General features: G+C 68.7%; 55 protein-coding genes (2 of these 55 only partly in view). 21 read left to right on the forward strand and 34 right to left on the reverse strand.

Annotated features, from left to right (window positions below):
• Positions 1 to 309 carry the beginning of an alpha/beta fold hydrolase BchO gene (gene bchO, locus J4O73_RS15540; protein WP_426218716.1) on the reverse strand. It extends 597 nt beyond the left edge of the window, so 309 of the gene's 906 nt are visible here — the first part of the coding sequence; it begins with the start codon at positions 307 to 309; its stop codon lies beyond the left edge, outside the window.
• Between the two features lie 239 nt (positions 310 to 548).
• On the opposite strand from bchO, the gene J4O73_RS15545 reads away from it, so the two are divergent.
• A complete protein-coding gene (locus J4O73_RS15545; RefSeq protein ID WP_426218718.1) occupies positions 549 to 689 on the forward strand; it encodes a hypothetical protein in 141 nt (46 codons plus the stop codon).
• 5 nt (positions 690 to 694) lie between these two features.
• Here J4O73_RS15545 and J4O73_RS15550 read toward each other — a convergent pair whose 3' ends face one another.
• The 16 genes from J4O73_RS15550 to bchF all read right to left on the reverse strand — a co-directional run bounded on the left by J4O73_RS15550 (position 695) and on the right by bchF (position 19102).
• Complete coding sequence (locus tag J4O73_RS15550) at positions 695 to 2353, reverse strand: magnesium chelatase subunit D (RefSeq protein WP_426218720.1); 1659 nt, start codon at positions 2351 to 2353, stop codon at positions 695 to 697.
• Positions 2350 to 3366, reverse strand: a complete 1017-nt coding sequence (gene bchI, locus J4O73_RS15555) for a magnesium chelatase ATPase subunit I (protein ID WP_426218722.1) — start codon at positions 3364 to 3366, stop codon at positions 2350 to 2352. Before bchI ends, J4O73_RS15550 begins: the two co-directional genes overlap by 4 nt.
• 160 nt (positions 3367 to 3526) lie before the next feature.
• A complete protein-coding gene (gene hemA / locus J4O73_RS15560) occupies positions 3527 to 4744 on the reverse strand; it encodes a 5-aminolevulinate synthase (RefSeq protein WP_426218723.1) in 1218 nt (405 codons plus the stop codon).
• A gap of 134 nt (positions 4745 to 4878) precedes the next feature.
• Positions 4879 to 5667: a putative photosynthetic complex assembly protein PuhE gene (gene puhE, locus J4O73_RS15565; protein WP_426218725.1), complete on the reverse strand. Its 789-nt coding sequence runs from the start codon at positions 5665 to 5667 to the stop codon at positions 4879 to 4881.
• A gap of 1 nt (position 5668) precedes the next feature.
• Positions 5669 to 6712, reverse strand: a complete 1044-nt coding sequence (gene acsF, locus J4O73_RS15570) for a magnesium-protoporphyrin IX monomethyl ester (oxidative) cyclase (RefSeq protein WP_426218978.1) — start codon at positions 6710 to 6712, stop codon at positions 5669 to 5671.
• Positions 6713 to 6729: 17 nt separating this feature from the next.
• Complete coding sequence (locus J4O73_RS15575) at positions 6730 to 7026, reverse strand: hypothetical protein (RefSeq protein WP_426218727.1); 297 nt, start codon at positions 7024 to 7026, stop codon at positions 6730 to 6732.
• Positions 7026 to 7505: a photosynthetic complex assembly protein PuhC gene (puhC, locus tag J4O73_RS15580; RefSeq protein ID WP_378971579.1), complete on the reverse strand. Its 480-nt coding sequence runs from the start codon at positions 7503 to 7505 to the stop codon at positions 7026 to 7028. The genes J4O73_RS15575 and puhC overlap by 1 nt, the downstream gene beginning before the upstream one ends.
• 16 nt (positions 7506 to 7521) lie before the next feature.
• A complete protein-coding gene (gene puhB / locus J4O73_RS15585) occupies positions 7522 to 8172 on the reverse strand; it encodes a photosynthetic complex putative assembly protein PuhB (protein ID WP_426218729.1) in 651 nt (216 codons plus the stop codon).
• Positions 8169 to 8948: a photosynthetic reaction center subunit H gene (gene puhA / locus J4O73_RS15590; protein ID WP_426218730.1), complete on the reverse strand. Its 780-nt coding sequence runs from the start codon at positions 8946 to 8948 to the stop codon at positions 8169 to 8171. Before puhA ends, puhB begins: the two co-directional genes overlap by 4 nt.
• A 19-nt stretch (positions 8949 to 8967) precedes the next feature.
• Positions 8968 to 10359: a BCD family MFS transporter gene (locus J4O73_RS15595; protein WP_426218731.1), complete on the reverse strand. Its 1392-nt coding sequence runs from the start codon at positions 10357 to 10359 to the stop codon at positions 8968 to 8970.
• Positions 10356 to 11066 carry a magnesium protoporphyrin IX methyltransferase gene (bchM, locus tag J4O73_RS15600; protein WP_426218733.1) on the reverse strand — a complete coding sequence of 237 codons (711 nt, stop codon included), beginning with the start codon at positions 11064 to 11066 and terminating at the stop codon, positions 10356 to 10358. The genes J4O73_RS15595 and bchM overlap by 4 nt, the downstream gene beginning before the upstream one ends.
• The gene (bchL, locus tag J4O73_RS15605; protein WP_426218735.1) at positions 11066 to 11959 is read right to left on the reverse strand and encodes a ferredoxin:protochlorophyllide reductase (ATP-dependent) iron-sulfur ATP-binding protein; all 894 of its coding nucleotides are present in this window, start codon (positions 11957 to 11959) and stop codon (positions 11066 to 11068) included. Before bchL ends, bchM begins: the two co-directional genes overlap by 1 nt.
• Complete coding sequence (locus J4O73_RS15610) at positions 11956 to 15762, reverse strand: magnesium chelatase subunit H (RefSeq protein WP_426218736.1); 3807 nt, start codon at positions 15760 to 15762, stop codon at positions 11956 to 11958. Before J4O73_RS15610 ends, bchL begins: the two co-directional genes overlap by 4 nt.
• Positions 15737 to 17308, reverse strand: a complete 1572-nt coding sequence (gene bchB / locus J4O73_RS15615) for a ferredoxin:protochlorophyllide reductase (ATP-dependent) subunit B (RefSeq protein ID WP_426218738.1) — start codon at positions 17306 to 17308, stop codon at positions 15737 to 15739. Before bchB ends, J4O73_RS15610 begins: the two co-directional genes overlap by 26 nt.
• Positions 17309 to 17312: 4 nt before the next feature.
• Complete coding sequence (locus J4O73_RS15620; RefSeq protein WP_426218740.1) at positions 17313 to 18587, reverse strand: ferredoxin:protochlorophyllide reductase (ATP-dependent) subunit N; 1275 nt, start codon at positions 18585 to 18587, stop codon at positions 17313 to 17315.
• Positions 18584 to 19102 carry a 2-vinyl bacteriochlorophyllide hydratase gene (gene bchF / locus J4O73_RS15625; RefSeq protein WP_426218742.1) on the reverse strand — a complete coding sequence of 173 codons (519 nt, stop codon included), beginning with the start codon at positions 19100 to 19102 and terminating at the stop codon, positions 18584 to 18586. The genes J4O73_RS15620 and bchF overlap by 4 nt, the downstream gene beginning before the upstream one ends.
• Before the next feature lie 323 nt (positions 19103 to 19425).
• On the opposite strand from bchF, the gene J4O73_RS15630 reads away from it, so the two are divergent.
• The 8 genes from J4O73_RS15630 (at position 19426) to J4O73_RS15665 (ending at position 27732) form a co-directional block, all read left to right on the forward strand.
• Entirely contained in the window at positions 19426 to 20241 is an 816-nt protein-coding gene (locus tag J4O73_RS15630) for a cobalamin B12-binding domain-containing protein (protein WP_426218744.1), read from the forward strand.
• Positions 20242 to 20276: 35 nt separating this feature from the next.
• On the forward strand, positions 20277 to 21716 hold the full coding sequence (gene ppsR, locus J4O73_RS15635) for a transcriptional regulator PpsR (protein ID WP_426218746.1): 1440 nt from the start codon (positions 20277 to 20279) through the stop codon (positions 21714 to 21716).
• 123 nt (positions 21717 to 21839) lie between these two features.
• Positions 21840 to 22724 carry a chlorophyll synthase ChlG gene (chlG, locus tag J4O73_RS15640; protein ID WP_426218748.1) on the forward strand — a complete coding sequence of 295 codons (885 nt, stop codon included), beginning with the start codon at positions 21840 to 21842 and terminating at the stop codon, positions 22722 to 22724.
• Complete coding sequence (locus J4O73_RS15645; RefSeq protein WP_426218750.1) at positions 22724 to 24049, forward strand: BCD family MFS transporter; 1326 nt, start codon at positions 22724 to 22726, stop codon at positions 24047 to 24049. Before chlG ends, J4O73_RS15645 begins: the two co-directional genes overlap by 1 nt.
• A 3-nt stretch (positions 24050 to 24052) precedes the next feature.
• Complete coding sequence (locus J4O73_RS15650; protein WP_426218752.1) at positions 24053 to 25270, forward strand: geranylgeranyl diphosphate reductase; 1218 nt, start codon at positions 24053 to 24055, stop codon at positions 25268 to 25270.
• Positions 25267 to 25758, forward strand: coding sequence for a TspO/MBR family protein (locus J4O73_RS15655; protein WP_426218753.1), 492 nt, complete (start codon positions 25267 to 25269; stop codon positions 25756 to 25758). The genes J4O73_RS15650 and J4O73_RS15655 overlap by 4 nt, the downstream gene beginning before the upstream one ends.
• A complete protein-coding gene (locus tag J4O73_RS15660; protein WP_426218755.1) occupies positions 25758 to 26078 on the forward strand; it encodes a hypothetical protein in 321 nt (106 codons plus the stop codon). Before J4O73_RS15655 ends, J4O73_RS15660 begins: the two co-directional genes overlap by 1 nt.
• A gap of 88 nt (positions 26079 to 26166) precedes the next feature.
• Complete coding sequence (locus tag J4O73_RS15665) at positions 26167 to 27732, forward strand: cytochrome c (protein WP_426218756.1); 1566 nt, start codon at positions 26167 to 26169, stop codon at positions 27730 to 27732.
• A 39-nt stretch (positions 27733 to 27771) separates the two neighbouring features.
• On the opposite strand, the gene J4O73_RS15670 is transcribed toward J4O73_RS15665, so the two are convergent.
• On the reverse strand, positions 27772 to 28170 hold the full coding sequence (locus tag J4O73_RS15670; protein WP_426218758.1) for a type II toxin-antitoxin system VapC family toxin: 399 nt from the start codon (positions 28168 to 28170) through the stop codon (positions 27772 to 27774).
• On the reverse strand, positions 28167 to 28418 hold the full coding sequence (locus tag J4O73_RS15675) for an AbrB/MazE/SpoVT family DNA-binding domain-containing protein (RefSeq protein WP_426218760.1): 252 nt from the start codon (positions 28416 to 28418) through the stop codon (positions 28167 to 28169). The genes J4O73_RS15670 and J4O73_RS15675 overlap by 4 nt, the downstream gene beginning before the upstream one ends.
• Positions 28419 to 28570: 152 nt before the next feature.
• Between J4O73_RS15675 and J4O73_RS15680 the strand changes: the two genes are divergently transcribed.
• Positions 28571 to 28744 (forward strand): YqaE/Pmp3 family membrane protein, encoded by a 174-nt coding sequence (locus J4O73_RS15680; RefSeq protein WP_426218762.1) that lies wholly within the window; start codon positions 28571 to 28573, stop codon positions 28742 to 28744.
• Positions 28745 to 28748: 4 nt separating this feature from the next.
• Here the strand turns inward: J4O73_RS15680 and J4O73_RS15685 are convergent, their stop codons facing one another.
• Together J4O73_RS15685 and J4O73_RS15690 are read right to left on the reverse strand one after the other, a co-directional pair.
• A complete protein-coding gene (locus J4O73_RS15685; RefSeq protein WP_426218763.1) occupies positions 28749 to 30296 on the reverse strand; it encodes a L,D-transpeptidase family protein in 1548 nt (515 codons plus the stop codon).
• A gap of 163 nt (positions 30297 to 30459) precedes the next feature.
• Positions 30460 to 31626 (reverse strand): MFS transporter, encoded by a 1167-nt coding sequence (locus tag J4O73_RS15690; protein WP_426218765.1) that lies wholly within the window; start codon positions 31624 to 31626, stop codon positions 30460 to 30462.
• Positions 31627 to 31724: 98 nt separating this feature from the next.
• Here J4O73_RS15690 and J4O73_RS15695 point away from each other — a divergent pair, with 98 nt between their 5' ends.
• A complete protein-coding gene (locus tag J4O73_RS15695) occupies positions 31725 to 32690 on the forward strand; it encodes a LysR family transcriptional regulator (protein WP_426218766.1) in 966 nt (321 codons plus the stop codon).
• Here the strand turns inward: J4O73_RS15695 and J4O73_RS15700 are convergent.
• The 4 genes from J4O73_RS15700 to J4O73_RS15715 form a co-directional block, all read right to left on the reverse strand.
• Positions 32647 to 33297, reverse strand: a complete 651-nt coding sequence (locus J4O73_RS15700) for a DUF1796 family putative cysteine peptidase (protein ID WP_426218768.1) — start codon at positions 33295 to 33297, stop codon at positions 32647 to 32649. The two genes, J4O73_RS15695 and J4O73_RS15700, sit on opposite strands and share 44 nt — an antisense overlap.
• A 71-nt stretch (positions 33298 to 33368) precedes the next feature.
• Entirely contained in the window at positions 33369 to 34331 is a 963-nt protein-coding gene (locus tag J4O73_RS15705; RefSeq protein WP_426218770.1) for an acetyl-CoA carboxylase carboxyltransferase subunit alpha, read from the reverse strand.
• A 140-nt stretch (positions 34332 to 34471) separates the two neighbouring features.
• A complete protein-coding gene (locus tag J4O73_RS15710) occupies positions 34472 to 35845 on the reverse strand; it encodes a PleD family two-component system response regulator (RefSeq protein WP_426218771.1) in 1374 nt (457 codons plus the stop codon).
• An 83-nt stretch (positions 35846 to 35928) separates the two neighbouring features.
• Positions 35929 to 36300 carry a response regulator gene (locus tag J4O73_RS15715; RefSeq protein ID WP_378971525.1) on the reverse strand — a complete coding sequence of 124 codons (372 nt, stop codon included), beginning with the start codon at positions 36298 to 36300 and terminating at the stop codon, positions 35929 to 35931.
• Positions 36301 to 36373: 73 nt separating this feature from the next.
• On the opposite strand from J4O73_RS15715, the gene J4O73_RS15720 reads away from it, so the two are divergent.
• Entirely contained in the window at positions 36374 to 36676 is a 303-nt protein-coding gene (locus tag J4O73_RS15720) for a DUF3572 domain-containing protein (RefSeq protein WP_426218773.1), read from the forward strand.
• A 30-nt stretch (positions 36677 to 36706) separates the two neighbouring features.
• Here J4O73_RS15720 and J4O73_RS15725 read toward each other — a convergent pair whose 3' ends face one another.
• The 6 genes from J4O73_RS15725 to J4O73_RS15750 all read right to left on the reverse strand — a co-directional run bounded on the left by J4O73_RS15725 (position 36707) and on the right by J4O73_RS15750 (position 45188).
• Complete coding sequence (locus J4O73_RS15725; protein ID WP_426218775.1) at positions 36707 to 37576, reverse strand: cell envelope integrity EipB family protein; 870 nt, start codon at positions 37574 to 37576, stop codon at positions 36707 to 36709.
• Positions 37577 to 37673: 97 nt separating this feature from the next.
• Entirely contained in the window at positions 37674 to 38801 is a 1128-nt protein-coding gene (locus tag J4O73_RS15730) for a DUF4167 domain-containing protein (protein ID WP_426218777.1), read from the reverse strand.
• Positions 38802 to 39296: 495 nt separating this feature from the next.
• Entirely contained in the window at positions 39297 to 40172 is an 876-nt protein-coding gene (gene prmC, locus J4O73_RS15735) for a peptide chain release factor N(5)-glutamine methyltransferase (protein ID WP_426218779.1), read from the reverse strand.
• Positions 40169 to 41254, reverse strand: a complete 1086-nt coding sequence (gene prfA / locus J4O73_RS15740) for a peptide chain release factor 1 (protein WP_426218781.1) — start codon at positions 41252 to 41254, stop codon at positions 40169 to 40171. Before prfA ends, prmC begins: the two co-directional genes overlap by 4 nt.
• Positions 41255 to 41545: 291 nt before the next feature.
• On the reverse strand, positions 41546 to 43807 hold the full coding sequence (ptsP, locus tag J4O73_RS15745; RefSeq protein WP_426218783.1) for a phosphoenolpyruvate--protein phosphotransferase: 2262 nt from the start codon (positions 43805 to 43807) through the stop codon (positions 41546 to 41548).
• Between the two features lie 145 nt (positions 43808 to 43952).
• On the reverse strand, positions 43953 to 45188 hold the full coding sequence (locus tag J4O73_RS15750; protein WP_378971510.1) for an aspartate kinase: 1236 nt from the start codon (positions 45186 to 45188) through the stop codon (positions 43953 to 43955).
• 399 nt (positions 45189 to 45587) lie between these two features.
• Here J4O73_RS15750 and ubiG point away from each other — a divergent pair, with 399 nt between their 5' ends.
• From ubiG to J4O73_RS15775, 5 genes are all read left to right on the forward strand, one after another.
• Entirely contained in the window at positions 45588 to 46334 is a 747-nt protein-coding gene (gene ubiG / locus J4O73_RS15755) for a bifunctional 2-polyprenyl-6-hydroxyphenol methylase/3-demethylubiquinol 3-O-methyltransferase UbiG (protein ID WP_426218785.1), read from the forward strand.
• Positions 46335 to 46380: 46 nt separating this feature from the next.
• Positions 46381 to 46944 carry a YbhB/YbcL family Raf kinase inhibitor-like protein gene (locus J4O73_RS15760; RefSeq protein ID WP_426218787.1) on the forward strand — a complete coding sequence of 188 codons (564 nt, stop codon included), beginning with the start codon at positions 46381 to 46383 and terminating at the stop codon, positions 46942 to 46944.
• A gap of 193 nt (positions 46945 to 47137) precedes the next feature.
• Positions 47138 to 47263: a type B 50S ribosomal protein L36 gene (gene ykgO, locus J4O73_RS15765; protein WP_238207227.1), complete on the forward strand. Its 126-nt coding sequence runs from the start codon at positions 47138 to 47140 to the stop codon at positions 47261 to 47263.
• 143 nt (positions 47264 to 47406) lie between these two features.
• Positions 47407 to 48030, forward strand: a complete 624-nt coding sequence (locus tag J4O73_RS15770; protein WP_426218789.1) for a tetratricopeptide repeat protein — start codon at positions 47407 to 47409, stop codon at positions 48028 to 48030.
• A 31-nt stretch (positions 48031 to 48061) separates the two neighbouring features.
• A complete protein-coding gene (locus J4O73_RS15775) occupies positions 48062 to 49072 on the forward strand; it encodes an alpha/beta fold hydrolase (protein WP_426218791.1) in 1011 nt (336 codons plus the stop codon).
• 9 nt (positions 49073 to 49081) lie between these two features.
• On the opposite strand, the gene pyk is transcribed toward J4O73_RS15775, so the two are convergent.
• Positions 49082 to 50518: a pyruvate kinase gene (pyk, locus tag J4O73_RS15780; protein ID WP_426218793.1), complete on the reverse strand. Its 1437-nt coding sequence runs from the start codon at positions 50516 to 50518 to the stop codon at positions 49082 to 49084.
• A 234-nt stretch (positions 50519 to 50752) separates the two neighbouring features.
• On the opposite strand from pyk, the gene gntA reads away from it, so the two are divergent.
• Both gntA and J4O73_RS15790 read left to right on the forward strand, forming a co-directional pair.
• Positions 50753 to 51496, forward strand: a complete 744-nt coding sequence (gene gntA / locus J4O73_RS15785) for a guanitoxin biosynthesis heme-dependent pre-guanitoxin N-hydroxylase GntA (protein ID WP_426218795.1) — start codon at positions 50753 to 50755, stop codon at positions 51494 to 51496.
• 35 nt (positions 51497 to 51531) lie between these two features.
• Positions 51532 to 52128 (forward strand): DUF1989 domain-containing protein, encoded by a 597-nt coding sequence (locus tag J4O73_RS15790; protein ID WP_426218796.1) that lies wholly within the window; start codon positions 51532 to 51534, stop codon positions 52126 to 52128.
• 3 nt (positions 52129 to 52131) lie between these two features.
• On the opposite strand, the gene J4O73_RS15795 is transcribed toward J4O73_RS15790, so the two are convergent.
• The gene (locus J4O73_RS15795) at positions 52132 to 52566 is read right to left on the reverse strand and encodes a DUF1036 domain-containing protein (RefSeq protein WP_426218798.1); all 435 of its coding nucleotides are present in this window, start codon (positions 52564 to 52566) and stop codon (positions 52132 to 52134) included.
• Between the two features lie 52 nt (positions 52567 to 52618).
• A complete protein-coding gene (locus tag J4O73_RS15800) occupies positions 52619 to 53944 on the reverse strand; it encodes a glycerate kinase type-2 family protein (protein WP_426218799.1) in 1326 nt (441 codons plus the stop codon).
• A 255-nt stretch (positions 53945 to 54199) separates the two neighbouring features.
• On the opposite strand from J4O73_RS15800, the gene J4O73_RS15805 reads away from it, so the two are divergent.
• Entirely contained in the window at positions 54200 to 54955 is a 756-nt protein-coding gene (locus J4O73_RS15805) for an N-formylglutamate amidohydrolase (protein ID WP_426218800.1), read from the forward strand.
• 23 nt (positions 54956 to 54978) lie between these two features.
• A protein-coding gene (locus tag J4O73_RS15810) for a DUF1244 domain-containing protein (protein ID WP_426218801.1) crosses the window boundary here: on the forward strand, positions 54979 to 55163 show its 5' portion. Its footprint extends 121 nt past the window's final position; the window shows 185 of its 306 coding nt (coding positions 1-185); the start codon lies at positions 54979 to 54981; its stop codon lies beyond the right edge, outside the window.

Here is a 55163-nt window from a genome sequence, read left to right on the forward strand (position 1 = left end):
GGCGACGGCCTTGGCCATGCCAGGCAGGGAGAGCATGCCGTCCGGCAGCGGATCGGTGAAGCCATGGCCCGGCAGATCGGGCGCGATCACCCGGAAGCGTCCGGCCAGCAGCGGCGCCAGCCCGCGCCAGGAATGGTTGGCCGCCCCCGTGCCGTGAAGCAGCAGCAAGACCGGCGCCCCGGCCTCACCGAATTCCTGAATGTGCCACGTCAGGCCACCGGCCGTCACGAAGCGGCTGGCCGCCCGGTGCGGCCAATCCTGCCCGTCCTCGGCCCAGACGGGCCGGTCGGGTTTGTCGAAGCTCAGCACGGGAGTCTCGCGGAATGCGCCGTTTGGTGACGGCGAGTTTGCGGCATCGCACCATGGCGGGGCAAGCCCGCACGGCAACACGCTCTATCGTTCAAGGGCAGAAGTATTTCGCAAATAACAATAATTCCATGCAGCGACCGCATGCCACCGCTGTCGTGCCGCGCCTTGTTGCGCTGCGGGATGGAGCGCAGTCTAAGGGTGTCGAACAAGAACATGTCGTCCCAACTCAGGAGCAGGTCATGATACCTCTCGTCCCCACCGCCGCGCACACTGCCGAAAACTTCGCGGGCTGGAACTTCGCTGCCATGATGCGCGGCGTGTTCTCGTCCTGGATCGCGCATCACCAGCGGCTGGCCGAACTCGGCATCGTCGTCGAGTAAGCGCCTCACCGGATCGCCCTGACGGCCGCGCCGATGGCGCCGCCATCGAGACGCGGCAGGGCGAGGTACCGGGCAGCCATTGCGTCGGCCATGGGTTTTGCGCCGCCGCCCCGGGCGCCCGTATCGATCACCAGTGCGGGTAACCCCGCCTGACGCAGGGCGCGGGCCGCCGCCAGCGCCTCCTCCCCAGCTTTGGCCCGTCCGCCCGTACCGTCTCGGCCGACATTGGCCCGCCCATCGGTCAACACCACCACGACGGCATTGCCCCCGCCCCGGCGCACACCGAGCGCTATGGACAGGGCCGCATCGAGCCCGGCCGCGAGCGGCGTGCCGCCGCCACCGGGCAGTCCCGCGAGGCCGCGCTTCGCCCGCGTGAGCGAGCGCGTCGGGGGCAGGACGAGATCCGCCCCCCTGCCCCGGAAGGCCACCAGCGCGACCCGGTCCCGGCGCACATAGGCTTCGGCCAAGAGCGCTTCGACGGCGCCCTTCGCCTCCGCGAGCCGTTCGAGGGCGGCCGAGCCAGAGGCATCGACGCAGAACACCGTCGTCGTCTCCACCCGCCGCCGCAGCCTGCGGATTCGCAGATCGTCCTTGCGAACCTGAAGGCGCCCTGCCTGTCCGCCGCGCAGGGGCTGCCAGGGGGCGGCCGCGCGCAACGTCGCCAGAAGATCGAGCCGTCCCCGGCGCGGGTCTCCGGCCCGGTGGCCGACCGGGCGGCCGGTACGAGCGACGGCTTCCGGCCTGCCGCCCCGGCCAGCGCGAGCCTCCGACCGGCGTAAGCCCCCAGCGAGCAGCAGATCGAGCAGACGCGGGGGAATGGCCGCCCGCACCGCGTCGAGAACGACATCCTCCGGTGGCGCGGGCTCGCGCTCATGCTCTTGGTTCTCGCCCGGCGGGGTCTCCTCTCGCTCGTTCTCCTGCGGCGGCTCCGGCGCGGGTTCGGGCAGGCGCTCGGCGCGGGGAGCGAGCACCAGACGCGCGGCCGTCACGGTCGCGCCGGGGAGACCCGCCTCCGCGAGCGCCCGTGCGGCACGCAGGGCCAGGATCGGCGCGCGCGGCGAGGCGATGCCGAAGGCTGCCGCGAGGGTGCAGAGCATCTCCACCGGATCGCCCTCGCTCGCGCCTTCGGGCGCCTCCGGGGTCAGAGCGTCCGCCACGGCGAGGCGCGGCGGCACCGCATCGAGATCGAGGCGAAAGGCCAGACGGTCGGCCAGGGCGGTGGGGGCGGCTTCGTCGTCGCGGCCCTCATCCAGCAGGACGAGGCCGAAACGGGCGGGCACGCCCTGCGGTCCGGCCCAGCCGGTATCGAGGGCGGCGGCGAGGCGCGCGGCGATGCCGGGCTCCAACCGCTCGGCCATGGGCACCACGATCACCCCACCATCCGCCGCCGCGAGAAGGCCGGTCTGGGTCACGGGCCGCCCGGCCGAGAGGGTCGCGGCGAGGTCGAGCCCCCCGAGCAGCCCCTCGTCGCCGATGCCGGGAGGCATCCGGCGAAACGGAGCGCCGGGGTTCAGGGCCTCGCGCAGGTGGTCGAGCCAGGCGCCGCGCACCGGGCCGGGCGCGGCGCGGAGGACGACGCCGCCGAACCCGTGCGGGTCGGAGGCGAATAGCCGGAGGGCGAGGAGGGCGTCGGCCCAGATGCGGTCGGGCGCGGGGCCCGTCACGCAAACACCTCGGCCAGGGCCCGTTCGACCCGCACGGTCGAGCCGGATTCATCCAGTGGGTTTCGGCGCAAGCGGTGGCGCAGGGCGGCCGGGGCGATCCGGCGGAGATGATCGTCGGTCACGGTCGTTGCGCCGTCGAGGGCGGCGAGCGCCCGGGCGGTGCGCATGAGGGTCAGCTCGCCGCGCAGCCCATCGGTGCCGAGGGCGAGGCAGAGGCGGGCCGCCTGTTCCAACGCGGCATCGGGCACCGTGACGGAGGGGAGCCGCTTGCGCGCCGCCTCGATCCGCTTGGCTGTGGCCGCGTTGCCCTTCGCATGGGCGGCGCAGAAGCCTTCGGGATCGCGCTCGTAGGCGTCGCGGGCGCGGACCACGGCGATGCGGGTGGCGATGTCGGTCGGCGTGGCGACTTCGCAGGCGAGGCCGAACCGGTCGAGCAATTGCGGGCGCAACTCGCCCTCCTCCGGGTTGCCCGAGCCCACGAGGACGAAGCGTGCCGGATGGCGCAGGGACAGGCCCTCGCGCTCGACGGTGTTCACACCGGAGGCTGCCACGTCGAGGAGCAGATCCACGAGATGGTCTTCCAGCAGGTTCACCTCGTCGATGTAGAGGAAGCCCCGATTCGCGCGGGCCAGCAGGCCCGGCTCGAAGGCCTTCACCCCGGCCGACAGGGCCCGTTCCAGATCGAGCGTACCCACCACCCGATCCTCGGTGGCGCCGAGCGGCAGATCGACGACCGGTACAGGCTTTTTCTCGGACTTCTTCCGCGCGCCCGGCATGGTCGCGCAATGCGGGCAGAGGTCCGCCGGGCTTGCGGGGTCGCAATTGTAGGGGCAGCCGGTCACCGCCAGCATCGGCGGTAGCAGGGCGGCCAGCGCCCGGATCGCCGTGGACTTGCCCGTGCCGCGATCACCGAAGACCAGAACGCCGCCGACCGCAGGGTCCACCGCCGCGATCAGCAGCGCTTGGCGCATCTCGTCCTGGCCGACGATGGCCGAGAAGGGAAAGGTGGGCACGTCGGTTCCGGGTTCGGGCCTAGGGACGGGTCCATCGCTACCCGTCTTTGCGAGCGAAGCGAAGCCATCCAGGGACGCGCCACCATGAGTGGCGCCCCTCTGCCCTGGGTCGCTTCGCTGTGCTCGCGATGACGGCGTGCGGATGAGGGACGGTTCGGCCCTACTCCGCCGCCTTCTGCCGGAGGCCGATACGGCCCCAGATGGTGGTAAGGGCGCCGACCAGATGCGCCACATCCGCATCCGTGTGCAGGGGCGAGGGCGTGATGCGCAGGCGCTCGGTGCCGCGCGCCACGGTCGGGTAGTTGATCGGCTGCACGTAGATGCCGAACTCGTCGAGCAGCGTGTCCGAGATCGCCTTGCAGAGCACGGGATCGCAGACCATCACCGGCACGATGTGGCTCTCGTTCGGCATGGTCGGGATGTCGGCGGCTTCCAGCGCCGCGCGCACGGTCGCCACGCGCTCCTGATGCCGGGCGCGCTCGGCGCCGCTCTCCTTCAGGTGGCGGATCGAGGCCGCCGCGCCCGCCGCCACGGCCGGGGGCAGCGAGGTGGTGAAGATGAAGCCCGAGGCGAAGCTGCGGACGAAGTCGCACAGCTTCTCGGAGGCCGTGATGTAGCCGCCATGGACGGCGAAAGCCTTGCCCAGCGTCCCCTCGATCACGTCGAGCCGGTGGGCGACGCCATCGCGCTCGGAGATGCCGCCGCCGCGCTCACCGTACAGGCCGACCGCGTGGACCTCATCGAGATAGGTCAGCGCGCCGTGCTTCTCGGCCACATCGCAGATCTCGCCGATTGGGGCGATGTCGCCATCCATCGAATAGACCGACTCGAAGGCCACGAGCTTCGGGCGGGAGGGGTCGATCAGGCTGAGCTTACGGTCCAGGTCCTCAGGATCGTTATGGCGAAAAATGTGCCGCTCGGCGCGGCTGAACCGGATGCCCTCGATCATCGAGGCGTGATTCTCGGAATCCGAGAAGACCGCGCAATTCGGCAGGCGGGAGGCGAGCGTTCCGAGAGCCGCCCAGTTCGAGACGTAGCCCGAGGTGAAGAGCAGGGCCGATTCCTTGCGGTGCAGGTCGGCGAGCTCGCGCTCCAGCAGCACGTGGTAATGGTTCGTGCCGGAGATGTTGCGGGTGCCGCCCGCACCCGCGCCGCAGCGATCCAGCGCCTCGTGCATGGCGTTCAGCACGCTCGGGTGCTGGCCCATGCCGAGATAATCGTTCGAGCACCACACGGTTACGGGGCGTGTGCCGCCGCCATGGTGGTGAGTCGCGTGGGGGAAGCGCCCGGCGTGACGCTCCAGATCGGTGAAGACGCGGTAGCGTCCTTCGCGATGGAGGCCGGCGATCTCGGCGCCGAAGAAGGCCTCGTAGTCCATTCCTCTACTCCCCGGTTGCCGCAGGTTCGGCCCGCTTGTGTCGTTATGCTCTAGCCGTTCAAGAACTCGCATACGACGAATTCCAAATCGAGGGGTGCAAGGCTCCCGCCTGAGCGAAAACCGTCCACCGTGGATTAATCCGGTGCGCCTCGCGCGCCGTCGAGGCTCCGCCCCGGCAGGCTCCAGCGCCACAGGGCAGCGGAGGGCAGCGGGAGCATGAGGAACCAGTGCTCCAGCGTCGCGAGTGCCATCAGCGTCGCAAGCACGGTGAAGCCAATCAGCTCATGCTCCAGAACCGTATCGGACAGCGCAGCCCGCCCCAGCAAGGCGGCGGCGGCCGTGCCGAGGGTGACGGAGACCGGGAAGAGCCGGTTCATCGGTGCCCGTGTGAGGTAGCAGGCGAGATAGCCGAGATGGTCCGGCAGGAACTCGGAATGGAGGTTGCGCACCCCCAGGAACAGGTTCAGCCGCGCCGAGAGGTTCATCACCACCAGGGTGGCGTAAGTCCAAAGGGCGAACTTGTTCGGCTGTCCCCAGACCAGGGCGAGGATCGCGAGCCCGCCGATCACGATCGCGAATTCGTGCCAGAGGCTGGTGGCGAGCGCCGCGAAGAACCGCTCGCTCCCCCGGTACGAGGGCGGACAGGCCACCGGGCGCGGGCCCGAGATGAAGCCCATGTAATAGCTCATCTCCTGCCAGCCCCAGACGATCAGGGCGGCGGTGAAGGCCATGTAGGCTCCGCCCGTCCCCGTATCGCCCGCGCTCGTCCGCACCGCCACCAGCGCCCCCGCGAGCAACAGCGTCGCCGCCGCCATGCTCCAGGGATGGGTGCGGCGCGGGGCGTGGTCGAGCAGCAGGATCACGCCGGTGGAGAACCACCAGAGCACCACCGCATAGACCACAGGGGCGGCGTAAGTCGCCATTCTACCAGACCGGTTGCAGGCGGATGTCGGCCGGCAGGGCGTTGGCCTTCACCGGCAGCACGTAGAGGCGCGCGAAGGTGAGCGCGGCGCCGACCGCGTGGGCACCCTGTGCGAGCTTGCCGCCGAGTCCGCCCTTCGCCTTCGCCGCCGCGATGCCACGGCTGTGGGCCAGCAGCCTGTCGAGCCCCGCCCGGAACTTCGGGTTGTCGATGTCGAGTTCCAGCGGGAAAGTCTGCTTCGAGATCTCCGAGGTGATGCGGAAGACCTTGTAATCGTAGTCGGACGGATCGACCCCCAGCGCCGCGTGGAAGGCGGGGCGGTGATGGTCGCGGACATACATCGTCGCGAAGACGGCGAGCAGGAAGAAGCGGATCCAATAGCGGTTCACGCCGCTCGTGAGCTTCGGGTTCGCCCGCATCAGCAGGGCGAAGGCCTCGCCGTGCCGGAACTCGTCGTTGCACCACTTCTCGAACCATTTGAAGATCGGGTGGATGCGCCGCTCGGGATGCTTCTCCAGCTCCCGGTAGATCGTGATGTAACGGGCATAGCCGATCTTCTCGGACAGGTACGTCGCGTAGAAGATGAATTTTGGCTTGAAGAATGTGTACTTCTTGGTCTTCGTCAGGAAGCCGAGGTCGACGCCGATCCCGAAATCCTTGAGCGTGTCGTTGATGAAGCCCGCATGGCGCGCCTCGTCCCGGCTCATTAGGCCGAACAGCTCCTTGATGTCCTTGTTCTTCGCGCGCTTCCTCATCTCGGCGTAGAGCACGCAGCCCGAGAACTCAGCGGTGATCGAGGAGACGAGAAAGTCGAGGAATTCCTTGCGAAGCTCCGGCTCCATGGCCGACAGGTCGCAATCGAACTCCTCGTTGCGGGTGAAATGGCGCTTGTTCGGGTCGGACTTCAGTTCCGCGATCAGCACGTCCCAATCGCGGCGGACCGGCTCGACATTCGTGCGATCCAGTTCCACGAAATCGGTCGTGTAGAAGCGGGGCGACAGAAAAGTCGTCTCCTGCGCGGCCTTGGTCGATTCGTTGATCGGCATCTTCGGGACGGGAGCGGTCACAGCGTCCTCCGTTCGGAAAAGCTGACCTCGTAGAGTTCGGTCAGTTCGAGATGGGCGATGAGCTTGGTCCAGGCGCGCTCCAGCGCGCCCGCGCGGGTGACGGTGGCGGTGCGGCGCACGGTGAGGCGCTCGCCGTAGGCCACCTCGGTCGGCGCGTCGTGTACCTGCACCTCGTCACCGGGTTCGATGTCGAAGCCCGCATCGAGGGTGACGTGCGCGTGCAGGCTCTCGGGGGTGTTCTCGAGCTCGACGGTGCAGGGCACCGTGACGGTACGGGAGCCGGGCCAGCCCATCAGCGGGTCTCCGTCACGGGGGCGCCCTGACCCGGCAGCAGCCGCGCGAAGGAGAGGGCGTTGGTGGAGCCGAAGGCCTCCAGCGGCACGTGCCGCCCGGTGGCTTCGTCGGCGAGATCGAGGCGGCCGTCGTCGAAGCGGGTCAGGGTGAAGGGCGGCTCGCGGCCGAGCCCGTCGCGCTGCCGGGCCTGGGCGAGGCCCCGCAACGTACCGCGCAGGAAGCCGTCCTCGCCGGGTTTGATCCAGGCGACGATGCGGCTGTCGGCGGCGTCCCGCAGGGCGATGGAGCCGTCGGCCTGATCCTCGGCGCGGAAGTCGAGGCGGGCGATGGCCTTGGCGGCGGGAAGCTGCGTCAGGCCCACGCCCTCGCCCCGGCCGATGGCCACGGCGAGCATGGTGAAGCCGAGGAGCGCCCCCGCGCCGATCAGCAGCAGCGCCGGCACCGGCCCGGACGCACGCCCTGGGATCGCTCCGCTCATCCCGCCCCTCCCCTTTTTATTCCGCCGCCACCAGGCGCGGGGCCTGCGGCGTGGGCCGCATGACCACCACCGGCTGGACCGGTTGCCCGTTCTCGGCGAAGGCGGTCATCGCCTGAACCAGAAGACGGGTGACCGACTCGGCCTGTGGCACCGAGCGCAGCATGGGCTCGGTCCGCGAGACATGCCAGGGTCTCGCATGCGGCCACAGTTGAAGGTAGGCGATCCGCACCCCCGGCCGCAACCTCAGCGGAATGTCGCCGCTGTCATCCGAGAAGGCGCGCAGGGCCCCGTTCTCGATCTGCGCGAAGGGCAGGTTGCGGGTCACCGGCAGGGCGATGCCGGTGTGGAACACCACCCGCTTGTCGGTGATCGTGTAGACGGTGGTACGGTGGGTGAGCCACGACAGCACCCACAGTACCGCGAGGCCGAGTGCCCCCGTGAGCATGATCGCGCTGCCGATCATCACGGCGCGGCCCGGTGAATTCGCGCTCGCGGCGAAGATGCAGGCCCAGCCGACGAACCAGAGCGCGACGATGCGGGCATGGAACACCCGCACGAAAACGCCCGTCGTCGTCGGCGCCCCCTGCCAGAGCAGCCGCTCATTGCGCGGGAGCGGCCCGGGCAGCCCGCGCAGGGTGCCTTCGGGAAGGAAGTCGTCGCCGCTCATAGCAGCGGCTCCGCGCGCTTCGGCGTCGCGTAGAGCGTGCCCGCGCCGAAATACGACATGATCCGCTCCTCTTCGAGGAAGGTGACAGATTCGGGGTTCTTGGTCGTCGGGATGTCCGCGAATTGCGAGGCGAGCAGCGCCTCGGACTTCACGGTGCGGGTGAACCCGCCCGCCCGGCAGAAGACCGACGGCATCAGGCGCCGCGACCCGTCGGTCAACTCGACCTCGTAGTAGCGGACCAGGGACTCACCCCGGTCGACCCAGAGGTCGGCCACGACACCCGCCACCGCGTTGTCGGTGCCGAACACCGTCATGCCGATTGGGTTCGGGCCCGCCTCGTGGACGACGAAGTTCGTCGCCACCCGCAGGGGCACGAGGCGATCCTCGCCCTCCCACGTCTTGTCGGTGACGTCGTGACGATTGACGTAGGAGCCAGGTCCCACGCCCGCCGCGAGCGAGCCTTCCGTCCGCTCGTACGGCGCGCCGGGCCACGGCTCGACCTTGCGGGCGGGGATGCCGGTCTCGATGTCCCGGCGGCTCTGCATCGCCTGTGGCGCGAAGGTGGTTTCGCCGCCGGCCAGGTGGAAACTCTTGGCGGTCGGGATCAGGAACGGGTTGGGCGAGTGGCGCAGGCCCACCGCCTCGTCCTCAAGGGGGTAGCCCTCGCGGCGATCCTCACGGCGCAGGTAGAAGACCAGCCCCGCGAAGAAGAGGAAGAACGCGTAGAGCACGACCTGCGCGACGTCGACGTATCCGGTCAAGGCACCTGTGGGCATAGGATCCTCCCCCCTGGTCTCAGGCGGTTCTCTCGATGAGACGGCGGCGCTCGCTGCTTCGCACCAGCGGCCCGAGGGCCACGAGGGCGGCGAAGAGCAGCGCGATCTCGATGTGGTAGACGATGAGGTAGCCGATGGCGGGTTCGTTCATCCCCTCGCCGAGGATGCCCGTCTGGGCGATGGCCGCGCCCACGTCCCGCACGATACCGCTGGCGGCGATGGACAACCCGGCGGCGGTGGCCTGCACCGCACCCCAGGCCCCGAGCGCGAGGCCGGTATCCTCCGGGCCCGCCTTCTCCATGGAGGCGGTGAGCGTTCCGTGGGCGAAGAGTCCGCCGCCGAGGCCGATCAGGCTGACGCCGACGGCGAAGAGGTTCTGCGAGGCGAGCGGCGCGGCGAAGACCACCGCCGAGAAGGCGAGAATGCCGATCCCCGCGCCCGCCGCCGAGACGCGGAACGGATCCCCGCCCCGGTTCAGCCAGCGCGCCGCGAGCAGAAGGCCGAGGCCGCCCCCCGCCGCGAGCATCGCGGTGAGCGCGGTGGTCGCCGCCACCGGTAGATGCAGGATCTGTCCGCCATAGGGTTCGAGCAGGATGTCCTGCATCGAGAAGCCCGCTGTGCCGAGGCCGATCGCCACCAGCCGCCGCCGCGCATGGCCGCTTCCGGCATAGGCGCGCCAGGAATCGGAGAAGGTCTGGCGCGGCGCGTCGCGGCCGCGATTCGGATCGCGCGGCTCCTGCTTCCACAGGGCGAGGCCGTTCAGGACGATGGTGACGAGGGCGGCGCCCTGGATCACCTGGATCAGCCGGACCTGCGAGAAATTCGAGAGGGCCAGGCCGAACACCACGGCGCTCGCCATCATCCCGGCGAGGAGCGCGGCGCAAAGGAGAGCCACCACCTTCGGCCGGGCATGGGCGGGGGCGAGATCGGTGGCGAGCGCCAGACCCACGGTCTGGGTGGTGTGGAGCCCCGCGCCGACGAGCAGGAAAGCCAGAGCCGCCGCCACGTTGCCGACCCAGAGCGGCCCGGTCGTGTCGCCCGACAGGATCAGCAGGGCGAAGGGCATGATGGCTAGCCCGCCGAATTGCAGCAGCGTGCCGAACCAGATGTAGGGAACCCGCCGCCAGCCCAGCACCGAGCGGTGCGTGTCCGACCGGAAGCCGACCAGGGCGCGCAGGGGCGCGAAGATCAGCGGCAGGGACAGCATCACCGCCACGATCCAGGCGGGCACGCCCAACTCGACGATCATCACCCGGTTCAGCGTGCCGATCAGCAGCACGGCGGCCATGCCGACCGTGACTTGGAACAGGGCCAAGCGCAGCAACCGCCCCATCGGCAGCTCGACGGTGGCCGCATCCGCGAAGGGCAGGATGCTGGGGCCGAGGCGCATGATGGTGCGGGTGAGGTTCATCGGGCTGCGCTCCGCGTCAGCGCGATGGCGTTCGACAGGTAGAAGCCGCTGTTCACCCGGTGGCTTTTCACCCAGGTGAAGCCGGTCAGCGCTGCCTCATCGGCGATGCGGCGCTTCAGGCCGCGTTCCGTCACGGGCACGATCGCGGGCGAGCGGTCGCCGCGCGGGAACAGCTTGCCCGCCGCGTGCATCAGCGTGAGCAAGGCGGTGCGCGGCGCCACGGTGAACAGCACCGAGCCGTCCGTCCGTTCCGCCAGCCGTCCGAGAGCGCGGGCGATGTCCGCCGGGCGGTAATGGATCAGCGAATCCATCGCGACCACGTGGTCGAACCGGCCGAGGCCGGGATCGAGCATGTCGCCGACGCGGAACTCGATGCGCCCGGCGCCGACGATCTGCGGAAGGCGCTCCTGCGCCAGCCCGATCAGCGTAGGCGAGACGTCGATGGCGACGACCTCGGCCCCCCGCCGTGCGGCCTCGACGGCGAGCGCGCCCGTGCCGCATCCGGCATCGAGCAGGCGCTGGCCGGTCATGTCGGCCGGGAGCCAGGACAGCAGCGTGCCGCGCATGGCGTCTCGCCCCGCCCGCACCGTCGCGCGGACCTTGCTGACCGGCGCGTCCGAAGTCAGGCGCGACCACGCCTCGACGGCCGTGCGGTCGAAATAGGTGGTGAGTTCGCCCCGGCGGGCGTCGTAGCTGGCGCTGGACATCAGTCGAACCCAAGGAACTCGAACAGGTCGCGGTCCTTCATCGGCTGCGCCTCGCAAGGCTCGCCGCCGGCCCAGAGGGTCTCGGCCAACCGCATGTACTCGGCGGTCACGGCGTCGAGCTCGGGCGAAGACTCCATTTCGAACAGCGTCGACTTCTTGAGGCGCGAGCGGCGCACCACGTCGAGGTCGGGAAAGTGGGCGAGGCGCTTCAGGCCGACGGCATCGTTGAACCGGTCGATCTCGTCGGTCTTGGCCGAGCGGTTGGCGATGACGCCGCCGAGGCGCACGCCGTAATTCTTCGACTTGGCGTGGATCGCGGCGACGATCCGGTTCATCGCGAAGATCGAATCGAAGTCGTTGGCGGTGACGATCAGCGCCCGGTCGGCATGCTGGAGCGGCGAGGCGAAGCCGCCGCAGACCACGTCGCCGAGCACGTCGAACACGACGACGTCGGTGTCCTCCAGGAGGTGGTGCTCCTTGAGGAGCTTCACGGTCTGGCCGACCACGTAGCCGCCGCAGCCTGTGCCGGCGGGCGGGCCGCCGGCCTCGACGCACATCACGCCGTTATAGCCCTCGACCACGAAGTCCTCGACCCGCAACTCCTCCGAATGGAAGTTCACGGATTCCAGCGCGTCGATCACCGTCGGTGCGAGGCGCTTGGTGAGGGTGAAGGTCGAATCGTGCTTTGGATCGCAGCCGATCTGAAGCACGCGCTTGCCGAGCTTCGAGAAGGCCACCGACAGGTTCGACGAGGTGGTCGACTTGCCGATGCCGCCCTTGCCGTAGACGGCGAAGACCTTGGCGGTCTCGATCTTGAGATCGGGATCGAGGGCGACCTGCAGGCTGCCCTCCTCCTTCCGCACGGGGACCGGGTTGCGGATGGCGATGTTCATGCGGCCACTCCTGGGGTCACGCCTTCGAGACGGTCCTCTAGTTCCTCCTCCGCCCGGTCGAGGGCGTCGCGGGTCTCCGCGTCGGGGGTCCAGAAGCCGCGCTTGTGTGCCTCGATCAGCCGTTGGGCGACCTTGGCCGAAGCGGTGGGGTTGAGGGAGGCGATGCGCTCGCGCATGGCCGGGTCGAGGACGAAGGTCTCGGTGATGCGCTCGTAGATCCAAGGCTGCACCGCGTTGGCGGTGGCCGACCAGCCCACCGTGTTGGTGAGATGCGCCTCGATCTGGCGGACGCCTTCATAGCCATGGCCGAGCAGCGGCTCGTACCATTTCGGGTTCAGCATCCGGGTGCGGGTTTCCAGCGCGACCTGCTCCGGCAGGGTGCGCACCCGGCCTTCGCCGCGGGTCTGATCGCTGATGTAGATCGGGACCGCCTCGCCCTTGGCGCGGGCCACGGCGCGGCCCATGCCGCCGAGCCCGTCGAAGTAATGATCGACGCTCGTCACCCCGACCTCGACGGAATCGAGGTTCTGGTAGGCGAGATCGACGGAGGCGAGCACCGCCTTCATCAGCGCCCGCTGCGGCGCGGGCTTGCCGGTACGGCTATAGGCGAAGCTCTTGCGGCGGGAGAACGCCTCGCACAGCTCGTCCTCGTCGTCCCAGGCGCCGGAATCCACGAGATGGTTCACGTTGGCGCCGTAAGAGCCTTCCGCGTTCGAGAAGACCCGGAGCGCCGCCGTCTCGATGTCGCAACCCTGCTCGGCCTGGATCGCCAGCGCGTGCTTGCGGACGAAGTTGCTCTCCACCGGCTCGTCGGCGGTGGCCGCGAGGTACGACGCCTCGGCGATGAGCTTGGTCTGCAAGGGCAGCAGATCGCGGAAGATACCCGAGAGGGTGACGACCGCGTCGATGCGCGGGCGGCCGAGCGTGGCGAGCGGGATCAGTTCGGCGCCTGCGAGGCGGCCATAGCCGTCGAAGCGCGGGGCAGCGCCGATCAGTGCCAGAGCCTGAGCGATGGGACCGCCTTCGCTCTTCAGGTTGTCGGTGCCCCAGAGGACGATCGCCACGCTCTCCGGGAGCGGCTTGCCCTCCTCGGCATGCCGGGCCAGCACGCGGGCCACCTGCCGGGCGCCGTCCGCGACCGCGAAGGCCGAGGGCAGGCGACAGGGATCGAAGCCGTGGATGTTCCGCCCCGTCGGCAGGATCGCCGGGCTGCGCAACAGATCGCCACCCGCGACCGGCGGCACGAAGCGGCCATCGAGGGCGGTGAGGATGCCCGCGACTTCATGATCGGTGGAGAGCAGCGCGTTCGTCTGCTCGAGGCTTACGAAGGCGGCGCGAGTCTCGTCGTTCGCGGGAAGGCCGGACAGGCGCAGGGCGGCTTCCGCGCCCTCCCCCGCGACCAGAGCGGAGATCGCCGCTCGCGCGGGTTTCAGCCCGTGCGAGGCTTCCGCCACCGCGGCGAGCAGGTCGGACCGCTCTTCGGAGGGGACACCCTCGCCGACCACGTGCAGGCCGTGGGGGATGAGGGTCTGTTCGAGTTCGTTCAGAGCGAGCCACAGGGCGGAGACACGGCCCGTGAGGTCATCGTCCCAGGCCGGCTCGGCGGGCACGAGATCGACGCCTGCGCCTTGAGCCTGGATGAGCGTGGCGAGGTCGGCCCGTTCGGCGACCGCCTCGGCGTCGAGCCCACGGAAGCGCTCGATCGAGCTCTTGAGATCGAGGAGGCCGCGATAGAGCCCCGCCGCCGCGAGGCTCGGCGTCAGATAGCTCACCAGCGTCGCCGCCGAGCGTCGCTTGGCCAGTGTCCCCTCGGAGGGGTTGTTGGCGGCGTAGAGGTAGACGTTCGGCAGGGCGCCGATCAGCCGCTCCGGCCAGCAGGATTCCGACAGGCCGGTCTGCTTGCCGGGCATGAATTCGAGCGCCCCGTGGGTGCCGAAATGCAGCACGGCATCCGCGCCGAAATCCTCGCGGAGAAAGCGGTAGAAGGCGCTGAAGGCGTGGGTCGGGGCGAAGCCGCTCTCGAAGAGAAGCCGCATCGGGTCGCCCTCGTAGCCGAAGGCGGGCTGGACGCCGACGAAGACGTTGCCGAACTGCGCGCCGAGCACGAACAGGCCCGCGCCGTCGCTCTGGTGGCGTCCCGGCGCCGGGCCCCATTGCGCCTCGATCTCGGCGAGGTGCCTCTCCCGGCGGACATGATCCTCTGCCGGGATGCGGGCATGGACGTTGGCCTGCGTGCCGTAGCGGCTCGCATTGCCGGTGAGGATCGCGTCGCGCAGGGCATCGACGCTCTCAGGAATGTCGACGGTGTAGCCGTCCGCCTTCATCCCCTTCAGGGTGTTGAGCAGCGAGGCGTAGACCGAGAGGAAGGCGGCGGTGCCGGTGGCGCCTGCATTCGGCGGGAAGTTGAACAGCACCACCGCGACCTTGCGGGCCGCCTTCTGCGTCCGCCGTAGAGCGATGAGCTTGGCGACGCGCTCGGCCAACTGCGCGACCCGCTCGGGATGGGCACGCATATCGCGGGTGTTGTCGGCGCCGGAGGCGACGGAGCGTCCGCCGAACACGCTCGGCGCGGTGGCGCCGTCGAGTTCGGGGATGGCGACCATCATCGTCGCTTCGACCGGCGAGAGGCCCCGCGCCCCTGCTTCCCATTGCTCGATCGTCTGGAATTCCAAGGCGTGGGCGGCGAGGTAGGGCACATCGAGCCGCGCGAGCGTCGTCTCGGCCGCCTTGGCATCGTTGTAGGCGGGGCCGCCGACCAGCGAGAAGCCGGTGAGCGAGACCAGCGCGTCGATGGCCGGGCGCCCGTCACGCATAAAGAAGGCGTCCACCGCCGGTCGGTTGTCGAGCCCGGCCGCGAAGGCGGGCACCACGTCGAGGCCCCTCGCCTCCATGGCGGCGATGACGCCGTCGTAATGGGCGCTGTTGCCCGCGAGCACGTAGCTGCGCATCAGGAGCAGGCCGACCCGGCCCTTCGCGCCCTGCCGCCGGGGCAACCGCGAGGCATCCTCGCCGACGCGGCCCGGCATGCGTGGGTGGTACAGCCCGGTCTCGGGGTAGTGCAGCGGCACGGGGGCGGCGGGCAGATCGCGCCAGGCCGCCCGCTCGCCCGTCGCGTAGCGCTGGACGAGGAAGTGGATCAGGGCGGCAACGTTCTCATCCGAGCCCGCGAGCCAGTATTGCAGGGTCAGGAAATAGGCGCGCACATCCTGGGCCGAGCCGGGGATGAAGCGCAGGATCTTCGGCAGCTTACGCACGAGGGCCATCTGCCTCGCGGCGTTGCCCTCGGCGCCGGGTTTGCCGCGCAGCTTCTTCAGGAAGTCGAGCGCGCTGCGCTTCGTACCGCTCATGTCGAAGCGGTTGAGCTTGGTGGTCTTCACCACCTCGCCCGCCGAGAGGCAGCCGACCATGGCATCGCACGCCTCGCGGCGGGCCAGCAGCGACGGCAGGATCGCGCGGACATGCTCGTCGAGGAACAGCATCGCGGAGAGCACGATGTCCGCCCGGGCGATGTCGGCCTTGGCGGATTCGAGGGCGGCGGGGTCGTTGTCCCACTCGGCCGCCGCGTGGAAGCCCAGATGAAGGCCCGGCATGTCACGCCGGAGACGGACGCGGGCCCGCTCCACCGCGCTCGCCAAGTGATTGTCGAGCGTGACGATGACGACGCGAATGTCTGGCCGGGCCGCGCGACCCGACCCTTTGGGCCGGGCCTCGCACCCTGGTCCTGCACGTGTCGCATCCGCTGACGCCGAACCGGCGACCACTTCGACGGCGGATGCTCTAGCGACCGAAATGCGCTTTAGCATCGTACAAGGTCTCGAGGGTGATGAGCGGGAGCCGCCGCTCGCGGGCAAATGTCTCCGTGTTGCTGCGCGCCTTCCCGCGCACGAAGAAGGGGATCTTCTTCAGCTCTTTCTCGGCGTCCGGCGCCCAGGTGAGGACGATCGGCTGAGGAGAGTCAGAAACGGGTGCCGGTGTCGGAGGGGAGGATGCCGGCACCCGTTCCACGGCCTCGGGCGCCACCGCCGGCTTGCCGCCGAGATGGGACGGCCCAACGCCATCGTGGAATTCGGGATCCTCCCGGAACATCCCCAGGAGGTGCTCTTCGAGGCCCATCATCAGCGGATGGACGAGGGTATCGAACAGGACGTTGGCGCCCTCGAAGCCCATTTGCGGCGAGTGGCGGGCGGGGAAGTCCTGCACATGGACAGGCGCCGAGATCACGGCGCAGGGAAGGCCCAGCCGCTTGGCGACGTGCCGCTCCATCTGTGTGCCGAGCACCAGTTCCGGGGCCGCCGCGCGGATCGCGGCCTCGACGTCGAGGTAATCGTCCGAGATCGTCGCCTCGATGCCGTGGGCCTGCGCCTCGGTCCGGACCTCGCGGGCGAATTCGCGTGTGTAGGTGCCGAGCCCGACGAGCTTGAAGCCGAGTTCCTTCGTCGCGACCCGGGCGAGACCCAGCGCATGGGTGGCGTCACCGAAGACGAAGACGCGCTTGCCCGTCAGGTAGGTCGAATCGACCGAGCGCGAGTACCAGGGCAGGCGCGAGCCCTCGCCGTCGAGGACGGGGGCGGGATCGACGCCCGCGAGCGCGGCGACCTCGGCGATGAACGCCTTGGTGCCGCCAACGCCAATGGGGATTTCCTTGGTAAAGGGCTGCCCGAGGGCGCGCTTCAGATGCTCGGCGGCCGAGCGGGCGGTCTCGGGATAGAGCACGACGTTGAAGTCGGCCGCGCCGAGCCGCGCGAGGTCGGCGGGGCTGGCGCCCAGCGGCGCCACCACGTTCACGTCGATGCCGAGATCGGCAAGGAGGCGGCGGATCTCGATCAGGTCGTCCCGGTGGCGGAAGCCCAGCGCCGTCGGCCCCAGGATGTTGCAGAGCGGGCGACCGCCGGCGGGGCGCTTCTCGACCGCGCCGGAGAGGGCGCGAACCAGCCGGTAGAAGGTTTCAGACGCGCCCCAGTTCTCCTTTTTCTGGTAGGCCGGGAGTTCCAGGGGGATGACCGGCACCGGCAGGTCCAGCGCCTTGGCAAGCCCGCCCGGATCGTCCTGGATCAACTCGGCGGTGCAGGACGCGCCGACGATCATCGCCTGCGGCTGGAAGCGGGCATAGGCCTGGGCGCAGGCGGTCTTGAACAACTCGGCGGTGTCGCGGCCGAGATCCTGCGCCCGGAAGGTCGTGTAGGTGACCGGCGGGCGGTGGTCGCGCCGCTCGATCATCGTGAACAGCAGGTCGGCGTAGGTATCGCCCTGGGGAGCGTGCAGCACGTAGTGCAGGCCCTTCATGGCGGTCGCCACGCGCATCGCGCCGATATGGGGCGGGCCTTCGTAGGTCCAGAGGGTGAGCTGCATCGGCCTAGACCTCCAGCAGCGCGCGGCGGCCGAGCGGCCGGGCGAAAAGTTCGGCGAGGTCGCCCGCCTGCTCGTAGCCCTGGACAGGCGTGAACAGCAGTTCGATCGACCACTTGGTCGCGAGGCCCTCCGCCTCCAGGGGATTGGCGAGGCCGAGGCCGCAGACCGTCAGGTCGGGCCTCGCGACGCGGCAGCGGTCGAGCTGGTCGTCGAGGCTCTGGCCTTCCGTGACGCGGGTGCCCTCGGGCAAAAGCTCGATCTCGGCGGCGAGATGCGCGCGGTGCAGGTAGGGCGTGCCCACCTCCACGAGGTCCGCGCCGAGTTCCCGCGCCAGGAAGCGCGACAGCGGCACTTCGAGCTGCGAATCGGGAAAGAAGAACACCCGCTTGCCGCCGAGTTTTTCGCGGTACGGGGTGAGCGCCGTCTCGGCCCGCGCGCGCCCGGCGGCGGTGGCGGTATCGAACGAGGCCTGCGAGACGCCGAAAGCTTCCGCCGCGGCCGCGAGCCAGCCCGTCGTGCCCTCGGCTCCCAACGGGAACGGGGCGGCGAGGCGCTTGGCGCCGCGCTCGTCCAGCGCCCGCGCCGTGCCGGTGAGGAAGGGCTGGGCAAGAAGGTAGCGGGTGTTGCGCCCGACGGGGGGCATCGCTGCCGCGTTCCGCGCGGGCAGGAACCGCACGTCGGCGATCCCCATGGCGGCGAAGAGGCGGAGGAACTGGTCCTCGACCACATCGGCCAGGGCGCCGACCACGAGGAGCGAGGGCGCCGCATCGGCGCGATCCGCCGGGAGATCCGGCACCAGGGCGGCGAGGCAGGCATCCTCGCCTTCGGTGAAGGTGGTCTCGATGCCCGAGCCCGAATAGTTCAGCACCTTCACGGACGAGAGCTTGGCCGAGAGTCGCTGCGCCGCGCGGCTGAGATCGAGCTTGATCACCTCCGAGGGGCAGGAGCCCACCAGGAACAGCAGCTTGATGTCCGGCCGCCGCTCCACGAGCCGCGAGACCACGCGGTCCAGCTCCTCGTTGCAATCGGCGAGGCCCGCCAGGTCGCGCTCATCGATGATGGCGGTGGCGAATCGGGGCTCGGCGAAAATCATCACGCCCGCCGCCGACTGGATGAGGTGCGCGCAGGTGCGCGAGCCAACGACGAGGAAGAACGCGTCGCGGATCTTACGGTGCAGCCAGACGATGCCGGTGAGCCCGCAGAATACGGCGCGCTGGCCGTCCTCGCGATGAAGATCGATGGCGCCGCAGCCGGTGGAATGCGTGAGCGGGGCGTTCATGACAGCGCCCCCGCCGGTTGCATCCGCTGGGGCATGCCCTCGAGCCGCGCGGCGCGCAGCTTCAGGACGAACTGTCCGGCGTTGATGACATAGGTGGCGTAAGCTGTAAGCGCGAGGACCAGTAGGCCCCGCTCCCCGAGGGCGCCTGTGGCGAGCGCAGCGAGATAGGCCGTGTGCAGGGCCAGCACGAGCATGCTGACCATGTCCTCCCAGTAGAAGGCCGGAGCGAACAGGTAGCGCCCGAACACGTCCTTCTCCCAGATGGAGCCGGTGATCATGATCGCGTAGAGCGCGAGGGTCTTGATCACGACCGAAGCTTGGGCGGCGGCCGCCCCCTCACCCGTCGTCAAGGTGCGCAGGACGAGCCCGAGGCTCACGAGGAAGATTGCGAACTGGACCGGGGCGAGCACGCCCTGCACCAGCGTCCAGCGAGAGGCGTCCCGCCTCGACCGCTCTTCTGCCGTGTAGAGCGGTGATGCCGGCCGGTTTCTGCGACCGAGGTCCTGCCGACCCATGGGTTCGCCCTCGCCTGCCAATCCGGTTCGTCTATCCGTCCCGGTTGCCTGCGAACCTATCTGGCCCCTTAGAAGTGTCAATCCCGCTTGACGGTTTGCGCCGGTGACACTTTTAGGCGAGGCGTCTGTTTTGATGATTGCCAAAGGCCATTTCCAGCGTACCCTATGATTGTTCCGGGCTGTTGGCGGGGGTGCCCCGCCGCGTAGTCCCACTCAGCCGTCGAACGGCTGAGCCAGTGCCGAAGCATGTCAGACACGCGAAGATGACGATGCGACCATAGCGAGGTGGGCCGTCAGAGCCCGCGATGCCGGGAGGGTTGCCGATGGACGATCTGGGGCTCCTCTGTGACGACGGCCATTTGGGTGTGATTCTGGACCGTGACCGGGCCGAAGAGGACCGCGACGTTCTCGCGTGGCTCGTCGAGGCCGAGATCCTTCCCCGGCTCATGCTGGCCCATCGTCCCGCGCGCTCGACGCTCGTCGCGCCGCTCAACGATCCCGACGCCCTGGCGGCGCTCCTCCTGAACCCGGAGCCCTTCGACCTCGACGGGGCCGTGGATGCGCTCCTTCTCTGTGGGCTCCCCCTGGATCGCCTGCTCCTCGACCTACTGGCCCCTTCGGCCCGGCGGCTCGGCAGCATGTGGGAGGAGGATACCTGCGATTTCCTGGCGGTGACCGAGGGGCTCGGCCGCCTTCAGGCTCTGACTCGCCGCCTCTGCGCGGGCATGGAACGGTCGGCCCGGCCGACGGGCCGTTCCGTTCTGCTCATGCCTTGCCCCGGCGAGACTCACGTCTACGGATTGTCGATCCTCGCGAGCTTCTTTCGCGAATCGGGGTGGGAGGTGACCAATCTCGGTCACTCTGCTGCCGATCCTGCCGAACTGCTCGGAGAGGGCTGGTACGACATCCTCGGGCTATCGCTCTCCTGCGATGTCTGTGCGCCGGCCTTGCAGGCGCTGATACCAGCCCTGCGCCGGGCCTCACGGAATCCGTCTCTCTTCGTCCTGGTGGGTGGCCCGTATTTTGCCCGAACCGGAGCCGATCCGGCCGCGTTCGGTGCCGACGCCTACGCCGCCGATGCGTGGTCTGCCCCTGGCCTTGCGGAAGCGGCGCTGGACAGACAGACGTTGACTTGCTGATAGGTAGACAGTTCGACGCACTGCGACACAAATCCGTGACACCTCGACCACGCCCTGCCGAGCCCGTCCTGAACGAGGCCCTGCCCAAGGTTGCCGCACTCCTCGGAGGGAGCGCGGCGGGCCTCGCGGTGACGGCTGCGTCCGATCTTTCGCTGATCGTCGACGCCAATGGCGTGATCCAGGGCGCCTCGGGAGCCGCCGATTTCGCTGAGGAAAAGATCGGCGGTTGGCTCGGGCGGCGCCTCGTGGACACGGTGACCATCGAGAGCCGCACCAAGGTCGATGAACTGCTACGCGATGCGGGCCCGGGGGAAATCACCCGGTGGCGGCAGGTGAACCATCCCTCCCCCACGGGCATCGACCTGCCGATTCGCTATACGGCGCTCCGGCCCGATGCGGACGGGCCGATTCTCGTGCTCGGGCGCGACATGCGCACCGTCGCGGCGCTTCAGCGGCGCCTCGCGGACACGCAACAGACGCTGGAACGCGATTACGATCGCCTTCGCGCCGCCGAGACTCGTTACCGCCTGCTGTTCCAGATCTGCGGCGAGGCGGTGCTCGTTGTCGATTCGACCACCCGCCGTGTGATCGAGGCCAACCCGGCCGCAGCCCGCCTCCTCGGCCGCGCCGTTCGTCGGCTCGTGGGCGTCGATGTGGTGGAATTGTTCGATCAGGCGAGCCTGCGCACGCTCGAAGCGCAACATGGCTCCCTTCGCTCCACCGGGCAGGCCGCCGATATTCGCGCTGCCCTGCCCCAGGGCCGGGGCGAGGTGACGATCTCGGCCTCGCTCTTTCGTGGTGAGGGCGGAACCAGCGCGATTCTGCGACTCATCCCCGAGCCGGGCATGGCTGGAACCGGGCCCGGTGAATCGACCAGCACCTTGCCGACCCGTGCGCTGATCGAATCAATGCCCGAGGGCTTCGTCGTTACCGATTCCGGACACCGGGTTCTCTGGGCGAACGCCGCCTTCCTCGAACTGGCGCAACTCGCCGCCGAGGGACAGGCGCGTGGCCGCCCGATCGAGGAGTGGCTCGCGCGTGATGAGACCGAGGCGCGTACGCTCTTTGCCACGCTGCAGGATCACGGATCCGTCCGCCGTTTCGCCAGCGTGGTGCGCGGCATCTATGGCGGGATCGAGGATGTCGAGATCGCCGCGGTGTCCCTGCCCTCGTCGCCCGCTTGCATCGGCCTGTCGATCCGGGCGCTGCCGCCCCGCTCGGCGCTGAATGTCGGCACCCGCGCCGAGCCCCGTTCGGTGGAGCAGATGGCCGAACTCGTCGGCCGTGTTTCGATGAAGACCCTCGTTCGCGAGACCACGGATCTCATCGAAAAGCTGTGCATCGAGGCGGCGCTTCGGATCACCCGCGACAACCGCGCCTCGGCGGCCGAAATGCTCGGCCTCTCGCGTCAGGGGCTCTACGCCAAGATGCGCCGCTACGGTGTCGGCGACCTCGGTCCTGGCGAGGAAGCTTAACGAGCGACGAATAAAATATTCGTCATCGCCCTCGCGCACCCGTCCCGGACGAAACGCCCGCAAGTTGACGCGGTCTGTGTCATTCTCGCTTGACACTTGGTGGGGGTGGCATAGCCTCCCGCCATGGCCGCCACGCCCGCTCCCAGTGCAGTCGTCGAGCTTCTGAAGCCGCTCACGTGGTTCGCTCCGATGTGGGCGTTCGGTTGCGGAGTGGTGTCGTCGGGCGTGCCCGCCCACGGGCAATGGCCGGTGATCGCGGCGGGCATCATTCTCGCCGGTCCGCTCGTCTGCGCGACCAGCCAGGCGGCGAACGATTGGTTCGACCGGCATGTCGATGCCATCAACGAGCCGAACCGTCCGATCCCCTCGGGGCGGATCCCCGGTCGCTGGGGCCTCTATCTCGCGCTCGGCTGGACGCTCCTGTCTCTCGCCGTCGCGGCGGCCCTCGGCCCGTGGATTCTCGGAGCGGCTCTCTTCGGCCTCGTGCTGGCGTGGCTTTATTCGGCGCCGCCGCTCCGCCTGAAGGGCAACGGCTGGTGGGGCAATTCGGCGGTCGCGATCTGCTACGAGGGATTGCCCTGGTTCACGGGCGCTGCGGTCATGGCCACCGCCATGCCGGATTGGCGGGTGCTCGTGATCGCCCTGCTCTATTCGATCGGCGCCCACGGCATCATGACCCTCAACGACTTCAAGTCGGTGGAGGGCGATATCGCCACCGGCGTGCGCTCCCTGCCGGTACAGCTCGGCCCAGCCAACGCGGCGCGTTTCGCCTGCCTCGTCATGGCCCTGCCGCAGGTGGTGGTGATCGCGTTGCTCGCGGCCTGGGGGCGGCCCTGGCATGCCTGCCTCGTCGGCGCCCTTCTCGCCGGACAGGCGGTTCTGATGGTCCGTTTCCTCGACGATCCGCGCGGACGGGCCGCGTGGTACAACGGCACGGGAACGACCCTGTACGTGCTCGGCATGCTCGCGGCGGCCTTCGCCCTGCGTCCCCTGGTGGGAGGCCTCTGATGGCGAGCGGCCCCGCCCATCTCTCCTGGCCCTCGATCCTGCGGCTCGGCCTCGTGCAGACCGCTCTCGGCGGAGTCGTCGTTCTGATGACTTCGACCCTGAACCGGGTGATGGTCGTGGAGCTTGCCCTGCCCGCCCTCGTGCCGGGGCTGCTGGTCGCCATCCACTACGCCGTGCAGGTGCTCCGCCCGCGCTGGGGCTACGGCTCCGACCGGACCGGGCGGCGCACGCCCTGGATCGTCGGCGGCATGGCGGCGCTCTGCCTCGGCGGGTTCGGCGCCGCCTGCGGCACCGCCCTGGCCCAGACCCATCTCGCGGCCGGGCTGGCTTTGGCCGCGATGTCCTTCCTGCTCGTCGGCCTCGGCGTCGGCGCGGCGGGGACCTCGCTCCTCGTCCTGCTCGCGGGAGGCGTCGCACCGGCCCGGCGCGGGGCGGCGGCGACCCTTGTCTGGGTGATGATGATCGTCGGTTTCGCGGTGACGGCGCCGCTGGCGGGCCACTTCCTCGAACCGTTCACGGTGATGCGCCTCGTCGCTGTGTCGGGGACGGTTTCCCTCATCGCCTTCTGCGTGGCCGCGCTCGCCGTGACCGGCGTGGAAAAGGGGCTTCCGGTCCCGCGCCCCGAGGCGCCGGAGGCCAAGCCGCCCTTCAGCCACGTTCTGCGCAAGGTGCTGGCCGATCCGGTGGCCCGGCACTTCACCGTGTTCGTCTTCGTCTCCATGCTCGCCTACAGCGCGCAGGAACTCATCCTCGAACCCTATGCCGGGCTCGTCTTCGCCATGGGGCCGGGGGCGACGACCAAGCTCGCCGGACTTCAGCATGGCGGCGTGTTGGCGGGCATGCTCTTCGTCGCGGCGGTGACCTTGCTCGCCAAGGGCACGGCGCTGGCTTCCCTGCGCCTCTGGATCGCCATCGGTTGCGGCGCCTCGGCGTTGGCCTTGTTCGCCATCGCGGCGGGCGGGCCGTCCGGTCCGGACTTTCCTTTACGCGGCGCGGTCTTCGCCCTCGGCGTCGCCAACGGCATCTACGCGGTCGCCGCCATCGGCTCGATGATGGCGCTCGCCGGAAGCGGCGGCGAGCGCGAGCGCGGCACTCGCATGGGCGTCTGGGGCGCGGCCCAGGGCGTCGCCTTCGGCGGCGGCGGTGTGCTCGGCGCGTTCGCGGTCGATGCCATGCGTGTCGTCGTGGCCGATCCGGTCCATGCCTACGCCACGGTCTTCGTGGCCGAGGGTGTCCTGTTTCTCGTCGCCGTCGCCTTCGCCTTGCGCGTCGCGGTGGCGCCCGCCCCCTCCTTCCCGCTCAATCCGGCATTCGAGGCGAGGTAGGCCATGACCCAGCATCACCCTGCGGGAGAGACCTTCGACGTCGTGGTCGTCGGCGGTGGGCCATCGGGAGCGACGGCGGCCTGCGATCTCGCCAGTGCCGGGCGCAGCGTGCTGCTTCTCGACAAGCCCGGTCGCATCAAGCCCTGCGGCGGGGCGATCCCGCCCCGTTTGATCCGCGACTTCGCGATTCCCGACCATCTCCTCGTCGCCCGGATCCGCGCCGCCCGCATGATCGCGCCGAGCGGCAAGGAGGTCGACATGCCGGTCGGCGAGGGCTTCGTCGGCATGGTCGATCGCAAGGATTTCGATCCGTGGCTGCGTGAGCGCGCCGCTTCCGCAGGGGCCGACCTGCGTGAGGCCGCCTTCGACCGGATCTCACGCCCCGATGACGGGCCGCCGCTCGTCCATTTCACCACCGGGAAAGGCGAGACTCTGGAGCGCCATGCCGTGCGCGCCAAGCTGGTGATCGGCGCCGACGGCGCGACCTCACCGGTCGGCCGGGCCGAGGTGCCGGGCCACGACAAGATGCGGCAAGTCTTCGCCTATCACGAGATCGTCCGTGTTCCGCAACCCGGCGAGGCGGGCGCGGCGGCGATCGGCCCGACCCGCTGCGACGTCTATTATCAGGGCCGCCACTCGCCCGACTTCTATTCGTGGATCTTCCCCCACGGCGACACCGCGAGCATCGGCACCGGCAGCGCCCGCAAGGGTTTCTCGCTCCGTTCCTCGATCCGCGCACTGCGCGAGGCGTCGGGCCTCGCCGGGGCCGAGACGATCCGGCGAGAGGGCGCGCCCCTTCCGCTGAAGCCCCTCAAGCGGTGGGACAATGGCCGCGACGTGCTCCTCGCCGGAGATGCGGCGGGCGTCGTTGCTCCGGCTTCGGGCGAAGGCATCTACTATGCGATGCTGGGCGGGCGCCTCGCCGCCGAAGCTGCCGACGCCTTTCTCGAAACCGGCGATGCGAAAGCGCTGGGCCTTGCCCGCCGCCGCTTCATGAAGCAGCACGGCCGGGTCTTCCTGATCCTCGGGATCATGCAGTGGGTCTGGTACCGGAGCGACGCCCTGCGCGAGCGGTTCGTCTCGATCTGCCGTGACAAAGACGTGCAGCAGCTCACCTGGGATTCCTACATGAACAAGGAATTGGTCCGGGCGAAGCCGGGTGCGCATGTCCGCATCTTCTTCAAGGATCTTGCCCACCTGTTCCGCTGGGTGTCCCCGTGACCGCCCTCGCGCAGGCGGATTGGGGGACGGCCCTCATCGCCGCCGCCTGCGCCGTGCTGGTGGCTGTGGCGGGCGGTGTCGCAACGCGCACCGACGCGTGGTACCGGCGCCTGCACGTCCCCGCCTGGAAGCCACCGGATTGGGCCTTCGGGCCGATCTGGGCCACGATCTTCGCGCTGACGGCGAGTTCCGGCGTGCTCGCCTGGAGCGGGTCGGCCGCCGCCCGGCCGCTCATCGTCACGGTCTTCGCCGTGAACGGCGTTCTCAACATTCTCTGGAGCGTGCTGTTCTTCCGGCTGCGACGCCCGGATTGGGCGCTGGTCGAGGTGGCCTTTCTCTGGCTTTCGATCGTCGCGCTGATCCTGACGGTCGGGCGGGTGAGCACCGTGGCCGCCCTCCTGAACATTCCCTACCTCGCCTGGGTCGGTGTCGCCGCCTGTCTCAACTTGCGTATCGTGCAGTTGAACCCGCGCCGGAGCCTCGTGTGATGGAGGGGCTCTTCGCCTCTGGCCGTATCGTCGATCTGATCCTCGTCGGCGTCGCGGTCGAGGCGGTGCTTCTGTTGGTGCTGTGCCGGAGCGCGGGGCGGTTCGCGCCCTTCGGCGCCACCATCGCAGCCGGTGCCGCCCTGATGCTCGCCCTGCGCGCTGCGCTCACCGGGTCTGCCTGGCCGGTCGTGGCGTGCTGGATGCTGGCGGGTCTCGGCGCCCATGTCGCTGACCTCGTCTTGCGCCGGAGAACGCTTCGGCCCGCGATCCTCCGAAACGATGCAAGGGTTGAGGACGCTTGGCCGCAGGGCCCGGCTTAACGCGACAGGAACAACGGTATCCAAGGCGCATTTACGCGCGACACCTGTTTTGAATTCTTCCGATCAACCTGCCCCGGAGAAGCCGGCCATGCAGCGCAGATTCGTCCTTGCGTCCGGCCTGCTCGCCGGCACCATCCTGACCTCGCCGGTTCTCGCACAGGATGGCCAGGACCTCGTCGAACGGGGCAAGTATCTCGCCACCATGGGCGATTGCGCCGCGTGTCACACGGCGCCGGGCGGCAAGTACCTCGCCGGTAATTATGCACTGAACATGCCCTTCGGCGTGATCATGACGCCGAATCTTACGCCCGATAAGGACACGGGCCTCGGCAACTGGACGTACGACGACTTCGAGAAGGCGTTCCGGCACGGCTACAGCAAGAATGTCGGCTACCTGTATCCGGCCTTCCCGTTCGCGTGGTTCACCAAGACAACGGACGAGGACACCAAGGCCATCTGGGCGTATCTCCAGTCGATTCCGGCGGTGAACGAGAAGCGTCAAGAGAGCCAGATCCCGTTCCCGTTCAACGTACGAACTGCGCTCGTGACGTGGCGGACGGCCTTCTTCACGGAAGAGCGCTTCAAGCCGGATCCGAATGCCAGCGCCGAGGTCAATCGCGGCGGCTACCTCGTGGAGAGTCTCGGGCACTGCGCCATGTGCCACAACGAGAACAAGCTTGTCGGCAATTCGAGCTTCGCCGGACGTTTCGGTGGCGGCGTCATCGACGGTTGGTACGCCCCGAACATCACCCCGGATGGCCATCAGGGCATCGGGGCGTGGACCAACGAACAGGTCGTGACCTACCTCAAGACCGGCACCGCGCCGGGCGATCGCCCCGGCGTTGCGGCGGGCCCGATGCGCCAGACCATCATGGAATCTCTTTCCAAGGTGAAGGAGGAGGATCTGAAGGCGATGGTCGCCTACCTGCGCACCATCCCCGCCAAGCAGACCTTCAAGGCGAAGGATCTGGCAGCCTTCGACTCGAAGGATGCGCCCGGCGCCTCCACCTACCTGACCTATTGCTCGTCCTGCCATCAGCCTGACGGCAAGGGCATCGAAGGTGCCGTTCCGGCCCTCGCGGGCAACACGTCGGTGCAGTCGAAGGGGCCGGAGACGGTGCTGCGGGTCATCTATGGCGGTCTCGCGGCCCAGAGCGGCCTCGCCCCGATGGTGGCGATCGGCCAGCAGATGACCGACGTCGAGGTGAAGAACGTCACGGACTACATCCGCAATTCGTGGGGGAATTCGGCCCCGGTCCTGACAGGAACTGAGGCCTCCGATGCGCGGGCGGCGACCAAGACCATGCTCGCGGGGACGGCGCCCTGCGCCGAGATCGAGCAGGACAAGCTCAAATCCGCCTTCGACAAGCTGAACATCGCGGACAGCCTGAAGGGTCTGAAGCAGCAGGACTTCGTGCCGACGCTCGCCCGCCTCACCCCGCAGATCAAGGCCGAGCAGACCGGCGTCAGCGACGACGACATCGTCAACGGCCTCACCACGGCCTTCTGCAAGGTCGGCCGCGACGATCCCCAATACGGCAACCCGAGCTGGCCTGCGGTGATCGGCACCTTCTCCAACGTGGCCTATAGCCAAGTGAAGAACCCGGAGAAGCAGGCGGCCAACGTCCCGAGCGCCACCACACCGCCGAAGTAGGTCATATCCGGCCCGCCGACACTTTTGGCGGGCCAGAGTTCAGGCCAGGATCAGGACCTGCTCGCCGGCCCGCTCAAGCAGTTTCACGGCCTTCGCGTCGAAAGAGACAAAGGTCTCTCCCCCGAGCCACCGCCCCTCATAGGCGATGGCTCCGTCCGCAAAGTCGCCTCCTGCTTCCAGAATCTCCAGCCCGGCTTCGACGGCGGGACGATTGATAACGACGTTACGCGCCTCGGTGAGGCGTCGGATCGCTTTGGCGACCTCGGCACGGGGCACGCCGTAGTGGCGTTGAAGAACCCAAGCCAGTTCGCACAGGCTGTGAATGCCGACCGCTACGGCGCTCGCCTCCTCGACAGCGCGGATGGCGAGAGCATTCTGCGTCTCGTCGTCCGCCATCAGCAGGCGGACCAGCACGTTTGTATCCGCGGTGATCTTCATGACCGCTCGCGGCCCGCTTTGGCTCCCGCCTCCGCGATCGCTTCATTCAAGTCTTCGATGGAAAAAGCTGCGCCGTTGCCCTTGTCCTTGAGGAAGCCACTCAGGTCTCGCCAGCCGCCCGCAGGCTTGGCAGCGCGCAGTTGGGCGCGCCCATCTGGAAGGAACTCGAGCTCGATCTTATCGCCGGATTTGATGCCGAGATGCTGCAGGACCTCCTTGCGGAAGGTGACCTGACCGCGTGCCGTCACAGTGAGAATCGCCATCGGCCTAAATACCTCGCTTGAGCGAGGTAAGGCGAATCTGCATGGGCATCAAGGCGAGCATTACGGGTCTAAGGGAACGGATAAGGCCGCGCTTTGTTTTTGCGCCGAACCTTCCATTCCCGCCTTACGGAGGCAGCATGTCCAGCCTGGTCCGAATTCTGCTTGCCATCTTCATCCCGCCCATCGCCGTGGTCGTCACGACGGGCTTTGGGCTTCAGTTCCTGCTGAACATCGTACTCTGGATCCTCGGCTGGATCCCCGGCACGGTTCACGCCCTATGGCTGATGAACCGCGACCGGCCGCTGGTCTGAACCATCAGGGCTTGGTGTCCGCCTTCGCGATCGTGTGGCGGGAGGCGGGCTTGGCCGACTCGGGCTTCTTCGTCTCGACCGCGTGGGCAGGGTGATGCTCCTTGCCCGCCGGGCCGCTTTTGGCAGCCGAAGACTTGGCGACCGAAGACTTGGCATTTGACGGCTTGGTGTCCGCTGCCTTGCTCGCCGGGCTTTCCAGCTTGGCCGCCGCGACCTTGACAGGCTCCACCGTGGCCGCGTCCGTCGCGGGGGTGACCGGGGCGACCTTGTCCTTGGAGAAGATGTTGCCGAGAAGCTTCTGATACCCGTCGGACTCGCCGTCGGCATCCGCGACCGCGATGCGGGCCGGCTTTTCCGGGGCGGCGGGGGGCGTCTCGGGCGCCGCGGCCATCAGCGTCGTCGGCGCTGACGAAGCCGGAGCCTTCCCCTTAGCCGTAGCCCTGTCACCTGCCTTCGGCGTGGTCGAGGCGGTCGTCGTCGGCGATTGCGGCGCGGCAGCGAGCATCACCGGGCGGCCCTTCGTGTCGATCTCGACCTCCTCGGGTGCCGCGGCGAGGCTCTCGGGACGACTCACCTCCCCGAGGGTGTGGCGGCCGTATTCCTTCGCGTCGTAGGGCAGCACCTGCTCGGTGCCGCCGAGGCTCGCGAAGGCGGTCGGGTTGTTCTGCGGGCGGAAAACCGGGTTCTGGCTTCCATCCTGATAGACGACACGCACGGCGGGCGTGCCCTTGGCGACGAGCTCGGCGATCTCGTGCTGGTCCTGCGAACGCTTCTCGGCGACCAGCGGGTCGACCTTCGGCGCGCAGGATCCGGCCGCGACATCGGACCCGCCGAACACATAGCGGGTGCCGCAGGCGCCGACCTTCGGCTCCTCGCGAAGGGCCTCGAAATAATCGGACCCTTCCTTGAGGTTGCGCCAGAATGGAGCGTTCGGATCATTGCGGAACTTGGCCATGTTCTTGGCCGTCATCCGGAATGGATAAGACTGGAACTGGAAGCTGCGCTGGCCGCCGATGAAGGCCTCGCGGGCGATGGCATAGATCTCGGCGATCGACGCATCGGTCATGGCGAAGCAGCCCGCCGACGAGCAGGTGCCGTGAACCATCAGATAGCGGCCCGAACGGCCATTCGCGCGATCGACCGCGTTCGGAAAGCCGGTATCGAACGAGAGGTAGTAGGACGAGTTCGGGTTCATCAGGCCCGGGGTGATCGTGTAGAACCCCTCCGGCGTTTGCCGGTCGCCCTCGCGGGTCTTGGGACCGAGCTGTCCGGACCAACGGCAGATCGGGTAGGTCTTGAGCAGGGCGTAGCGCCCGTCATTGCCCTTTTTCCACACCTCCATCTCCGCTTCCTTCTTGTAGGCGCGGATCAGGATCGGGTCGGATTGCTGCATCCCCTTGGTCTGCATCAGAGACAGGGTCTGCGGGGCGATGGGTGCGATGCTCCGGGCGGTGGGACCGTTGATCCCGCTGCCATCCTGGCAGGCGCCGAGCAGAAGGGCGGTCAAGGCAGCGGCCGCCAGCATCCTCGCAGTCGCGGGACGCGCCGTCATGGGGAACCTCGTCCTCGAACTCTCGCCCGGAGGCCGTTGGTATCGGCCGGTTTCGGGCGTCACTCCCCAACCGTCTAACGTCGTTAAGCTTGCGGCTTCGTTACCGCAATGACCCGGATGCAACACCGGGCCATCGACGGAGGGGGTGGTCCACCGGTTTCCCTCAGCATGGGGTCAGGAGTGTGACGGGCCGCACATGCCGCAGGGCCAACAGCAGCAGCAACCCGGCCCCGGCCAGGACGGCGCCCGCGAGCGACACCGCCGGGAGGCCGGGCCCGGCATCGATGACAAAGCCGCCCACGGCAGCGCCGATCGCGTTCCCGAGGTTGAACGCCCCGATATTCATCGCCGAAGCGAGGTTGGGGGCCTCGCTCGCCTGCTCCATCACCCGCATCTGAAGGGGGGCGACGCTGGCGAAGCTCGCAACACCCCAGAGGAACATCAGCACCGCTGCCGTGACCTGCCCCTGCATGCCCCAGGCGAACAGGACGAGGATGACGCTCTGCGCGGCGAGCGATCCCGCGAGCGTGCCGTCCACCGACCGATCCGCGAAGCGCCCGCCCAGCCAGTTGCCCAGGGTGAGCCCGGTCCCGAACAGGACCAGCATTCCCGTGACAAACGACGACGTGGCACCGGTCTCTGTCCGCAGAATCGGGACGATGTAAGTGAATACGGTGAACATCGCGCTGAACCCGACCATGGTCAGCGCCAGGGCCGCGAGGACCTGAAAACGAGCCAGCACCCGCAACTCGGCCCATAGGTCGGCGGCGTCTTCGGGTTCCAGCGGCGGAAGGGCGAAGCGCAGGGACAGCATGGCGACGGCGCCGACCGCCGCGATGCCCCAGAAGGCGGCACGCCAGCCCAGGACCTCGCCGATCCAGGCCGCGAGGGGTACGCCCCCGATCGTCGCGATGGCGAGCCCCGAGAACATGGCGGCCACCGCCGCCGCGCGCTTATCGGGAGGCACGACGCTGGCGGCGACAACGGCGCCCACCCCGAAGAAGGCGCCGTGATTGAGCGATGTGACCAAGCGGGCCACGACCAACATACCGTAGCTGTCGGCCAGGGCGGCCATGAGATTGCCGAGGGTGAAGATACCCATCAGGCCGACCAGCAAGCGACGGCGGGGCATCCGCGCCGTCGCGAGGGTCATGAGCGGCGCCCCGATCAGGACGCCGATGGCGTAGGCGCTGACCACCAACCCTACCGCAGGGATGGACACGTGCAAATCCTCCGCGATGAGCGGCAGCATTCCCATCGGCGTGAACTCCGTCACACCGATGCCGAAAGCGCCAACTGCCAAGGCCAGAAGAGGTGGGTTGATCGCCATGATATCCGTCTCCGCTCGTTCCGCCGAAGCACGTGGCGGAATCGTTTCCGGGGCGGTAGTCCCGTTAGCGGATCAGGATTTGTGCTTGGGCGTCACGAATGCTGCAGGATCGGATCGGCCGGACGGGCGAAATGTCCGTCTTCGTCGCGGTGGTGGAAACGGGCAGTCTTTCCGGGGCGGCGCGCAAGCTCGGCCTCACGCCTTCGGCGGTCAGCCGGATCGTTGTCCGGATCGAGGCGCGGCTCGGCGTGCGGCTGCTGGTGCGGACCACCCGCAGCTTACGCCCGACGGCGGAGGGCGAGTCCTATGGGCGCGCCGCCCGGCGCATCCTCGCGGATCTCGATGAGACCGAGCGGGCCCTCGCCGACCGGGGCTGCCCGAGCGGCAGGGTCCGGATCAGCGCCGCGACTGCCCATGGGAGGTTGGTGATCGTGCCGCTGCTCGCCGAATTCGTCACGCGCCATCCTCGCATCGTCGCCCAGATCGATCTCAGCGACGAACTCGCGGACGTGCTCGGGGGGCGGGCCGACGTGGCGATTCGCTTCGGTCCCCTGGCCGACAGCCCCCTCACCGCCCGCCGCCTCGGCGAGACGGGGCGGACGGTGGTCGCGGCGCCGGCCTATCTCGAACGGATGGGCGTGCCCCGTCGGCCCGCCGATCTTGCGGCTCACAACTGCCTGGATTTCAGCTTCCGCCGCAGCGAACCCGGCTGGCCGTTCCGCGAGGATGGGAAGGACTACATCCTGCCGGTGAGCGGGAACGTCGCCGCCAATAACGGGGAGACGCTGGTGCAACTCGCCGTGCGCGGCCTCGGCATCACCCGCGTCGGCAACTTCCATATCGGCGAGGACATCGCCGCAGGCCGCCTCGTCCCGCTGCTGGAGCCATTCAATCCGCAGGATCGCGAGGCGATCCACGCCGTGTTCGTCGGCGGCTCCGCCATGCCGGCGCGGGTGCGGGCATTGGTCGATTTCCTGGTCGAGTCCCTGCGGGGAGAGGCGGCCGCGTCCCCCGCCGCGCTCACGCCAGCCGTTCGGGACGCCGCCCGGCCTCGGCGCGGATGATCCCCACGAGGGCGGCATCGTCGGCCGGATCGGCGAGGCGCAGGCCGACCGGCTCCGTCGGGCTGTCGATCGTCAACCAGCGCAGGCTTGTCGAGATGTCCGTGGCCTCGGAGACCTCCACCCGCTCGCGGCCAGGCATGATCTGGACGAAGGTCAGGTGGTTGGTGCTCGCTCGCCGCCCGAGCAGCGCGTCGATCTCCTCCACCACCGGGCGGGGTGTGTAGAGGTGGGTCATCATCCACAGGCGATTGCGCGTGCCGGGCGTGTCGAGGGCCCGGCGCAGGCGGCGTACGCCCTCGGTGAGGAACGCGTAATCGTCCTGATCTGCGGCCGGGTCGTGGTGGTTGAACACGCATTCCAGCCCGTGACGCTCACGGTACAGGCGGTGGCGCCCCTTCCAGATGTCGGCGCCCCGGCGCTCGGGCACGGGGATGCTCTCCAATTGGCTGCGGTCGGTCAGCGTGGCGAAGTCGTCCTCCAGGCAATCCCGCACCATGCCCGGCATGGTGAAGATCCAGTCGAACGGGCCGGACCACGTGCGCAGGTCGAGGGTCTTGAGGACGTGCGCCATCTGGCAGTTGCAGCCAAGGGAGATGACGTTCGCCATCCCCGGCTCGCGCGTATCGCGGCGGCGGAGTCCAAGGCGGCCGAGAGCCTTCCTCAGCCCGGCCGCCGCCGTCACAGACGCCTGCCGATCTCGAGGAACTTGTCGGCCCGGCGGCCCCGGATCGTGGCCGCGTCGAGCCCATCGAACATCGACAGCGATTCACTCAGGGCCTGCCCGGCCGCCTGGATGGCGCCCTCTCGGTCACGATGCGCGCCACCGACCGCCTCGGGGACGATGGCGTCGATGACACCGAGGCGCAGCAGGTCCTGCGCGGTGATCTTCATGGCGGTAGCGGCCTCGTGGGCCCGGCCGCCATCGCGCCACAGGATCGAGGCGGCGCCCTCCGGCGAGATCACGCCGTAGATCGAGTGCTCCAGCATCAGCACCCGGTTGGCGGTGGCGAGCGCGATGGCGCCGCCCGAGCCGCCCTCCCCGATCACCAGCGCCACATTCGGCACCGACAGGGCGAGGCAGGCCTCGGTGGAACGGGCGATGGCCTCGGCCTGACCGCGCTCCTCCGCTTCGATACCCGGATAGGCTCCGGCCGTGTCGACGAAGGCGATGACCGGCAGGCCGAACCGGTCGGCGGTCTCCATCAGGCGCACTGCTTTCCGGTATCCCTCCGGACGGGCCATCCCGAAATTATGGCGCAGCCGCGCCTCGGTGGTGGCGCCCTTCTCCTGGCCCAGTACGCAGACCGGACGGCCCTGGAACCGGCCGAAGCCGCCGACGATGGCCTCATCCTCTCCGAAGGTCCGGTCGCCTGCGAGGGGCGTGAATTCGGTGATGAGTCCGGCGCAGTAATCCACGAAATGCGGGCGCTGCGGATGGCGGGCGACCTGTGTCTTCTGCCACGGGGTCAGGGCCGCGTAGATCTCGGCGAGCGCCTGCCGGGCCTTGGCTTCCAGCCGCCCGACCTCCTCGCTGATCGACACGGCGCCGTCCTGGCTGCCGACGGCGCGCAGTTCTTCGAGCTTCGCTTCAAGCTCGGCTACCGGCTTCTCGAAATCGAGATAGGAGCGCGTCGCCGCCATGGGGTTCCGTGGTCCGGGTCGTGAAGGGTCACACGCCCGGAACGAACCCCGGTCGCTGCGGGCGCGAGGTGTTGGGGAGAAGCCAGACTCTGTCAACCGTCCCGAGTGACGGGCGGTGCTGCGTCGGGGCCCGCTGAAGGTCAGGCGGCCTGCGCCACCACCCGGTTACGGCCGCCCGCTTTGGCCTCGTAGAGCCCCTCGTCGGCCCGGCGGAGCATGTCGCCGGGGGAGGCGTCGTCGGCGCAGCGCACGGCAACGCCGATCGAGACCGTCACCGGCAGATCACGGGTGGCCCGCTGAACCGCGAAGGGCGCGGCCTGGATGCGCTCGCGGATGCGTTCGGCAATCGCCTGGGCCTCGGCCAGCCCGGCATCCGGCAGGACCACCACAATCTCTTCGCCGCCGTAACGGGCCACGATGTCGATCGGCCGCGTGTGCTGGCGCACGCGGTCGGCGAAAGCGCGCAGCACGTCGTCGCCGGCTTCGTGGCCGTAGGTGTCGTTGATCGCCTTGAAGCGGTCGATGTCCAGGATGAGCGCGGCCATCGGCCGATGGCGCATCGCCTCCTCCGAGAACAACATGCCGAGATGGTTGTCGAGGTAGCGGCGGTTGTGGAGGCCGGTCAGCCCGTCCGTCACCGCCATCTGCATCGAGGCCTGCATCGCGCCGCGCAGAACGTCGGAGAAGCGCTTGCGCCGAACCTGCGTGCGGGCACGCGCCAGCAACTCGTTCCGGTCCACCGGGCGCATCAGGTAGTCGTGCACCCCGAAATCGAGGCCGCGCACGATGCGGGCGCGGTCATGCGCCTCCGCGATCATGATCAGCGGCATGCCGCGGGTGCGGTCGAGGGAGCGGAGCTGGCTGCACAGGCGAAGGCCGTCATGCCCCGTGAGATCGAGGCTGATCAGGGCGAGGTCGAATTCGCCCTCGGCCGCCACCTGGATCGCGGTGAGCGGATCGGCTTCCACCGTGACGCGATGGTGCTGGCTCAAGGCGCCCGCCATCCGGTCGGCGGCGCCGGGCCGATCTTCCACCAGCAGGATCTGCGCGTCGAGGCCGGTTTCCGCGGCGGCGGTGACGAGGGGATCGCCCATGCCGAAGGCGCGGGAGGCCAAAGCCCTCTGGCGCAATTCGTCGGTCACGGCCTTCAGGCGCACGAGGCTGCGAACCCGCGTGAACAGGGCGGTGTCATCGACGGGCTTCGTCAGGAAGTCGTCCGCGCCCGCATCGAGCCCCTTCAGCCGGTCGGAGGGCTGGTCGAGGGCGGTGACCATCACCACCGGGATATGGGCCGTGACAGGATTGTTCTTCAGGCGGCGGCAAACTTCGAAGCCGTCCATGCCCGGCATCATCACGTCGAGGAGGACGAGGTCGCAGAGACCCTTTTCGCAGATTGCGATGGCATCCGGGCCGTTCATCGCAGCGAGCGTGTCGAAATATTCGAGGCCGAGCTTCGTTTCGAGCAGCTTCACGTTGGGGAAGAGATCATCGACGATCAGGACGCGGGCCGACATGCTACCTCGCTTGCGTCGCGCGCCACAGCCGCCCTCGGGCGCGGCTCAGGACCTCGCGACGGGGGAGACGGCACGGCGCCGCGTCATTTGGGTTCAAGATACGAGCGAACGGTTGCCAAAAACTTCGCGACCGAGATCGGCTTGGATAAATAAGCTTCGCAGCCGCCCTCGCGGATACGCTCCTCATCGCCTTTCATGGCAAAGGCCGTGATGGCGATGATGGGAATAGACTTCAGGTCGTCGTCTTCCTTCAGCCATTTGGTCACCTCGAGCCCGGAGACCTCCGGAAGCTGGATGTCCATCAGGATGAGATCGGGGTGATGGGCGCGTGCGAGTTCGATCGCCTCGATGCCATTGGCGGTCTTCAGAGTCGCGTAGCCGTTCGCCTCAAGGAGGTCGTTGAACAGCTTCATGTTCAGTTCGTTGTCCTCGACGATCAGCACCGTCTTCGACATGGTTGCTTGCCTCGGTCAGAGACGATCATGATTAAGGACCCATCAGCCCCATTGCGACGGTTTTAAGGGTTACATGTTGACGAAAGGCAAATCTCAACAGGGGGATGACCCCGCGGAGCATGTCGCCCTCGACGTTCTTCTGTGGATGCTTGGGGATGAGGACCGGCTTTTCCCCTTCCTCGCGGCCACCGGCCTCGATCTGGAGGCGGTGAGGGCCGGTGCCAAGGACCCCGTCTTCCTGGCGGGGGTGCTCGATCATGTTGCGGGCGACGAGCCGGTGCTGCTGGCCTGCGCCCGCTCGCTGGAGATCAAGCCCGAGCGCATCATCGCCGCGTGGCAGCGCCTCTCGCCCCGGCCGGACGACGAGTGGATGTAGCGAGGGTGCGACGGCCGAAGGCCGCCGCCGTCAGGGCGTGCAGCCCTTGGCGTCCTTCGACGGCTTATCGGCCTCAAGGTCGAGGGTCGTCATCACGCCGGCCAGAGCGAAATCGCCATAATCCAGCTTGATCCGCCCGCTGACGCCGTTCTCGTAGAGATCGAAGCTCAGCGTGTAGATCGGCGTACGCTCGCCGACCCCGGCCGTGTAGTAGGTGAGCTTCACCGGCCAGCGCCGCACCGCCGCGATGGGTCCGGTCTGCAGCGGCTTGTCGAGATCGGTGGTCGCCGTCGTCGCCTGACCGATGACCGCGAAGGTGTCGTAGATCTTCTGCCCGTCGTCGGAGCCGTCATAGACCTTGACCGACAGAGTGCTCTGCCCGGCGCGCGCCAGTTCGACGAGCTTGCGCATGTGCGCGCTCGGGAACAGCACGATCCCGTCCGACGTGATGGGCTTTGGCTTGCCTTTGAGCTTCACGCTCAGCCCGTCGCGGTTCTCCGTCGCCGTGCCGTCGATGGGTACGGCGTTCTCGCCGTTGGACGCCGTGGTGTTGCGAAAGCGGAATTCGTGCCCGTCGCCGCTCTCGAACGTGGTGCTGCGAAGGTCGGACAGGCGGGCGCCGGTCTCGCCGGAGGTCAGTTCCGTGACCTGACGGGTCTGCATCGTATAGCCGCGACAGGCATCACCCCGGAAATCGATGACGATGCGTCCGCGTGCCGACTCGACGGTGCGCGTTCCCGTGCTGCCGCTCAAGGACAGATCATAGACCGCCCGGTGGTTGGCGAGCACGATCGGCGCTTGCGCATTGGGGGTCTGGGCCGGTTCCGGCCCAGTGGGGGCAGCGAGCGCGGGGCTCGCCATCACCAGCAATCCGGCAAGGACGTGTCGGGAAGCGGCCATCGGAATCCAATGTTTCACGGCCGAGGCGACATAGATACCGCTTGGTCGAACGACAATCCCTCCGCCGCCCTCACACGAAGGGCGGCGGAGGCAAGGGTTACTCGCTCGGCGTGTCGTTCGAGGGCGTTCCGCCCTCGCCCGCCTCGGCGGCCGCGCTCTCGAAGCGCGGACGGCGGCGGCGGCGGGGCTTCGGCGCGGGAGCCTCGTCGGCGGCTTCAGCCTCGGGGGCCGGGGGCTGCTCTGGCTCGGGAGCGGGTGCGGCAGCAGCGGGGCGCGCCGGGGCCATCAGGAAGGCCGGCAGGGCTGCCGCTTCCTCGGTCACCGCAGCGGGCTCTTCGCGGCGACGCTCGCGGCGGGCCGGTGCTCCTTCCGTGCGCTGGAACTCACCGCGCGGCGCCTCGGGACGGAATTCGCGGCGCTCCTGCCGCTCGGGACGGTCCTGACGCTCCGAACGATCCTGTCTCTCGGGGCGGTCCTGTCTCTCGGGGCGGTCCTGGCGTTCCTGCCGCTCGGCGCGGTTCTCGCGAAACTCCGACCGCTCGGCGCGCGGGCTCTCGGACCGCTGCTGGTAGTCCTGGCGCGGCTGATCCTGCCGGGTGCCGTCCTGGCCGCGATAATCCTGGCGCGGATAATCCTGACGCCCGTTATCCTGGCGGTCCTGGCGTCCGTAATCCTGCCGGTTGCCGTCGTGACGGTTGTCCTGACGCTGACGGTCGCGGCCGTAATCCTGGCGGCCGTTCTCCTGACGCGGCTGGCCGTCGAAACGGCGCTGGTCGCGGTTCTGGAAGCGGTCGCGGTTCTGGCGGCCCCCTTCCTGGTAATTGTCCTGCCGTGCCTCGTAGGGCTGCGGCTGGTTGCCGGGATCGCCGTAATCGTCCTGCCCGTAGCCCTGGCCATTATAGCCGTTGCCGTTGGCCTGACCGCCCTGGCCCTGGGCGTCCTCGTCACCCTCGTCCATCTCGTCGTCGAAGGCCCGGGCCGCGTATCCGTTCTGGACGGGACGCGCCTGCTCCTGAGCGCCGGAGATGATCCGGAAGTAGTGCTCGCCGTGCTGGAAGTAGTTTTCCGCCGCGACGGGATCTCCTGCGGCGAGCGCATCGCGCGCAAGCTGCGCATACTTGTCAGCGATGTGCTGAGCGGTACCGCGGATCTTGACGTCGGGGCCGTTCGATTCGTACGAGCGCGTCAGCGGATTAGGACCCTTGGGGCGATTGCGCCCGCGCATCCGTCGATTCTGGTTCGGTCTCATCGGTCTTCAGTGACCCTCAGTTCACGCCAGACAAGTCAAAGGGGCGTCCGGGATTGCGCACACCTCAGGTGCGTCGTCCCGACCCGCACTGCCCGAAAGCAGCCGTGCAACACTTCGCACGAACCTCTCCGATCGGTTGAGCCACCGCCTGCGTCGCAGGCCGAATAAAACGGCGCGGACCACAGGGCAGTTGTCAGGTTCGAGCGGTACCGGACCGGCACGCGAACCTCGCGTGCGCCTTGTTCCGGATGATGAGGGGATCGGCGAACTACGTGGCGGCCGTGGTCTCCACCGACCCTATCGCGGCTCGTCTTAACGAAACGTTCGCGATCTTCAAGCGGAGTCTAGCCTCTCCCATGCGCTGCAACAAGCTTTTTTCCTGGAAGCGGCCCGATGCGGCCACCGTGCGCGCCATCGCATGGTGATGCACTTGTATTCGTCGGCACGATTTGGGCGCCCGGACGATGAACTTCAATGGATGAAGGTGAGAACCCGGTCGCGGCCCCCGAGATCACGCGACAAGCCCGCGAATGTCAGCCCGTTCGCGACCCCGATCGCCTCGACGGATCTCGCCTGATCGTAGCCGATCTCCAGAATGGCGGGGGCACCCAGCCTGAGTAATCCGCCTTGCCCGATCGCGTTCAAGATCGCGCGATAGGCGTCGAGACCGTCCGGACCGCCATCGAGGGCGGCGCGAGGATCGTGCTCGGCGACCTCCCGGTCGAGCCCGGCGATGATGCCGGTTTCGATGTAGGGCGGGTTCGACACCACGAGATCGAAGGGGCCGCGCAGGGCATTGCACCAATCGCCTTGCACGACCTGCATACGCTCGCCGATGCCATTGGCGCGGGCATTGGCGCGGGCGGTTCTCAAGGCGGTTTCCGATCGGTCGAGGCCGATGCCGATCGCGTTCGGCAACTCGCTCAGAAGCGCGACGAGGATACACCCCGAACCGGTACCGAGATCGAGTATCCGCAGGGGCGCCTGGCGGTCGGGCAGTGCGGCCAGCGCCGTTTCCACCACGGTTTCGGTGTCGGGGCGTGGCACCAGCGTGTCCGGCACGAGAGTGAAGGGCAGGCCCCAGAACTCCCAGGCCCCGAGAATGCGCGCGACCGGTTCCCCCGACGCCCGTCGGGTCAGGGCGTCGGATAACGCGGCTCCCGCGCCACCGATCGGCCGGTCGCCATCCAGAGCGAGGTCGCGGGGAGCCAGGCCGAGCAGGCCGAGCAGCAGGAAACGTGCATCCCCTTCGGCCCCGGCGATTCCCGCCGCGTCGAGGAAGGCGGTAGCGTAGCGCAGGGCGGCACGGCGGGACTGGGAGGCGTCGAGGCCGCCCTTCCCGCTCACGCCATGCCCTCGGCGGCGAGCAATTCCGCCTGATGCTCCGCGATCAGTGCATCGACCACCTCGTCGAGCGCCGTCCCGGCCATGACCTCTTCCAGCTTGTAGAGGGTCAGGTTGATCCGGTGGTCGGTCACGCGGCCTTGGGGGAAATTATAGGTGCGGATCCGCTCCGAGCGATCGCCCGAGCCGACCTGCGCCTTGCGGTCGGCGGCGCGGGCGGAATCCTTGGCGGTGCGCTCGGCATCGTAGAGGCGCGCGCGCAGGAGCGACATCGCCCGCGCCCGGTTCTTGTGCTGCGAGCGCTCTTCCTGGACGAAGACCACGATGCCCGTGGGCAGGTGGGTGATGCGGATGGCCGATTCCGTCTTGTTGACGTGCTGGCCGCCCGCGCCCTGCGCGCGCATCGTATCGATTTTCAGATCCGCATCGTTGACGACGATGTCGACATCTTCGGCCTCTGGTAGCACCGCGACGGTGGCGGCGGAGGTATGGATGCGCCCCTGCGTCTCGGTGTCGGGCACGCGCTGCACCCGGTGGGCGCCGCTCTCGAACTTGAGCCGCGCGAACACGCCCCTGCCCTTCACCTCGGCGACGATTTCACGGTAGCCGCCGACGGTGCCCTCGCTCTCCGAGAGCACCTCGACGCGCCAACCCTTCGACTCCGCGTATTTCGCGTACATGCGGAACAGGTCACCCGCGAACAGGGCCGCCTCGTCGCCGCCGGTGCCCGCGCGGACTTCGAGGATCGCACTCTTTTCGTCTGCCGCATCCTTGGGCAGCAGCATCAGCTGGAGGGCGCGGTGCGCCTCCTCGAGCCCGGCCTCGGCCTCGGGTTTTTCCTCGGCGGCGAGCGCCCGCATCTCTGGATCGGTCCCGGCCTCGTCGATCAGCCCCTCGATGCCCTTCAGGTTGTCGAGGGCCGCGCGGTAGGCATGGATCGCCGCCACGACCGGATCGAGATCCGACAATTCCCGCGAGAGTTGCACGACCGTCTCGGATTCACCCTCGCCGGAGGCGAGCTGTGCGGTGACGAGGTCGTGCCGGACGAGGATGGCGTCGAGGCGTTCGGGTGGAAAAGGTATCATCGCCCGGTTGTTCTATGGGGACGTCGGTGTGTCGGCCCGGTTCCGCGAGGGCGTACAACCCCGGCGGAAGGTTCCGCAAGGTGGCTGCTGTCGTTCTCTCGTGCGGGGATCGACGCAGGATTACGCTACCCCGCTTGGACCTACCCTTCCCCTCATCCTGAGGTGCCGCGAAGCGGCCTCGAAGGAGGACTCCAGGGATCGCAGCGCCTGCTGGAGCCCTCCTTCGAGGCCGAACTCGCGCGTCGGCACCTCAGGATGAGGTTGAGGCCGGGATCGATGTCATGAGGCGTCCTAGATCGGCACGCCGTTCTCATGAGCGTAGGCCGTGAGCATCGGGCGCAGGGTCTGGCCATCGTGCAGGGTGGCCATCTCGCGTTCGATCAGCCGGGCGACCTCCCCCGCATCGAGACTCAGCACCATCGCCTTCAGGGGGCCGATGGCGGCGGGCGACATCGACAGGTTCCGGAAGCCGAGGCCGATCAACGCCATGGCTTCAAGGGGCCTGCCGCCGATCTCACCGCAGACCGTCACCGGGCAGCCCGCCGCGTTCGCGCGATCCGCGATCAGCTTGAAGGCCCGCAACGCCACGATCGACAGCGGATCGAACCGATCGGCCACGCGCCGGTTCTCGCGATCCACGGCGAAGAGGAACTGCATCAGGTCGTTGGAGCCGACCGAGAGGAAGTCCGCCTCGCGGGCGATCTCATCGATCTGGAACAGAAGCGAGGGCACTTCGACCATCGCTCCGAGCTCACAGGGCTGCGGCAGCTTGTAGCCGTGCCGGGCGAGATGCGCCTTTTCCCGATCCACGATCGCCCGCGCCTGCGTGAACTCGTGCACGGTGGCGACCATGGGAAACATGATCTTGAGGGGGCGCCCCTCCGCGGCCTTGAGGAGCGCGCGAAGCTGCATCCGCAGCAGGGCGGGCCGGTCGAGGCCGATGCGGATCGCCCGCCAGCCGAGCGCCGGGTTCTCCTCTTCGAGCTTGGCCATGTACGGCAGGATCTTGTCGCCCCCGATATCGAGGGTGCGCACCGTGACCGGGCGTCCGTTCGAAGCGATGAGGGCCTGCCGGTAGAGCGCCTGCTGCTCGGCCGCCGAGGGCATGCGCTGGGCCACCATGAACTGCAGTTCGGTGCGGAACAGGCCGACACCCTCCGCGCCCGTCTCTTCCAGATGGCTGAAATCGATCAGCAGCCCGGCATTGAGATTGAGCCCGACCTTCACCCCGTCCCGGGTGATCGCAGGCACATCGCGGAGCGCCCTGTACTGCTCCTGCCGCCGGGCGCGCAGGCGCACCATCTCGGCATAGGAGGATTCGATCTCCGGCCCCGGCCGGACATGAACCTCCCCCGCGACGCCATCCACGATGATCGCGTCGCCCGCTTCGCACAGGGCGGTGGCGTTCTCGACCTCGCCAACCGCCGGTATGCCGAGCGCCCGCGCGACGATGGCGACGTGGCTCGTCGGGCCGCCCTCCTCCAGCACGATGCCGCGCAGCGTGCCCGCATCGTAATCGAGCAGCGCCGCCGGACCCATGGTCCGCGCGACGAGGATCGCGTTCTCGGGCAGCATGGCATGACCCGCCGAACCGGGGCCGATCAACGCCCGCAGCAGGCGGTTCGCGAGATCGTCGAGATCGTGCAGGCGCTCGCGCAGATAAGGGTCGGACTGACGCAGCATCCGCGCCCGGTTGTCCGATTGGACCCGTTCGACGGCAGCCTCCGCGGTGAGGCCCGAGGCGACGGCCTCGCGCATCCGCCGCAGCCAGCCCTGGTCGTGGGCGAACATCCGCACGGTTTCCAGGACCTCGCGGGATTCGGCGGTGCCGATCCGGTCGCCCCGCTCCACCAGGGCATCGATCGCCGAGCGCACGCTTTCGATCGCCGCGTCGAGACGTTCGACCTCCCGGTCGACGTTCTCGGCGATGAGCGTCTTCACCACGAGGCGCGGTTCGTGCAGCACGACGTGGCCGAGGCCGATCCCATCCGAAAGAGAGACGCCCCGTGCCATCACGGGGCGCCGGGCTGCGGCGCTCGCCTGCGAGCCGAGCCCGTCGAGTTCGCCCGAGGCGATCATCTCCGAGAGCACCATGGCGGTGGTCTGGAGGGCCTCGATCTCCTCCTCGGAGTAGACGCGGTAGGTCTTGTTCTGGACGGTCAGCACGCCGAGCGTGTGCCCTGCCCGCAAAAGCGGCACGCCGAGGAAGGCGTGGTAGATCTCTTCGCCCGTTTCCGGGCGGTAGGAGAAGGCTGGGTGCTTCTGCGCGTCCGATAGGGCCAGCGGCTCGGCGGTGGAAGCGATGAGGCCGACGAGGCCCTCGTCGGCGCGCATCCGCGTGAGATGCACCGCCTCGCGGTTCAGGCCCTCGGTGGCGAAGAGTTCGAGGATGTTGTCGTCGCGCAGCACGTAGACCGAGCAGACCTCGGCCACCACGTTGGCGGCGATCAGAACGACGATCCGGTCCAGGCGCGCCTGCGGGCTCACCGGCTCCGCCATTGCTTCGCGGAGGCGGCGCAGCAGAAGGCGCGGGCCTCCGAGCGCAGCGGGCATCGTATCGTCGTTCCAGCGTCGGTGGGTGACCGTGGCGTCGGCCCCCTGCAACCTTGGCGCCAATCGCCCCGGGACGGCAATCCGTCCCGGGGCGTTTAGTTCATGAAATGTGCCGCTTTCGACAGCCTGCGTGGTCGACCAGGCCTCAGGCCTGGTCGAGCCCGTAGAGCGAATGCAGCGTGCGGACGGCCAACTCGGTGTAGGCGGCGTCGATCAGCACCGAGAACTTGATCTCGGACGTGGTGATCGCGCGGATGTTGATGCCCTTCTCGGCGAGCGCGCGGAACGCCTTGGCGGCGACGCCCGCATGGCTGCGCATGCCGACGCCGATGGCGGACACCTTCACCACATCCGTCGCGCCCTCGATCTGGGCGTAACCGATATGCTCGCGCGCCTCATCGAGGATGGCGCGGGCACGCTGGTACTCGGCGGACGGCACCGTGAAGGTCATGTCCGTGGTCGACTGGTCGCCCGAGACCGTCTGGATGATCATGTCGACGTTGATGTTGGCATCGGCCAGCGGTCCGAAGATCGCGGCGGCGACGCCGGGGCTGTCCTTTACGCGGCGCAGGGTGATCTGCGCCTCGTCCCGGGAAAACGCGATCCCGGTGATGATCTGCTGTTCCACGATGTCGTCCTCGTCGCAGATGAGGGTACCCGGGCGCGCGGCGTCCGGCGGGTCGAAGGAGGAACGGACGGTGGTCGGCACCCGGTGCACCATCGCGAGTTCGACGGAGCGCACCTGCAGCACCTTGGCGCCGAGCGAGGCCATCTCCAGCATTTCCTCGAAGGTCACGCGCTCCATGCGCTTGGCCTTCGGCACGACGCGGGGGTCGGTGGTGTAGACCCCGTCCACGTCCGTGTAGATATCGCAGCGCTCGGCTCCGATGGCCGCGGCCACGGCCACGGCCGAGGTGTCCGACCCGCCGCGCCCGAGGGTCGTCACCCGGCCGCTCTCGGCATGGATGCCCTGGAAGCCCGCGATCACCGCCACCTCGCCGCGCGCGAAGCCGGCATCGAGGTTGGCGGAGGGGATGTCTGCGATGCGCGCGGAGCCGTGCGCCTCGGAGGTGAGGACCGGGATCTGCCAGCCCTGCCAGGACCGGGCCTTCAGGCCTTCCTTCTGCAGGGCGATGGCGAGCAGGCCCGCCGTCACCAACTCGCCCGACGCGACGACGGCGTCGTACTCGGCGGTGTCGTAGAGGGCGTTGGCATCCTTCACCCAATCGACCAGCTCGTTGGTCTTGCCCGACATCGCGGAGACGATGACGGCGACCTCGTAGCCAGCCGCGACTTCGCGGGCCACATGGCGCGCGACGTTGCGGATGCGATCGACATTGGCGACGGACGTACCGCCGAACTTCATTACCAGACGGGGCATTCTTCGAACGTTTCCAAGCCCGTGCAGCCGGAGCGGGCGTCCCGCCGAAGACCGGCCGGGGCCCGCCCCCGGACGGGTTTCGCGGGTACTCGCGCCGGTTCCCCCTGTCAACGTCCGGCCTGGCTTGGGGTGCGCCAAAGCCGCGACGTCCTTCCGGGTTGCGCTCGCCCTGCGGATGGGAGCATTGCGTTATCAGGCGATCACCCCTCGATCCCCTCGCTCTTCCTCATCTTGAGGTGCTGCAATGCGGCCTCGAAGGAGGGCTCCAGGGATCGCTGAGCCGTCTGGAGCCCTCCTTCGAGGCCCGCTCACGCGGGCACCTCAGGATGAGGTCGCATGTGGGAGCACGGTAAAGCTCGTCCGGACTGGTGTTCACCGAGGTGGGTAAGGGGCTGGATCATGGCGGAGACGACGGGCGGGTTCGTGGACCGGGACGAGGTCGCACGGTTCGACGCCATGGCTGCCACGTGGTGGGACGAGTCCGGGCCGATGCGGGTGCTCCACCGCTTCAACCCGGTGCGCGTCGGCTACATCCGCGATGCCCTGTGCCGCCACCATGGCCGCGATCCGGACGTGCCCTTCGCCCTCGATGGCCTGACGATCTGCGATGTCGGCTGTGGCGGCGGTGTCCTGTCTGAACCCCTGGCCAGGCTCGGTGCCAAGGTGACGGGGCTCGATCCGGCGGAGAAGAATCTTGCGGTCGCCCGCGCCCATGCCGAGGCGGCGGGCGTGCCGGTCGATTACCGAGGGCAGACCATCGAACAGGTCGTGGCGGCGGGCGAGGCGTTCGACGTCGTGCTCATCATGGAAGTTGTGGAGCACGTCTCCGACATGCCTGCCTTCGTGCGCAGCGCCTGTGCGGCGGTGAAGCCCGGCGGGCTGCTGTTCGCGGCCACCATCAACCGCACCATGCGCTCGTTCGCGCTCGCCATCGTCGGGGCGGAATACGTCCTCGGCTGGCTGCCCAAGGGTACGCACGATTGGGAGAAGTTCGTGAAGCCGGATGAACTCTCGTCCGCGATCCGCTCCGGCGGCCTCGATGTCACCGACACGACGGGCGTCGTCTACAACCCGCTCAACGACGGCTGGCGCGCCTCCCGCGATACGGCGGTCAATTACATGCTGAGCGCCGCGAAGCCCGTATGAACCTGCGCCTCCTTCCGCCGTTGACCGGCGTCAGAAGGAGCCCCCGATGCTTGAGAAGATGCCCCGCGTGCTGGGCGAGGCCCTGTCGGGTCTGAAGGCCGGTCTCGACGGGACGACCTACCACGCCGGCTTTTCCACCGTTCCCGATGTCATCCGGGTGGCGAGCGATGCCTTCTCCGATCGGAGTGCCCTCCCCTCGCGCTTCACCGCCGATGGCGAGGCATTGTCCCCGCCCCTCGCCTGGGACGGCCTGCCCCCCGGTACCGCCTCCGTTGCCCTCATCGTGGAGGATGCGGGAAGCCCGACGCCGCGCCCGCTGGTCCATCTCCTCGCCTGGAACCTCGATCCGGCCGCGCGGCTGATCGAGGGCGCCGCGACGGGCGACAGGCCATCCGGCCCGATCGTGGGCAAGAACAGCTTCCTCAAGTCCGGCTGGCTCCCGCCCGATCCGCCGACCGGCCATGGCGACCACGAGTATCTGTTCCAGGTCTACGCCCTGTCGCAGCGCCTCGACCTCGAAGCCGGATCCGGCCGCGAGGCTCTGGTGGAGGCCATGGAAGGCAAGGTCCTCGCCAAGGGCGGTCTGATCGGAACCTACGCGCGGGCCTAGCGGCCATCTCGAGAGACAAGTGCGACAGGAAGGGCCGCGAAGGCTTGCCTCGGCGGCACGAATCCTGATATGGCGGCGCCCATCCCGCGATGCCTGTGCCGTCATCGCCGGGCGCGCCGTGCGCGTCCCGAGACCGGCCGGACGTTTTCGACGAACCCCGTTCCTGGACGGCCCCTCGCGGGCCGAGAGACCCATGAAGATCCGCAACTCGCTCAAGTCCCTGCTCGGCCGCCACCGCGACAACCAGCTCGTGCGCCGCAAGGGCCGTGTCTACATCATCAACAAGACCCAGAAGCGCTTCAAGGCTCGCCAGGGCTGAGACTGCGCCGCCCGGTTCAGGCCGGGTGTGGTGTTGCCGACGATTTTGCAAAGCCGCGTCCGTAAGGGCGCGGCTTTCGCGCGTGGAGCGCGCGGCACGAGAGCGCGTTGACGTGGCGGCCCACCCGCCGCAGCTTATCGTTCATGCCGCGCCCGAACACCTTTCCACTCCTTCTCGCCGCCCTGCTCCTGGCCGGCCCCGCTGCCGCGGCACCGCCGGACACCGGGGCGCGTCTGGGCGGCAACCGGTCCGCGCCTGAGAAGCAGGCGGCCAAGCCCGCTCCGAAGCCTCCGAGCCTCGATGATCTCTTCGCCCGGCTGAAGGCCAGCGAGGATCCGGCCGAAGCCAAGGGGGTCGCCAAGCTGATCGAGCAGCGCCTCGACCGATCCGGCAGCGCCACGGTCGATCTCCTCACGGACCGGGCACGGCAGGCCATGACCGGCCACGACTTCGCGCTTGCCGCCGAATTGATGGACCGCGCCACCGCCCTCGAGCCGACGTGGTCGGAAGGGTGGAACCGCCGTGCGACGGTGTTCTGGCTCCTCTCCGACAAGGGTGAGGCGGTCTCCGACCTTCAGCGCGCGCTGGTGCTGGAGCCGCGCCATTTCGAGGCGTGGTCGGCCCTCGGCAAGATTTACGAATCGATGGAAGACAAATCGCGGGCGCTCGCCGCCTATCGCCGGGCCCTGACGCTCTATCCGACGATGGACAAGCTCCGCGAGGCGGTGGACCGTCTCGCCCCCGAGGTCGACGGCCGCGACCTGTGACGCCCTCTCTCGCCGACGCGGCCCAAGCGTGATGTCGCGCGTCTTGGCCGTCCTTCTCGTGCTGCTCGCCCTGCCCTTCGCTCTGGCGGGTCTTGTCTTGGCTCTGGGCGCGATGGCGAGCCTCGTCATCGCGTTGCGAGTCGGTGCCCTCTATCCGCCCGCCGGCCCCTTCGTGAACGTGCCGGGCGGGCGTCTCGCGACGATGCAGGAGGGGCCCGCCGACGGGCCGCCGGTGGTGCTGCTGCACGGTGCCTCAGCCAATTCCGCCGATCCGATGGGAGGCATCGGCCATCTTCTGGCGGCCCGTGGCTTTCGCGTCGTGGCTTTCGACCGGCCGGGCTTCGGCTGGAGCGACCGTCCCGGCGGCGGGGCCGATGCCTCGCCCGCCGCGCAGGCTCGCCTGATCGCAGACGCGCTCGATGCCATGAAGGTCGGCCCGGCCATCGTGCTCGGCCATTCCTGGGCGGGCGCGCTCGCCTTGGCGCTGGCCCTCGACCATCCGGCTCGCGTCTCGGGCCTCGTTCTCGCGGCGCCTGTGGCGATGCCGATGCCCGGCCCGATCAGCCTGCCCTGGTACTGGCGCCTCGCCCTCAAGCCGCCAATCCTGTGGGTTCTCAGCCGAACGGTGGGGCCGCCCGTCGCCCTCGCCTATCTCGGGGAGGCCGGGCGCCGGGTGTTCAAGCCCGAGGAGCCGGTGCCCGGCTATATCGAGACCTCCCGCGCGGCCCTGGTGCTCCGGCCCGGAACGCTGCTCGCGAACGTGCAGGATCTCGTCGGCCTGCCGCAGGCGCTGACGTCCTTGAGCCCTCGCTACGGCACCCTCCGCCTGCCGACGGCCATCGTCTCCGGCGTGGCCGATCCGATCGTGAGGCCGGATATCCATGCCGTGCCGCTGTCGCGGGTGATCCCGGGCGCACGGCTCGTCCTGCTGCCGGGCGCCGGGCACATGATCCACTATACCGCGCCGGAGGCTGTCGCAGGCGCGGTATCGGATCTGGAGGCCGCCATCAGGGCCAAGGCGGTTCCGGCCGCCACCCCCTGACGGGAAGGCTCACGCCTTCTCGGCATGCTCCCGGGTGATGAAGGTGAGACGCACGAGGTTCGTCGCGCCGGGGGTGCCGAAGGGCAGACCCGCGACCACGATGATGCGATCACCCACGGCCGCGAATTGCTCGCGCACGGCGAATTTGGCGGCGCGGAAGGCCATGTCGTCCACGTCGCTCGCATCCTTGGTGACGATCGGGTGGACGCCCCAGGCCATGGCGAGCCGCCGCGCCGTCTCGCGCTTGGGCGTGAGGGCGATGACCGAGGCGTTCGGGCGCTCGCGGGTGAGCCGCAGGACCGTCGAACCGGAATGGGTCCAGGCCATGACCGCATCCAGATCGAGGGCATCGACCATCTGGTGCGCGGCCGCCGCGATGGCATCGGCGGCGGTCTGGTCCGGCGTGTCCTTCTGCGCGCGGATGATCGACCAGTAGAGCGCGTCACGCTCCACCTGTTCGGCGATCCGGCTCATCGTCGAGACGGCATCCACGGGATAGGCGCCCGCCGCGCTCTCGGCGGAGAGCATCACTGCATCGGCGCCCTCGTAGACGGCGGTGGCGACATCCGACACCTCGGCGCGGGTCGGCACCGGGGCGGTGATCATTGATTCGAGCATCTGCGTCGCGACGACGACCGGCTTGCCGGAACGCCGCGCGCTGCGGGTCAGGCGCTTCTGCACGCCCGGCACCTGCTCCAACGGCATCTCGACGCCGAGGTCGCCACGGGCGACCATCAGGCCGTCCGACACCTCAACGATCTCATCGAGGCGGGCCAGGGCCTGCGGCTTCTCGATCTTGGCCATCACCAGGGCGCGCCCGGCACAGACCTTCTTCACCTCGGCCACGTCCTCAGGCCGCTGGACGAAGGACACTGCGATCCAATCCGCTCCGGCATTCAGTCCGGCTTCGAGATCCGAGCGGTCCTTCTCGGTCATGGCGGGCACCGGCAGCACCGTGTGCGGCAGGGACACGCCCTTCTTGTTCGAGATGCGCCCGCCAACCTCTACCCGCGTCACGGCACGGTCGCCGGTGGTCTCGACCACGGACAGGCGCAGCTTGCCGTCATCGAGCAGGATGGCGTGGCCCGGCTCCAGCGCCTCCAGGATCTCGGGGTGCGGCAGGTGGCAGCGCGTCACGTCGCCGGGCGTGGTGTCTCCGTCCAGAACGAAGGTCGCGCCCTTCTCCAGCATGACGGCGCCTTCGGCGAAGATGCCGAGGCGCAGCTTCGGGCCCTGAAGATCCACCAGGATGCCGATGGGCCGCTTGGCCTCGCGCTCGATGGTGCGGATCACCTCGACCTTCTCGGGCAGCTGTTCCCGCGAGAGGTGACTCATGTTGAGCCGGAAGACGTCGGCTCCGGCACGGAACAGACGCGCGATCATTTCCGGCGTGTCGGAAGCGGGGCCGAGGGTCGCGACGATCTTGGTGCGACGGGAACGTTTCAAGGTGGCGGCCCTCCGGGACTCGTGTGCGCCACCCTTGGTGGCATGGTCCGTTGCGGCGGTCTGAGCATCCGGCGCGACGTGACGTCAAGCCAGCGTTTGCACAGGCGCCGATCCTCATCCTCAAAACCTTGTGTCGCAGCCAGGAACGCTGCTGCCTGCGTGAGGTTGGCGGAAAGCCGGGCTGATGCTGCCTTCGGCTTGTGCGTGATTGAGTAATCGAGCAGCAGAGCTAAAATGAAACTACCGCGTGACGACCGTGAGCACCCGAGTGCTCATGCATTTCGAGAGTTCATCCAAGATCCACCCTTTCCCTGCGTCGGCGCGAAATCGGCCCTCTCACGGGGACGGTTAAGGATCGTCGTGGCCCGCGATATCACATCCGGCTGGGATGACATGCGGATCTATCCGGCTCTTCTGTCTTTCATTGCCAGCTATCGCGAAGCGCCTGACCTGTTCCAGAGCTTCGCGGTGGTCTTCGAGGGACCCGGAGCGATCTCCGAAGAAACTTTTGAGGCAAGCTTATGGGCGCGCGCGCAATCGCTTTCGGACAAGGATTCCTGGCTTGGCCAACCCTATGACGGGCGCGTCGCCGCCGATCCCGATAACCCGCACTTCTCCTTGAGCTTCGGCGGCGAGGCCTTTTTCGTGGTCGGTCTGCATCCGGGGGCGAGTCGACCGGCGCGTCGCTTCCCCTCGCCGGTCATGGTGTTCAACCTGCACGCGCAGTTCGAGCGGCTACGCGCGGAGGGACGCTACGAGAAGTTGCGATCCTCGATCCTTCAGCGTGACGAGGCGCTCGCGGGCAGCACGAACCCGATGCTGTCCCGCCATGGCGAGGCGTCCGAGGCCCGGCAATATAGCGGGCGGCAGGTGGGGCCGGACTGGCGCTGTCCCTTCACACCCCGCCGTGAAGCGGACCCGACAGAGGCCGCGCGTCTGCGGGAGCCGATCCACCCGTTCGACCTCCCCCTGATCTGACCCAGATGATGGAGCCGAGCGGGAGACGCGAATCTGTGGACAAGACGATCGAGATACCCCCGAGATCGGGGACGGCCTTCACTCTGAGCCAGGGCGAGAGGCTGACGGTGATCGACCCCCGCGGAGAGCAGGTCGCGGACCTCGTAGCCTACAACCGAAACGATACGGACGAGGTGATCTCGTCCGGCCGGACCCTCGATTATGCCAGCCGGATCTACCTGACCACGGGCGACCCGCTCTACTCCAACCGCTCGAACGTGATGCTGCGCATCATCGAGGACACGGTGGGCCGCCACGATTTTCTGCTGACGCCCTGCTCGGCGGACACGTTCCGCATCATCTACGGCGATGTGAATCCGCATCGGGGCTGCTTCGGCAACCTCGCGGCGGCGCTCGAACCCTATGGGATCGCGCCGGATCGCATCCCGGTGGCATTCAACTGCTTCATGAACGTGCCTGTCGATAGCCAGACCGGCGCGATCACCGTCGAGCCGCCCCTCAGCCGGGCGGGCGACCGGATCGTGTTCGTGGCCGAGACCGACCTGATCATCGGTCTCACTGCGTGCTCGGCGTTGCAATCGAACAACGGCAGCTTCAAGCCGATCCACTACCGGATCGACCCAGCGGCTTGAGCCTCAGGGCTTGGCGGCGGCCGGAGCGCGCTCCGGTTCGGTAAGCTGGATCGTCCAGTTCTTCTGCTCGCCGGTATCGACTTCGAAGAAGCCGTTCCGGTCGAAGCCGCGGGCGAGGCAATCCTCGATTCCGCGGATCGTGAACTCCGCGTCGCGGGTGCACATCAGCGACCGCCCGCCCCACTCGCCACCGCGCGTGTAGTCCACGGCGAAGACGTAATAGAACCGGGCGGCCAGGGAGCCGGAGAGAAGCGTCTCGCAGCCCTTGGGCTTCAACTCCCACCAGCCCTCGGTCACCCAGCCCTGCGTGTCGCGGTAGCCCAGCGACACGCCGACCTTGCTCTCGGTCTGGTTGCAGAGCCGAAGGTCAGCGCGGGCTGGTCCCGTGCCCAGCACGAAGGCCACGAGCAGCCCCGCCGATCCCAGGCACGCCCTCATCCTGAGGAGCAACGCAGGCAGCGCGTGGGGGAGTGAACGGCCTCGCAGGTGGTCAGCCGACGAGGATGATGCGGCAGTCGTTGACATTCGTGCAGGTGGGGCCGGGATTCACCAAGTCGCCGATGGCGGCGAAGAACGCAGTGGAGTCGTTCTGCTCAAGCATCGCGGCCGGATCGAGGCCAGCCGCACGGGCGCGGGCCAGCGTCGTCGGATCGATGAGGCCGCCCGCCGGATCGGTGGCGAGGCCGCGCCCGCCATCGGTGCCGTCCGTGTCGGCGCTGATGCCGCTGATGCCGGGCGTGCCGTCGAGCGCGAGGGCGAGCGCCAGCGCATATTCCTGATTGGGGCCGCCATGGCCCTCGCCCCGGATCGTCACCGTCAGTTCGCCGCCGGAAATCAGCGCGACGCGGCGGCCTTCCGCCTGGTAGCGCTTCGCCTCGGCGGCGTGGGCGGTGGCGACCTCACGGGCTTCCCCTTCGAGGTCGGAGCCCAGCATCACCGGCTCGTAGCCGGCGGCCTTCGCGGCAGCGGCGGCGGCATCGAGCGCATCCTGCGGCCGGGCGATGATGCGGTAGCTGCTGTTGGCGAAGAGCGGATCGCCGGGCTTGGGCGATTCGTTGTTCGGATCGTTCAGGAGCCGCTGGGCCGCCTCCGGCAGCGGGATGTTCCGGCGCTGGCAGATCTCGCGGGCATCGGCCAGCGTCGAGGGATCGGGCACGGTCGGGCCGGAGGCGATCACCGCCGGATCATCGAACGGCACGTCCGAAATCGCGAGCGTCAGGACCGAGCGGGCGTTGCGCGCGGCGCGAGCAAGGCGCCCGCCCTTGATCCGTGAGATATGCTTGCGCACCGTGTTGAACTCGCCGATCGGCGCGCCGGAGCGCAGGATCGCGCGGGTGATCCCCTGCTTCTCGGCGAGCGTCAGATCCCCGGCCGGGGCGATCCAGTTGGCCGAGCCGCCACCGGACAGGAGCACCAGCACCTCGTCCTCCGGTCCGGCCGCTTCGGCCAGTCGCAGGACTTCCTCGGTCGCGTCGATACCCGCCTGGTCCGGGACCGGGTGGCCCGCTTCGACCATGCGGATGCCGGGCGCCTCCTGGCCGTAGCCATGGCGCGCCACGGCCAGGCCGACGATGCGATCGTCGCCGAGCCCGTGTTCCTGCCGGTAGAAGCGGCTCGCCACCGCGCTCATGCTGCCCGCCGCCTTGCCCGCCGCAAGGATGATGAGGCGGCCCGGGGACGGCGGAGGAAGGTGGGCCGGAAGGCACAGATCCGGATGGGCGGCGCGGATCGCGGCGGTCAGGAAGGCGTCGAGATGGGCGCGCTGCGCCTGGACGTCGGTCTCGGCGGCGGAAGACGGGGTGGCGGATTGCGACATGGCGTTCAACGGGCTCCCTCGGCACCGTGACCCGACGGGGCGGCGCGCAGTTCTTGTTCGCGTGGGGCTCCCTGGCCGGGAGGACCCGAACCGGCCGTGCGATCCCCGCCCCTTTCGAGGCGGCGGGCCCGTTCCTTGCCGTGAGCGCACGATCCTTGATAGGTGCTGTGCCCGAGCCGTAGCGCGACGGCAAGCGTGCCGCCCGTGCATTCCGCCGCACTTCCCGTCCTTCCCATCCCGGCCAGCGAGTTTTGCGTGATCCGCCCGGAGCCTGACACGCCCCCGCATCCCTGCGAGATCATCCCCGGCGATCCCGCCTGCGGGCTGGTTCTCGCCTGCGACCACGCCTCGAACTTCGTGCCGCCCGATATTGTGCTGGGCGTCGCGCCGGAGGAGTTCTCCCGCCACATCGCCTACGATATCGGCGCCGCCGCCGTGACGCGGACGCTGGCGCAGGCTTTGAACGCGCCCGCCATTCTCACGAACTTCTCGCGCCTGATCATCGACCCGAATCGCGGGCGTGCCGATCCGACCCTGGTGATGCGCCTCTCGGACGGTGCCGTGGTGCCGGGCAACGCCCGGATCGACGAGGCGGGCAAGGCGGCGCGGATCGCCCGGTTCTACGAGCCCTTCGATGCGGGCATCGCGGCTGCCCTGGCGGCGGCGGAGCGCGCGGGCCGGATGCCGTTCCTCGTGACCATCCACAGCTTCACGCCCTATTGGCGCGGCGTTCCCCGGCCCTGGCATGTCGGCATCCTGTACGATCGCGACGACCGCCTCGCCCGTCCGCTGATCGAGGCCTTGCAGGCCGACCCGGCGGGGCTCATCGTCGGCGACAACGACCCCTATGGCGGCGGGCTACCCGGCGACACGATCGACCGGCATGCCACGGTGCGCGGCCTGCCCAACGCCCTCGTGGAGATTCGCCAGGATCTCATCGCGGGCGAGAACGGGCAGCGAGAATGGGCCGACAGGTTCGCCCGTATCCTCGCGCCGCTCATCGCTGCCTGAACCGACACCCGAAGGACGAGACGATGGCCGAGATCGACCCCGCGACGCAGACCGAGCTCGAGGCGGCCGTATTCCGGCGGCTCGTGGCGCATCTGCAGAACCGCACCGACGTGCAGAACATCGACCTGATGAACCTCGCGGGCTTCTGCCGGAACTGCCTGTCGAACTGGCTCAAGGATGCGGCCGAAGCCAAGGGGCTTCCCATGAC

Source organism: Methylobacterium sp. NFXW15 (genome assembly GCF_049887755.1).
Taxonomy (GTDB): domain Bacteria; phylum Pseudomonadota; class Alphaproteobacteria; order Rhizobiales; family Beijerinckiaceae; genus Methylobacterium.

What these genes read in the sequence shown, in the direction of transcription:
- J4O73_RS15545 (WP_426218718.1), top strand. Translation starts at nt 549, where the DNA reads ATGATACCTCTCGTCCCCACCGCCGCGCACACTGCCGAAAACTTCGCG.
- hemA (WP_426218723.1), bottom strand. Translation starts at nt 4,744, where the DNA reads ATGGACTACGAGGCCTTCTTCGGCGCCGAGATCGCCGGCCTCCATCGC.
- puhE (WP_426218725.1), bottom strand. Translation starts at nt 5,667, where the DNA reads ATGGCGACTTACGCCGCCCCTGTGGTCTATGCGGTGGTGCTCTGGTGG.
- acsF (WP_426218978.1), bottom strand. Translation starts at nt 6,712, where the DNA reads ATGCCGATCAACGAATCGACCAAGGCCGCGCAGGAGACGACTTTTCTG.
- J4O73_RS15575 (WP_426218727.1), bottom strand. Translation starts at nt 7,026, where the DNA reads ATGGGCTGGCCCGGCTCCCGTACCGTCACGGTGCCCTGCACCGTCGAG.
- puhC (WP_378971579.1), bottom strand. Translation starts at nt 7,505, where the DNA reads ATGAGCGGAGCGATCCCAGGGCGTGCGTCCGGGCCGGTGCCGGCGCTG.
- puhB (WP_426218729.1), bottom strand. Translation starts at nt 8,172, where the DNA reads ATGAGCGGCGACGACTTCCTTCCCGAAGGCACCCTGCGCGGGCTGCCC.
- puhA (WP_426218730.1), bottom strand. Translation starts at nt 8,948, where the DNA reads ATGCCCACAGGTGCCTTGACCGGATACGTCGACGTCGCGCAGGTCGTG.
- J4O73_RS15595 (WP_426218731.1), bottom strand. Translation starts at nt 10,359, where the DNA reads ATGAACCTCACCCGCACCATCATGCGCCTCGGCCCCAGCATCCTGCCC.
- bchM (WP_426218733.1), bottom strand. Translation starts at nt 11,066, where the DNA reads ATGTCCAGCGCCAGCTACGACGCCCGCCGGGGCGAACTCACCACCTAT.
- bchL (WP_426218735.1), bottom strand. Translation starts at nt 11,959, where the DNA reads ATGAACATCGCCATCCGCAACCCGGTCCCCGTGCGGAAGGAGGAGGGC.
- J4O73_RS15610 (WP_426218736.1), bottom strand. Translation starts at nt 15,762, where the DNA reads ATGCTAAAGCGCATTTCGGTCGCTAGAGCATCCGCCGTCGAAGTGGTC.
- bchB (WP_426218738.1), bottom strand. Translation starts at nt 17,308, where the DNA reads ATGCAGCTCACCCTCTGGACCTACGAAGGCCCGCCCCATATCGGCGCG.
- J4O73_RS15620 (WP_426218740.1), bottom strand. Translation starts at nt 18,587, where the DNA reads ATGAACGCCCCGCTCACGCATTCCACCGGCTGCGGCGCCATCGATCTT.
- bchF (WP_426218742.1), bottom strand. Translation starts at nt 19,102, where the DNA reads ATGGGTCGGCAGGACCTCGGTCGCAGAAACCGGCCGGCATCACCGCTC.
- J4O73_RS15630 (WP_426218744.1), top strand. Translation starts at nt 19,426, where the DNA reads ATGGACGATCTGGGGCTCCTCTGTGACGACGGCCATTTGGGTGTGATT.
- chlG (WP_426218748.1), top strand. Translation starts at nt 21,840, where the DNA reads ATGGCCGCCACGCCCGCTCCCAGTGCAGTCGTCGAGCTTCTGAAGCCG.
- J4O73_RS15645 (WP_426218750.1), top strand. Translation starts at nt 22,724, where the DNA reads ATGGCGAGCGGCCCCGCCCATCTCTCCTGGCCCTCGATCCTGCGGCTC.
- J4O73_RS15650 (WP_426218752.1), top strand. Translation starts at nt 24,053, where the DNA reads ATGACCCAGCATCACCCTGCGGGAGAGACCTTCGACGTCGTGGTCGTC.
- J4O73_RS15660 (WP_426218755.1), top strand. Translation starts at nt 25,758, where the DNA reads ATGGAGGGGCTCTTCGCCTCTGGCCGTATCGTCGATCTGATCCTCGTC.
- J4O73_RS15665 (WP_426218756.1), top strand. Translation starts at nt 26,167, where the DNA reads ATGCAGCGCAGATTCGTCCTTGCGTCCGGCCTGCTCGCCGGCACCATC.
- J4O73_RS15670 (WP_426218758.1), bottom strand. Translation starts at nt 28,170, where the DNA reads ATGAAGATCACCGCGGATACAAACGTGCTGGTCCGCCTGCTGATGGCG.
- J4O73_RS15680 (WP_426218762.1), top strand. Translation starts at nt 28,571, where the DNA reads ATGTCCAGCCTGGTCCGAATTCTGCTTGCCATCTTCATCCCGCCCATC.
- J4O73_RS15685 (WP_426218763.1), bottom strand. Translation starts at nt 30,296, where the DNA reads ATGACGGCGCGTCCCGCGACTGCGAGGATGCTGGCGGCCGCTGCCTTG.
- J4O73_RS15690 (WP_426218765.1), bottom strand. Translation starts at nt 31,626, where the DNA reads ATGGCGATCAACCCACCTCTTCTGGCCTTGGCAGTTGGCGCTTTCGGC.
- J4O73_RS15695 (WP_426218766.1), top strand. Translation starts at nt 31,725, where the DNA reads ATGCTGCAGGATCGGATCGGCCGGACGGGCGAAATGTCCGTCTTCGTC.
- J4O73_RS15700 (WP_426218768.1), bottom strand. Translation starts at nt 33,297, where the DNA reads ATGGCGAACGTCATCTCCCTTGGCTGCAACTGCCAGATGGCGCACGTC.
- J4O73_RS15705 (WP_426218770.1), bottom strand. Translation starts at nt 34,331, where the DNA reads ATGGCGGCGACGCGCTCCTATCTCGATTTCGAGAAGCCGGTAGCCGAG.
- J4O73_RS15710 (WP_426218771.1), bottom strand. Translation starts at nt 35,845, where the DNA reads ATGTCGGCCCGCGTCCTGATCGTCGATGATCTCTTCCCCAACGTGAAG.
- J4O73_RS15715 (WP_378971525.1), bottom strand. Translation starts at nt 36,300, where the DNA reads ATGTCGAAGACGGTGCTGATCGTCGAGGACAACGAACTGAACATGAAG.
- J4O73_RS15720 (WP_426218773.1), top strand. Translation starts at nt 36,374, where the DNA reads ATGTTGACGAAAGGCAAATCTCAACAGGGGGATGACCCCGCGGAGCAT.
- J4O73_RS15725 (WP_426218775.1), bottom strand. Translation starts at nt 37,576, where the DNA reads ATGGCCGCTTCCCGACACGTCCTTGCCGGATTGCTGGTGATGGCGAGC.
- J4O73_RS15730 (WP_426218777.1), bottom strand. Translation starts at nt 38,801, where the DNA reads ATGCGCGGGCGCAATCGCCCCAAGGGTCCTAATCCGCTGACGCGCTCG.
- prfA (WP_426218781.1), bottom strand. Translation starts at nt 41,254, where the DNA reads ATGATACCTTTTCCACCCGAACGCCTCGACGCCATCCTCGTCCGGCAC.
- ptsP (WP_426218783.1), bottom strand. Translation starts at nt 43,807, where the DNA reads ATGCCCGCTGCGCTCGGAGGCCCGCGCCTTCTGCTGCGCCGCCTCCGC.
- J4O73_RS15750 (WP_378971510.1), bottom strand. Translation starts at nt 45,188, where the DNA reads ATGCCCCGTCTGGTAATGAAGTTCGGCGGTACGTCCGTCGCCAATGTC.
- ubiG (WP_426218785.1), top strand. Translation starts at nt 45,588, where the DNA reads ATGGCGGAGACGACGGGCGGGTTCGTGGACCGGGACGAGGTCGCACGG.
- J4O73_RS15760 (WP_426218787.1), top strand. Translation starts at nt 46,381, where the DNA reads ATGCTTGAGAAGATGCCCCGCGTGCTGGGCGAGGCCCTGTCGGGTCTG.
- ykgO (WP_238207227.1), top strand. Translation starts at nt 47,138, where the DNA reads ATGAAGATCCGCAACTCGCTCAAGTCCCTGCTCGGCCGCCACCGCGAC.
- J4O73_RS15770 (WP_426218789.1), top strand. Translation starts at nt 47,407, where the DNA reads ATGCCGCGCCCGAACACCTTTCCACTCCTTCTCGCCGCCCTGCTCCTG.
- J4O73_RS15775 (WP_426218791.1), top strand. Translation starts at nt 48,062, where the DNA reads ATGTCGCGCGTCTTGGCCGTCCTTCTCGTGCTGCTCGCCCTGCCCTTC.
- gntA (WP_426218795.1), top strand. Translation starts at nt 50,753, where the DNA reads ATGAAACTACCGCGTGACGACCGTGAGCACCCGAGTGCTCATGCATTT.
- J4O73_RS15795 (WP_426218798.1), bottom strand. Translation starts at nt 52,566, where the DNA reads ATGAGGGCGTGCCTGGGATCGGCGGGGCTGCTCGTGGCCTTCGTGCTG.
- J4O73_RS15800 (WP_426218799.1), bottom strand. Translation starts at nt 53,944, where the DNA reads ATGTCGCAATCCGCCACCCCGTCTTCCGCCGCCGAGACCGACGTCCAG.